This is a genomic window from Nocardia sp. NBC_01388 (assembly GCF_045040085.1).
In the GTDB taxonomy this organism is placed as follows: domain Bacteria; phylum Actinomycetota; class Actinomycetes; order Mycobacteriales; family Mycobacteriaceae; genus Nocardia.
Genome location: NZ_CP109553.1, coordinates 8,695,690 through 8,752,833, shown reverse-complemented (window position 1 = coordinate 8,752,833; position 57,144 = coordinate 8,695,690). Strand labels below are relative to the sequence as shown.

Annotated in this window: 60 protein-coding genes (2 of these 60 cut by a window edge); 37 read left to right on the top strand and 23 right to left on the bottom strand. The window is 65.0% G+C overall.

The genetic code is table 11. From position 1 onward, the window contains the following. From OG716_RS41365 to OG716_RS41355, 3 genes are all read right to left on the bottom strand, one after another. Positions 1-486: the 5' end (the start) of a hypothetical protein gene (locus tag OG716_RS41365; RefSeq protein ID WP_405135609.1), read on the bottom strand. It extends 1,281 nt beyond the left edge of the window; 486 of the gene's 1,767 nt are visible here — the first part of the coding sequence; its start codon is at positions 484-486; its stop codon lies beyond the left edge, outside the window. Positions 487-767: 281 nt separating this feature from the next. Next, a complete protein-coding gene (locus tag OG716_RS41360; RefSeq protein WP_405135608.1) occupies positions 768-1,967 on the bottom strand; it encodes a lipid-transfer protein in 1,200 nt (399 codons plus the stop codon). Beyond that, positions 1,960-2,406: an OB-fold domain-containing protein gene (locus OG716_RS41355; RefSeq protein WP_327141263.1), complete on the bottom strand. Its 447-nt coding sequence runs from the start codon at positions 2,404-2,406 to the stop codon at positions 1,960-1,962. The genes OG716_RS41360 and OG716_RS41355 overlap by 8 nt, the downstream gene beginning before the upstream one ends. A 132-nt stretch (positions 2,407-2,538) precedes the next feature. On the opposite strand from OG716_RS41355, the gene OG716_RS41350 reads away from it, so the two are divergent. Then, entirely contained in the window at positions 2,539-3,315 is a 777-nt protein-coding gene (locus tag OG716_RS41350; protein WP_405135607.1) for a GTP-binding protein, read from the top strand. Between the two features lie 34 nt (positions 3,316-3,349). On the opposite strand, the gene OG716_RS41345 is transcribed toward OG716_RS41350, so the two are convergent. Beyond that, on the bottom strand, positions 3,350-4,921 hold the full coding sequence (locus OG716_RS41345; RefSeq protein ID WP_405135606.1) for an MDR family MFS transporter: 1,572 nt from the start codon (positions 4,919-4,921) through the stop codon (positions 3,350-3,352). A 102-nt stretch (positions 4,922-5,023) separates the two neighbouring features. Here OG716_RS41345 and OG716_RS41340 point away from each other — a divergent pair, with 102 nt between their 5' ends. Both OG716_RS41340 and OG716_RS41335 read left to right on the top strand, forming a co-directional pair. Next, on the top strand, positions 5,024-5,614 hold the full coding sequence (locus OG716_RS41340; RefSeq protein WP_405135605.1) for a TetR/AcrR family transcriptional regulator: 591 nt from the start codon (positions 5,024-5,026) through the stop codon (positions 5,612-5,614). 132 nt (positions 5,615-5,746) lie between these two features. Then, positions 5,747-6,610, top strand: a complete 864-nt coding sequence (locus OG716_RS41335; RefSeq protein ID WP_405135604.1) for a C1 family peptidase — start codon at positions 5,747-5,749, stop codon at positions 6,608-6,610. Between the two features lie 74 nt (positions 6,611-6,684). Here the strand turns inward: OG716_RS41335 and OG716_RS41330 are convergent, their stop codons facing one another. Then, positions 6,685-8,271, bottom strand: coding sequence for an FAD-dependent monooxygenase (locus tag OG716_RS41330; protein WP_405135603.1), 1,587 nt, complete (start codon positions 8,269-8,271; stop codon positions 6,685-6,687). Positions 8,272-8,327: 56 nt separating this feature from the next. Here OG716_RS41330 and OG716_RS41325 point away from each other — a divergent pair, with 56 nt between their 5' ends. Both OG716_RS41325 and OG716_RS41320 read left to right on the top strand, forming a co-directional pair. Next, complete coding sequence (locus OG716_RS41325; protein WP_405135602.1) at positions 8,328-9,032, top strand: TetR/AcrR family transcriptional regulator C-terminal domain-containing protein; 705 nt, start codon at positions 8,328-8,330, stop codon at positions 9,030-9,032. Between the two features lie 335 nt (positions 9,033-9,367). Beyond that, positions 9,368-9,532, top strand: coding sequence for a hypothetical protein (locus OG716_RS41320; protein WP_405135601.1), 165 nt, complete (start codon positions 9,368-9,370; stop codon positions 9,530-9,532). 109 nt (positions 9,533-9,641) lie between these two features. Here the strand turns inward: OG716_RS41320 and OG716_RS41315 are convergent, their stop codons facing one another. Further along, a complete protein-coding gene (locus tag OG716_RS41315) occupies positions 9,642-9,953 on the bottom strand; it encodes a hypothetical protein (protein ID WP_405135600.1) in 312 nt (103 codons plus the stop codon). Between the two features lie 9 nt (positions 9,954-9,962). Continuing rightward, complete coding sequence (locus tag OG716_RS41310) at positions 9,963-10,478, bottom strand: hypothetical protein (RefSeq protein WP_405135599.1); 516 nt, start codon at positions 10,476-10,478, stop codon at positions 9,963-9,965. A gap of 110 nt (positions 10,479-10,588) precedes the next feature. On the opposite strand from OG716_RS41310, the gene OG716_RS41305 reads away from it, so the two are divergent. Continuing rightward, complete coding sequence (locus OG716_RS41305; RefSeq protein ID WP_405135598.1) at positions 10,589-11,002, top strand: hypothetical protein; 414 nt, start codon at positions 10,589-10,591, stop codon at positions 11,000-11,002. Here the strand turns inward: OG716_RS41305 and OG716_RS41300 are convergent. Beyond that, entirely contained in the window at positions 10,975-11,160 is a 186-nt protein-coding gene (locus tag OG716_RS41300; protein ID WP_405135597.1) for a hypothetical protein, read from the bottom strand. The genes OG716_RS41305 and OG716_RS41300 overlap by 28 nt on opposite strands. Before the next feature lie 304 nt (positions 11,161-11,464). Between OG716_RS41300 and OG716_RS41295 the strand changes: the two genes are divergently transcribed. After that, positions 11,465-13,807, top strand: a complete 2,343-nt coding sequence (locus OG716_RS41295) for a TOTE conflict system archaeo-eukaryotic primase domain-containing protein (RefSeq protein ID WP_405135596.1) — start codon at positions 11,465-11,467, stop codon at positions 13,805-13,807. Between the two features lie 196 nt (positions 13,808-14,003). On the opposite strand, the gene OG716_RS41290 is transcribed toward OG716_RS41295, so the two are convergent. Continuing rightward, a complete protein-coding gene (locus tag OG716_RS41290; protein WP_405135595.1) occupies positions 14,004-14,657 on the bottom strand; it encodes a hypothetical protein in 654 nt (217 codons plus the stop codon). Positions 14,658-14,831: 174 nt separating this feature from the next. Between OG716_RS41290 and OG716_RS41285 the strand changes: the two genes are divergently transcribed. Both OG716_RS41285 and OG716_RS41280 read left to right on the top strand, forming a co-directional pair. Beyond that, entirely contained in the window at positions 14,832-15,263 is a 432-nt protein-coding gene (locus OG716_RS41285) for a transposase (RefSeq protein WP_405135594.1), read from the top strand. A gap of 382 nt (positions 15,264-15,645) precedes the next feature. Next, positions 15,646-16,272 carry a transposase gene (locus tag OG716_RS41280; RefSeq protein WP_405135593.1) on the top strand — a complete coding sequence of 209 codons (627 nt, stop codon included), beginning with the start codon at positions 15,646-15,648 and terminating at the stop codon, positions 16,270-16,272. Positions 16,273-16,349: 77 nt separating this feature from the next. Here the strand turns inward: OG716_RS41280 and OG716_RS41275 are convergent, their stop codons facing one another. Together OG716_RS41275 and OG716_RS41270 are read right to left on the bottom strand one after the other, a co-directional pair. Beyond that, entirely contained in the window at positions 16,350-17,201 is an 852-nt protein-coding gene (locus OG716_RS41275) for a hypothetical protein (protein ID WP_405135592.1), read from the bottom strand. A gap of 516 nt (positions 17,202-17,717) precedes the next feature. Continuing rightward, a complete protein-coding gene (locus OG716_RS41270) occupies positions 17,718-18,299 on the bottom strand; it encodes a DUF4411 family protein (RefSeq protein ID WP_405135591.1) in 582 nt (193 codons plus the stop codon). A gap of 328 nt (positions 18,300-18,627) precedes the next feature. Here OG716_RS41270 and OG716_RS41265 point away from each other — a divergent pair, with 328 nt between their 5' ends. From OG716_RS41265 to OG716_RS41225, 9 genes are all read left to right on the top strand, one after another. Continuing rightward, entirely contained in the window at positions 18,628-19,392 is a 765-nt protein-coding gene (locus tag OG716_RS41265) for a hypothetical protein (RefSeq protein WP_405135590.1), read from the top strand. 1,010 nt (positions 19,393-20,402) lie between these two features. Further along, the gene (locus tag OG716_RS41260) at positions 20,403-21,014 is read left to right on the top strand and encodes an amidoligase family protein (protein WP_405135588.1); all 612 of its coding nucleotides are present in this window, start codon (positions 20,403-20,405) and stop codon (positions 21,012-21,014) included. After that, the gene (locus OG716_RS41255; RefSeq protein ID WP_405135587.1) at positions 21,002-21,763 is read left to right on the top strand and encodes a class II glutamine amidotransferase; all 762 of its coding nucleotides are present in this window, start codon (positions 21,002-21,004) and stop codon (positions 21,761-21,763) included. Before OG716_RS41260 ends, OG716_RS41255 begins: the two co-directional genes overlap by 13 nt. Positions 21,764-21,989: 226 nt before the next feature. Beyond that, the gene (locus OG716_RS41250; protein WP_405135586.1) at positions 21,990-23,192 is read left to right on the top strand and encodes a hypothetical protein; all 1,203 of its coding nucleotides are present in this window, start codon (positions 21,990-21,992) and stop codon (positions 23,190-23,192) included. After that, complete coding sequence (locus OG716_RS41245) at positions 23,180-23,950, top strand: class II glutamine amidotransferase (protein ID WP_405135585.1); 771 nt, start codon at positions 23,180-23,182, stop codon at positions 23,948-23,950. The genes OG716_RS41250 and OG716_RS41245 overlap by 13 nt, the downstream gene beginning before the upstream one ends. 160 nt (positions 23,951-24,110) lie before the next feature. Continuing rightward, on the top strand, positions 24,111-24,608 hold the full coding sequence (locus OG716_RS41240; RefSeq protein ID WP_405135584.1) for a hypothetical protein: 498 nt from the start codon (positions 24,111-24,113) through the stop codon (positions 24,606-24,608). Further along, positions 24,602-24,820 carry a hypothetical protein gene (locus OG716_RS41235; protein ID WP_405135583.1) on the top strand — a complete coding sequence of 73 codons (219 nt, stop codon included), beginning with the start codon at positions 24,602-24,604 and terminating at the stop codon, positions 24,818-24,820. Before OG716_RS41240 ends, OG716_RS41235 begins: the two co-directional genes overlap by 7 nt. 45 nt (positions 24,821-24,865) lie before the next feature. Further along, the gene (locus OG716_RS41230) at positions 24,866-25,555 is read left to right on the top strand and encodes a hypothetical protein (RefSeq protein ID WP_405135582.1); all 690 of its coding nucleotides are present in this window, start codon (positions 24,866-24,868) and stop codon (positions 25,553-25,555) included. Beyond that, on the top strand, positions 25,552-26,466 hold the full coding sequence (locus OG716_RS41225) for a bifunctional DNA primase/polymerase (RefSeq protein WP_405135581.1): 915 nt from the start codon (positions 25,552-25,554) through the stop codon (positions 26,464-26,466). Before OG716_RS41230 ends, OG716_RS41225 begins: the two co-directional genes overlap by 4 nt. A gap of 42 nt (positions 26,467-26,508) precedes the next feature. On the opposite strand, the gene OG716_RS41220 is transcribed toward OG716_RS41225, so the two are convergent. Next, entirely contained in the window at positions 26,509-27,246 is a 738-nt protein-coding gene (locus OG716_RS41220) for a hypothetical protein (RefSeq protein WP_405135580.1), read from the bottom strand. Between the two features lie 245 nt (positions 27,247-27,491). Here OG716_RS41220 and OG716_RS41215 point away from each other — a divergent pair, with 245 nt between their 5' ends. The 9 genes from OG716_RS41215 to mobF all read left to right on the top strand — a co-directional run bounded on the left by OG716_RS41215 (position 27,492) and on the right by mobF (position 41,708). Further along, positions 27,492-28,619, top strand: coding sequence for a DUF4192 domain-containing protein (locus OG716_RS41215; RefSeq protein WP_405135579.1), 1,128 nt, complete (start codon positions 27,492-27,494; stop codon positions 28,617-28,619). Further along, on the top strand, positions 28,616-29,485 hold the full coding sequence (gene dprA / locus OG716_RS41210) for a DNA-processing protein DprA (protein ID WP_405135577.1): 870 nt from the start codon (positions 28,616-28,618) through the stop codon (positions 29,483-29,485). Before OG716_RS41215 ends, dprA begins: the two co-directional genes overlap by 4 nt. A gap of 105 nt (positions 29,486-29,590) precedes the next feature. Beyond that, positions 29,591-29,830, top strand: coding sequence for a hypothetical protein (locus OG716_RS41205; RefSeq protein ID WP_405135576.1), 240 nt, complete (start codon positions 29,591-29,593; stop codon positions 29,828-29,830). An 88-nt stretch (positions 29,831-29,918) separates the two neighbouring features. Beyond that, positions 29,919-31,646, top strand: a complete 1,728-nt coding sequence (locus tag OG716_RS41200) for a ParB/RepB/Spo0J family partition protein (RefSeq protein WP_405135575.1) — start codon at positions 29,919-29,921, stop codon at positions 31,644-31,646. 106 nt (positions 31,647-31,752) lie between these two features. Then, the gene (locus OG716_RS41195) at positions 31,753-32,277 is read left to right on the top strand and encodes a single-stranded DNA-binding protein (RefSeq protein ID WP_405135574.1); all 525 of its coding nucleotides are present in this window, start codon (positions 31,753-31,755) and stop codon (positions 32,275-32,277) included. A gap of 415 nt (positions 32,278-32,692) precedes the next feature. Further along, the gene (locus OG716_RS41190; RefSeq protein ID WP_405135573.1) at positions 32,693-33,670 is read left to right on the top strand and encodes a hypothetical protein; all 978 of its coding nucleotides are present in this window, start codon (positions 32,693-32,695) and stop codon (positions 33,668-33,670) included. Between the two features lie 418 nt (positions 33,671-34,088). Continuing rightward, positions 34,089-35,528 carry a hypothetical protein gene (locus tag OG716_RS41185; protein WP_405135572.1) on the top strand — a complete coding sequence of 480 codons (1,440 nt, stop codon included), beginning with the start codon at positions 34,089-34,091 and terminating at the stop codon, positions 35,526-35,528. Between the two features lie 98 nt (positions 35,529-35,626). Further along, positions 35,627-35,791, top strand: a complete 165-nt coding sequence (locus OG716_RS41180) for a hypothetical protein (protein WP_405135571.1) — start codon at positions 35,627-35,629, stop codon at positions 35,789-35,791. A gap of 322 nt (positions 35,792-36,113) precedes the next feature. Further along, on the top strand, positions 36,114-41,708 hold the full coding sequence (gene mobF / locus OG716_RS41175; protein ID WP_405135570.1) for a MobF family relaxase: 5,595 nt from the start codon (positions 36,114-36,116) through the stop codon (positions 41,706-41,708). 50 nt (positions 41,709-41,758) lie between these two features. On the opposite strand, the gene OG716_RS41170 is transcribed toward mobF, so the two are convergent. Continuing rightward, positions 41,759-41,902, bottom strand: a complete 144-nt coding sequence (locus OG716_RS41170; protein WP_405135569.1) for a hypothetical protein — start codon at positions 41,900-41,902, stop codon at positions 41,759-41,761. A gap of 239 nt (positions 41,903-42,141) precedes the next feature. On the opposite strand from OG716_RS41170, the gene OG716_RS41165 reads away from it, so the two are divergent. The 4 genes from OG716_RS41165 to OG716_RS41150 all read left to right on the top strand — a co-directional run bounded on the left by OG716_RS41165 (position 42,142) and on the right by OG716_RS41150 (position 45,739). Next, positions 42,142-42,555, top strand: coding sequence for a GIY-YIG nuclease family protein (locus tag OG716_RS41165; RefSeq protein WP_405135568.1), 414 nt, complete (start codon positions 42,142-42,144; stop codon positions 42,553-42,555). Beyond that, positions 42,510-42,794, top strand: coding sequence for a DUF6009 family protein (locus tag OG716_RS41160; RefSeq protein WP_405135567.1), 285 nt, complete (start codon positions 42,510-42,512; stop codon positions 42,792-42,794). Before OG716_RS41165 ends, OG716_RS41160 begins: the two co-directional genes overlap by 46 nt. A 281-nt stretch (positions 42,795-43,075) precedes the next feature. Further along, positions 43,076-44,419 carry an MFS transporter gene (locus OG716_RS41155; RefSeq protein WP_405135566.1) on the top strand — a complete coding sequence of 448 codons (1,344 nt, stop codon included), beginning with the start codon at positions 43,076-43,078 and terminating at the stop codon, positions 44,417-44,419. A gap of 324 nt (positions 44,420-44,743) precedes the next feature. After that, positions 44,744-45,739 carry a hypothetical protein gene (locus OG716_RS41150; RefSeq protein ID WP_405135565.1) on the top strand — a complete coding sequence of 332 codons (996 nt, stop codon included), beginning with the start codon at positions 44,744-44,746 and terminating at the stop codon, positions 45,737-45,739. Between the two features lie 141 nt (positions 45,740-45,880). Here OG716_RS41150 and OG716_RS41145 read toward each other — a convergent pair whose 3' ends face one another. After that, on the bottom strand, positions 45,881-46,459 hold the full coding sequence (locus OG716_RS41145; protein ID WP_405135564.1) for an HD domain-containing protein: 579 nt from the start codon (positions 46,457-46,459) through the stop codon (positions 45,881-45,883). Between the two features lie 13 nt (positions 46,460-46,472). Further along, positions 46,473-47,582, bottom strand: a complete 1,110-nt coding sequence (locus OG716_RS41140; protein ID WP_405135563.1) for a helix-turn-helix domain-containing protein — start codon at positions 47,580-47,582, stop codon at positions 46,473-46,475. Positions 47,583-47,817: 235 nt separating this feature from the next. On the opposite strand from OG716_RS41140, the gene OG716_RS41135 reads away from it, so the two are divergent. Continuing rightward, positions 47,818-48,117, top strand: coding sequence for a hypothetical protein (locus OG716_RS41135; protein WP_405135562.1), 300 nt, complete (start codon positions 47,818-47,820; stop codon positions 48,115-48,117). A gap of 11 nt (positions 48,118-48,128) precedes the next feature. Next, positions 48,129-48,503: a DUF6968 family protein gene (locus OG716_RS41130; RefSeq protein ID WP_405135561.1), complete on the top strand. Its 375-nt coding sequence runs from the start codon at positions 48,129-48,131 to the stop codon at positions 48,501-48,503. Positions 48,504-48,603: 100 nt separating this feature from the next. Here the strand turns inward: OG716_RS41130 and OG716_RS41125 are convergent, their stop codons facing one another. The 6 genes from OG716_RS41125 to OG716_RS41100 form a co-directional block, all read right to left on the bottom strand. Next, complete coding sequence (locus OG716_RS41125) at positions 48,604-49,005, bottom strand: VOC family protein (protein WP_405135560.1); 402 nt, start codon at positions 49,003-49,005, stop codon at positions 48,604-48,606. 6 nt (positions 49,006-49,011) lie between these two features. Then, positions 49,012-49,530 (bottom strand): PCC domain-containing protein, encoded by a 519-nt coding sequence (locus tag OG716_RS41120; RefSeq protein ID WP_405135559.1) that lies wholly within the window; start codon positions 49,528-49,530, stop codon positions 49,012-49,014. 175 nt (positions 49,531-49,705) lie between these two features. Further along, positions 49,706-50,128 (bottom strand): NUDIX hydrolase, encoded by a 423-nt coding sequence (locus OG716_RS41115; RefSeq protein ID WP_405135558.1) that lies wholly within the window; start codon positions 50,126-50,128, stop codon positions 49,706-49,708. A 222-nt stretch (positions 50,129-50,350) separates the two neighbouring features. Then, positions 50,351-50,809, bottom strand: a complete 459-nt coding sequence (locus OG716_RS41110) for a deaminase (protein WP_405135557.1) — start codon at positions 50,807-50,809, stop codon at positions 50,351-50,353. Next, positions 50,802-51,500, bottom strand: a complete 699-nt coding sequence (locus OG716_RS41105) for a RibD family protein (RefSeq protein ID WP_405135556.1) — start codon at positions 51,498-51,500, stop codon at positions 50,802-50,804. Before OG716_RS41105 ends, OG716_RS41110 begins: the two co-directional genes overlap by 8 nt. Next, entirely contained in the window at positions 51,497-52,840 is a 1,344-nt protein-coding gene (locus OG716_RS41100; protein ID WP_405135555.1) for a helix-turn-helix domain-containing protein, read from the bottom strand. The genes OG716_RS41105 and OG716_RS41100 overlap by 4 nt, the downstream gene beginning before the upstream one ends. A gap of 157 nt (positions 52,841-52,997) precedes the next feature. Between OG716_RS41100 and OG716_RS41095 the strand changes: the two genes are divergently transcribed. After that, on the top strand, positions 52,998-53,177 hold the full coding sequence (locus OG716_RS41095; RefSeq protein ID WP_405135554.1) for a hypothetical protein: 180 nt from the start codon (positions 52,998-53,000) through the stop codon (positions 53,175-53,177). Between the two features lie 29 nt (positions 53,178-53,206). Further along, on the top strand, positions 53,207-53,395 hold the full coding sequence (locus OG716_RS41090) for a hypothetical protein (protein WP_405135553.1): 189 nt from the start codon (positions 53,207-53,209) through the stop codon (positions 53,393-53,395). Positions 53,396-53,547: 152 nt separating this feature from the next. Here OG716_RS41090 and OG716_RS41085 read toward each other — a convergent pair whose 3' ends face one another. Next, complete coding sequence (locus tag OG716_RS41085; protein ID WP_405135552.1) at positions 53,548-54,093, bottom strand: hypothetical protein; 546 nt, start codon at positions 54,091-54,093, stop codon at positions 53,548-53,550. A gap of 9 nt (positions 54,094-54,102) precedes the next feature. Then, the gene (locus OG716_RS41080) at positions 54,103-55,317 is read right to left on the bottom strand and encodes a helix-turn-helix domain-containing protein (RefSeq protein WP_405135551.1); all 1,215 of its coding nucleotides are present in this window, start codon (positions 55,315-55,317) and stop codon (positions 54,103-54,105) included. A gap of 586 nt (positions 55,318-55,903) precedes the next feature. Here OG716_RS41080 and OG716_RS41075 point away from each other — a divergent pair. Both OG716_RS41075 and OG716_RS41070 read left to right on the top strand, forming a co-directional pair. Further along, a complete protein-coding gene (locus OG716_RS41075) occupies positions 55,904-56,689 on the top strand; it encodes an SAM-dependent methyltransferase (RefSeq protein WP_405135550.1) in 786 nt (261 codons plus the stop codon). A gap of 32 nt (positions 56,690-56,721) precedes the next feature. Beyond that, a protein-coding gene (locus OG716_RS41070) for a hypothetical protein (RefSeq protein ID WP_405135549.1) crosses the window boundary here: on the top strand, positions 56,722-57,144 show its 5' portion. It continues 27 nt past the right edge of the window; only the first 423 of its 450 coding nucleotides appear in the window; its start codon is at positions 56,722-56,724; its stop codon lies off the right edge, out of view.

Below are 57,144 nucleotides of genomic sequence, written 5' to 3'. Positions count from 1 at the left end.
GTTGCCGGTCCGCAATGCGTAATCGAATCCGGTCATTTCATCCAGGCAGGCACTGCGGCGCGCCAGCGCCCAGAATTCGATGTGCTGCCCCATCGCCCGGGCCGACTGGACCGTATTGAACGCGACACTGTCGGAATTGGCTGTGCCACCGCCCAAACCCTGCTGCTGGATGACCACGTGGTCGGCATCGGCGGAGTTCTGCGGACCATCCGCGGATCGATACCGCACGAACCCCACACGGTCGCACGCGGCCGGATGCGCCGGCGCCTCGGCGGGCAACGGCAGTGCGAGACTGACGTACGACACCACGATTCCATTGCGCGCCGACAACTCCTGCTCCTGCCGATCCGACGCCGCGCTCTCCGGAGCCGCGGCCGCCGGACCCACGCTGGTGAAGGTCGTAGCGACAAGGGTGGCAAGCGCCAGCACGCCGATCCAGCGGCGCCGCACGGCGGCACGGTTCATCGAAAGAACAACGGTGTTCATGCGGATGAACGATTCCAGTGCCGCCCGACTACCGGTAGCCACAAAACGACAGGAACCAGCAGGTTCGATTGGCAATGTGCACAGAACCGCGGGTGCGGGCGGTCAGCGGAATGTCGATTTCAGGTATTCGACAACTTCGGATTCGTGCGACGCGCGCTGTGCGAATCCGAGATAGCCGTCGGGCCGAACGACAAAGACCGAGCGGCGCAGTGCCCGATAGCCGCGGGCGAATAGCACGAGCACCCGGGCAAAAGCCCGGGTGCTCGGAATGCAGAGCTTGTTCAGCGAGTGGCGATGATTGCCGATCCATGACCGAAAAGGCCCTGATTCACGGCAATACCCGCGCTGGCGCCCTCCACCTGACGGCCGTCGGCCTGGCCGCGCAGCTGCCAGGTGAGCTCGCAGATCTGAGCGATGGCCTGCGCCGGGATCGCCTCACCGAAACAGGCCAGCCCGCCACTGGGGTTCACCGGCACGCGTCCGCCCAATGTTGTTGCGCCGCTGCGCAAGAGCTCCTCGGCGCCGCCCGTCTCGCAGAGACCGATGTCCTCGTACCAGTCCAATTCCAGAGCGGTCGACAGGTCGTAGACCTCCGCGAAGGACAGGTCCGAGGGCCCGATCCCGGCCTCCTCGTACGCGGCGTGCGCGATGGCGGAGCGGAAGGTCCGCGACTGCGGCTCGACGGCCACGGAGGAGTCCGTCGAGAAATCCGGCAGATCGAGGACGGTTTTCGGAAACGTCGGCGTGACGGTCGACAGCGCCTTGATGCGCACCGGATCCGCGATGCCGTGGCGACGGGCGTAGTCCATCGAGGTCAGCACCAGCGCGGCGCCGCCGTCACTGGTCGCGCAGATATCGAGCAGCCGCAGCGGGTCCGAGACGATCGCCGAAGCGGCGATCTCCTCGACCGAAACCTCTTTGCGATAGCGGGCATTCGGGTTGTTCAGGCCGTGCTTGGCGTTCTTCACCTTGACCGCGGCGAAATCGTCGAGCGTGGCGCCGTGCAGCGCCATCCGGCGGCGCGCGTAGAGCGCGAAGTAGATAGGGTTGGTCGCGCCGAGCAGATGGAAGCGCAACCAGTCCGGATCGTCGCGGCGTTCGCCGCCGACCGGCTGGAAGAAACCCTTCGGGGTGGTGTCCGCGCCGACCACCAGCGCCACCTCGCACAGCCCGGCCAGAATCTGGGCGCGGGCATTGGCGATGGCCTGCGCACCGGAGGCGCAGGCGGCGTAGCTGCTGGAGATCTGCGCACCCGACCAGCCCAGCGCCTGGGCGAAGGTCGCGCCGGAGACGAAGCCGGGGTAGCCGTTTCGAATGGTGTCCGCCCCGGCGATATACCCGACATCGCGGTGGTCCACGCCGGCATCGGCCAGCGCCGCACGCGCGGCGACCAGCCCGTATTCGACGAAATTACGCCCCCACTTACCCCACGGGTGCATGCCCGCGCCGAGGACGGCGATATCGCGATTGCTGTCAGTCATTGACCGGCCTCCACATCCACACCGTGTGCTCTGCCTCGTCGTCCTCGTACAGCACGCCGGCGGTCAATTCGACCGCCATGCCGACGGCCAGATCATCGACGGTGAGGCCGCGGACGACCTGCCCGAGCACGACCATCTGCTCGACCTCGAGCTCCACTGCCGCAACGACATACGGCACGAACGGATCGGGCGAGACATAGGGCGGCGGCGGCTTGTAGCGAGCATCCGCGTACGACCAGATCCGGCCGCGCGTGGAAAACAGGTACTCGGCGAGCTCGGAGCCGTCCTTCTTGCCCGAGCACTGCGGGTTTCGGCAGGCCAGCGTGTTCTTCGGAAAATACGGTGTGCCGCAATCATTGCAGCGAGTTCCCTGCAGACGCACCACACCGTCGTCCGCAGTGAACCAGTCTGCCACGGCGGGCCGTTGTTCTTTCTGCACAAAGCCGACGGTATAGGAACACGTTCTACTTTGGGAAGGAAACCGGCCACAGAGCCACGCGAGCGGAGGTACGGTGAGGTCGAATTGAGGATGCCCTGACATCCTCGAGTCGATCTGGAGTACCTCGACACGATGGGCACCAAAGCTATTGACCCGCAGGCGATCCGCAATGTCACGATCGTCGGCGACCCCGACGAGACGACGCCGCTGATCCACCGCCTGCTCGGCCGGACCGGTCCCGGCCCGCAGACCGTCATGCACTGGTCGGCGAGCCGTATCGAACACACGATCCGCCTCACCGAGCTCTCGAGCCGCACCCCCGCCGCGGAACTGGAGCGATCCATTCGCGTGGCCGACGGGGTGATCGCCGTCGTCAACGCGGCCGCACACAGCATGGCCCGACTCGAAACGACATTACGAGTCGCCGACGACCACCAGGTCGCCCGGCTGTGCCTGCTGACCGGACTGGATCACCCCCGCGCCGACTTCGACCGCTGCCTCCGAACGATCGCCGACACCCGCGGCGCAGTACCCCTGACCCTCCAAATCCCCCTCGGCACCGGCCCCGTCTTCGAAGGCACCATCGATTTACCCCCGATGTGGACACTCGAACCGATGGCCGCCGAATTCTACGGCGCCCATTGGCAAGTCGCGATCCACCGGTATCGCACGCTAGCGAAAACCCTCATGGATACCGCGGACCCGGATCCGATCCCCGCCCTCCGCAACATCTCCCTGGAACAACTACACCGCCGCATCCGCCGCCTCACCCGCATTGGCGACGTCGTCCCCGTCCTATGCAGCGCAGCGCCCAGCAGCGAGGACATCACCCCACTCCTGGACGCCATCGTCCGCTACCTGCCCTCCCCCATGGACGTCTGCCAACCAGAACACGCCCTCGACTACTGAGGCTGCTCCATGGGGGTTCTCGCCCGGCTGATCGCTAAACGGCAGTGGCCTTTTCGGCTTCCTCGACCTTCGGCTCATCGGCGAATCCGACCAGCTTCACGTCCTTGATGAAGAACGAGACGACCAGGCCGACGACGCCTGCGGCGGCGCCCGCCCAGAACACCCCGACGATGCCGTGGGTGACTGCGGCGCGCAGTGCGTCCAGCAGGGGCTTGGGGAGGGTGTGCAGCATGGACGGGGGTAGCTGGGCGCCGCCGGAGATCAGTTTCGAGCCGGCGTCGCCTGCCTTGGCGGAGAGTTCGTGGGTCAGGCGTGTGGTGTACACGGTGCCGAGTACCGCTGTGCCGAGCGACATTCCCATGGTTCGCAGGAAGGTGCTCGCGCCCATGGCCGCACCCATATCGCGCAGGCCGACGCTGTTCTGCGCGATCAGCATCGAGGGCTGCATCAGGCCGCCGACACCCAGGCCGAGGACGGCCATGAACAGTCCGAGGGTGAGTTTGGTTGTGTCCGTGTGCACCTGGGCCAGCAGCACCATTCCGGCGACGAGCACGACCGACCCGATGATCGGGAAGATGCGGACCTTACCGGTGCGGGAGGTGATCTGGCCGATCGCCACGCTCGCGAACATCATCGGAAACATCATGGGCAGCAACAGAAGTCCGCTGTTGGTTGCGGACGCGCCCTGTACCAGCTGCTGGAACTGCGGCAGGTAGGCCGCCGAACCCATCATCGCGAGACCGATGATGAAGGCGAGCGCTCCCGCCAGCGAGAAGTTGCGGTTGGTGAAAACGTGCAGGGGCATGATCGGCTCGGCGACCCGTCGTTCGATGGCCACGAAGGCCACGAATCCGCCGATCGCCACCACAATGGTCGCGATGATCTGCCATGAGCCCCAGGCATATTGGGATCCCGCCCAGCTGCCGAGCAGTACCAGCGCACTCGCCCACAGCGCGAGTGTGCCCGCGCCCCACCAATCGATCTTCGCCTTACCGGTGCTGCGCCGCGGTACGTGCAGCGTGAACCACACGGTGACCAGCGCGATAGCGCCCAGGGGCAGATTCACGTAGAACGCCCAGCGCCACGACGCATTATCGGTGATCCAGCCGCCGATGAGCGGGCCGCCGAGCATGGCCAGCGGCATCACCGCCATGAACAGACCCTGATACTTCCCACGTTCCGCGGGCGGAATCAGCTCGCCGAGGATCGACATGACACCGACGATCAGACCGCCGGCGCCCAAACCCTGCACGCCGCGAAATCCGATGAGCTCCATCATGTTCTGCGACATTCCGGTGAGCGCCGAGCCCGCCAGAAAGAGCACGATCGAGGCGAGGAAGGTCGGCTTGCGACCGAACAGATCGCCGAGTTTGCCCCACAGCGGCGTGGAGACCGCCGTCGCCAAGGTGTACGCGGTCAGCACCCACGCCAGGTGCTTCAATCCGCCGAGATCGCCGACGATGGTCGGCAGTGCCGGACCGACGATGGTGTTGTCGAGCATCGCGAGAAGCATCGCGATCATCAGCCCGCTCATCACGGTGATGATTTCGCGGTGACTTCGCCGCTGGAATCCTTCGGTTTCGACCGCCGTCGATTGATCTGTCATGTCCCACTCATTACTTGCCGACCGGTCAGCTGCTTACCTGCCGTATAGTAATCTTCGGATTCGGCTTGTCAATCACACGGCAGCGGACAGGAGTGTGGGTGGATGGCGCCCAGTGACGGCAATATGCGGGAGAAGATTCGTCAGGTCGCCCTGGAGTCGTTCACCGAACGCGGCTACGACGGCACCTCACTGCGCGAGATCGCCGAGCAGCTCGATGTCACGAAAGCCGCGCTGTACTACCACTTCAAGTCCAAGGACGCGATCCTGCTCAGCCTGATCGTCGAACTCCTCGACGCGATGAGCGAGCTGGTCGCTTGGGGACGCGAACAGCCCTTCTCCCCCGACTTCCAGGACGAGATGCTCGACCGCGTCGCCGACCTGTTCTTCGGTGACGCCAACCGCGTGGTCCGCCTCATCCAGCAGAATCAGCCCGTCCTGCGCTCGCTGGCAGCCGATGCCGCGAACAAGCAGGTCCGCGACGTCGGCGAACTCAAGGCCCTGATCGGCGAGGTGATCACCCTGATGACACCGGCCGACTGCGACCTGCACACCCGCATGCGAATCCGAACCGCGGTGGCGGCCATCATCTTCGGCCCGATCACCGGCGAGCAACTCGGCGACACCCTCGAAGCCAGCCCCGACGAGCAGAAGAAAATCTCCCTCGCCATCGCCCGAGAACTACTGGCGATCTAGCCCATAACTTTTCAGTGCCCCGCTGGAAATCGGCGCACCCCGCCGCGCGTCGGGCGGATTCTCCCGGCCCGCCGCCATTACGATCGTCGCGAGATCTGCGATCAACTCCGCGAAAAACGGCATAGGAGATCCATGTCTTACTCGCGCTTACCCGCTGCACTCGCATTCGTTCTGGGAATCGGAGTCGTCTCGGCAGCTTTCGCCGACGCAGATCCCATTGCCCCGCAGCCCTCCCCCGGACATGCCTTCGGTCTCGATATCCAGGCAGCGAAGGCCAGTCAGAACAAGGACACCAGCGTCGGCGACGCACTTCCTATTCTGCACTTGAGCACCATCAGCGAATCACCGGCGGAATTCTCGCTCCGGCAATACGCCCTGCCCGCCGGCGACCAGGGGCAGGTCGGCGCCTGTGTCGCGTGGGCGACCGGCTACACCGGGTACGGCGTGCTGATGAACGAAATGAATATCAGCGGTGGGCCGATGGCTCCGATGTTCATCTACTCCCAGATCGCCAAGGGTCACGACTACGGCACCTCCGCCTCGGTCGCGCTGCCGATGGAATGGCGCGAGGGCAACGACACCAAATCCGATTACTGGCAGGGCGATTTCGACTACACCACCCAGCCGGACGCCAAAGAGTTCGCGAACGCCGCCCACTACAAACTCTCCGGGGCCAAAGACCTGTTCTCCGGGGATAAGGTGGCCAACATCAAGATGGCCATCGCGGCCGGGCTTCCCGTTCCGATCGGTTTCGATGCCAGGGAAAGCTTCATGAACCTGAACTCGGGCAACTCCCGGTACTCCCCCGCACCCGGCGAAGCGGTTCTGGGTGGTCATGAAGTCACGATCGTCGGCTACGACGCCAATGGCGTCACCCTCGAAAACTCCTGGGGCCCCGGTTGGGGTGACAATGGATTCTTCACCGCGCCATGGTCTTTCATTACAGGCGGCGATATCGCCGAAATCCATTCGATGGGCAGACTGGTCACCGAATAGGGCGTTTCATCCTTGTGCAGCCGTTCATCCTTATGGCCCTTCAGCTTTGTGGCCCTTCAGCTTTGTGCGGCCGTTCAGGCGCTCGGCACCGTCGCCGGCCTGGCCAGCACCTGGTCCAGGACCTCGGTGAGGTACCGCACCGGGTCCGGAGCCGACGCCCTAGCGCGCATCGCGACGATCCCGTCCGGACGGACGAGCATGGCGCCGTCGGACGGGAGCCACGGGACCGCGACGCGGTGCGCGGGGAGTCCGGCATCCACCGCCGCGGTGAGCCAGCGTTCGCCCTCGGCGCCCACCAGCAGGGTCCATCTGGACGCCACCAGATCAAGGGTCGATACCCCGTCTATCCACGCGTGCGGCACCCGCGAACCCGGTGAACCATCCAGTGCCACAGCGAGATCCACTGTGGACGGGAGTTCCGGCCGCGGGTCGACGACGGCGGCCGAGTCGTACCGCTGGCCGAGGTGCACGACCGGCGCCGCCCACACCCCCGCCGTCACCCGGGCGGCATCGGCCTCGGGTCCGCGTCCCCAGTGCAGCTGCGGATCGGCGAGCCGGCGCAGCGCCTGATCCAGCGTCGCCGCGGCGACCGGTTCACGTTCGTGCGCATAGGTTTCGAGCAGGCCCGCACCTGCCTCACCGTGGTGGACGGCAGCCAGTTTCCACGCGAGGTTGTGCGCGTCGGCAACGCCGGTATTGAGGCCGAACGCTCCCAGGGGTGACACGGTGTGCGCGGCGTCGCCGACGAGGAACACCCGGCCGACCGCGAATCTCTCGGCCGCGGCACTGCGGGGCCTCCAGGGCAGCACGCTGCGCACCTCGACATCGAGGTCGGGATCGCCGACCGCGGACCGGACGATCGCGGCGCAGCGCTCGGGCGTGAAGTCCTCGGGGCGTTCGCCGGCGTCGATATCGCAGGCCGCGTGGAAGACCCAGTTCGTCTCGCCGTCCACGGTGACCAGCAGGCCGGGCGCCTCCGGCACGGTGATGGTGCAGGTGGCGAAAGACATGCCCCGCAGGTGGGGTCGGAGATCGGCGCGGAACAGGATATTGATCATCGACTTGCCGAGGTCCCCGAGACCGGAGGTGCACACGCCGAGGGCATTCCGCACGGTGCTGTGCGCGCCGTCTGCGGCAACCACGTGCACGCACCGCAGCGAATAGCGGCCATCGGGTCCTTCCAATTCGACATCGACCCCGTCCGCGTCCTGCGTGATGCCGATCAGGCGGGTCGACCAGCGCAGATCGGCTCCGCGGCGCGTCAGATCCGCGGCCACTACGGCATCGAGCCGGTCCTGAGCGCAGACGCCACGCAGCCTGAACGGAGTCACCTCCAGTTCGTCGGCAGACGGGGTCGGCATGGGCACGACGACGACATCGCCCGCACCCATCTCGACGACAGTCCGCGCCACCGCCTTGCCCACAGCGCCCCGGAGGTCGACCGCGGTGGCATCCACCGCCGCGTCAAGCCCTAGTTCACGCAGGATTTCGACGGTGCGCGCCCCAATTCCGGTGGCGCGCGGGTGAATCGACGGACCGGCCCGGCGTTCGACCAGCACCGCCCGGACGCCGTGATGGGTGAGCAGCGCCGCGGTGAGCAGACCGACGCTGCCACCTCCGACCACAAGCACCGGCACTTCTGGATACGTTGTCTCCGTCATGGCTACACTGTATCCAGAAGGTAGGATGCGGAGCAACGAGGAAAGGAACCGCCCCGATGACCGAACCCGCTGCCTCATCGGTGTGGACCCGGCCGCGCCCCGAACCGCGTCGCCGTGCTCCCGGCGTGGACCAGTACGTAACCGCCGCACTCGCCGTCGCGGACGCGGAGGGATTGGCAGCGGTCTCAATGCGAAGGGTCGCAGGCGATCTCGGCTCCGGAACAGCCTCGCTCTACCGCTACATCACCAACCGCGACGAGCTCGTCGACCTGATGATCGACGCGGCCCAGGGCGAAGACCCACTGCCCGAATCCACCACGGACTGGCGCACCGACCTGGGAGCCGTCGCCCACGCATTGCGCGCAACCCTACTGCGCCACCCCTGGCTGGCAGGTGAACTGACAGGACGACCCGCCCTCGGCCCAAACTCCTTGCGCCGCTCCGAGTCCGCCCTCCGCGCCGCAGTCGCCCTCACCCCCGACATCACTCTCGCCTCACGAGCCCTCACCGCCGTACACGCCTACGTCCTAGGTTCGGTCGCCGCCCAACTGGCCTCCGGCCGCGCCGAGCAGCGCACCGGCCTAACCGAAGAGCAGTGGCAACGCAGCGTCGGCCCCTACATCCGCGAGGTCATCGCAGCGGGCAACCACCCGCTGCTCGCCCGCCGCGTCCATGAAGCCGACGACCCCGACCCCGACATCGAATTCGCCTTCGGCCTGGATTGCGTCTTCGACGGGCTAGCGGCCCGGCTGGGCCACTGAGAGGTCAGCACACATCACGGTTCACCATGGAGGTACCGGCCGCCCCGCATTGGCCCACGAAATGGCGTGTGAGGCATGAAAAAACCGGCAGACACATTGCAGTACCTGCCGGTTTATTGTGGACCTAGCGGGATGTTATTCGAATCGCGCTGACCTGCAGAAACTCGAGGCAGCCCTAGCGAAATCTCAGGTTCAGGACACACCAACGGGCTCCCGTCGACCTCGTCGTCCCCGACGGCGCATCCGCCGCCGAACTCGCCCGCCACTACCACGCTTCCAAGAGCGCGGTCCTCGCACTGCTCACCAAGCACCGGGTTCCGCGGCAGTACCAATCGGTGACCGACACCGACATCGAGCGCGCTGAACGGCTCTACCTCGCCGGGAACTCCCTCACCGCATGCGCCAAGCTCACCGGATTCCCCGCCAGCAGCATCAACCGCGCCCTCAACAAACGCGGAACCCCCATGCGGCCAGCTGGCCGCCCACGCTCCGACGGCTGAACCCTTCCCGGTCGGCGTGGAGACGCACCCAGGCGCACATCGGTCCTGCCTGTAGCGCAACCAACTGTTCAGCAACTCGATGGTTCACTGCATTTCGAACCCACACGATTCAGGGCGCCCAGTGCCGGTACGCCTCAATCCATTCGGCACCCTTCGGAGCGGGTGAAGGCAAGGGAAGATCGAGAATGCCGATCGCCTGACGGAACCGACCATGGGTGCATACGGCGACAATCCCGCTGCCGGGTAGCAAGTCGATCGAGCGGACGGTGACCCTCAGCCCGAAGACCTCCGTCTCGAAAGGAATGTCCAGGTAGTCAGCGATCATGGTGCAGAAGCCGACCAGCTGTTCTTCGTCGCCATAGGCGTCCACTGTGGCTTCTTCGATCATGGCCGCCAACTGCGCTCTTGTGAGCCTATCCATCGCGTGGTCCTATCGGCCGCCACGAAGAAGTTCGGCCAGACGCGCGCCGACCACGGAGATACCGGGGGTCGACGCGCGATCGAAGAACTCCTTCTTGCGACGACGCAGCAGATCCTCTCCGTCTCGCTCCCAACAGAACCCGGGCTTGCCCAGCAACTTGCGGAACACCGGATCGACCCCATCGCGATGACGCTCGGCCAAACGACGAATCGGAAGCGCGGAAACGGAATCGTCTCGCAGATAACCGCGCAACACCGCGAGGTACGTTCGATCGCCGGCGAGCGCCGGGTCGGCGAACAAGGCGTCCAACCGACCGAAGTCACGGTAGAAGTTGAGCCCTTCGACTTCGTCGTAGATCACGCCGACCGTCTCGGCGTCCCATAGACTCTCGGGCATATCGGCCAGCACATCGGGAGTCGTTCCGGCCGCGGCGACACGCTTGGCCGCCTTGTCATCGAGACCCGCAAGTGCCTTGCACTGGCGACGCCGGTAATGCTCACGGAGCTTGTCGTGGACCTCGACCACGGGTAATCCACCAGGTCGGCACCGAACAGTTCGATGAAGTCCACACGGTCCTCGGCCTGCATCTCCCAAGCGCGGCGAAGCAGATCAGGGTTGCGGCGCAACAACTCTGGATGCGCGGTCAGCGCGGTCACAGCACCCTGCGCGACCTGACTCGCTGCGGATTCGGGGAGGAACATGAGGTTTCCGCTGACCAGCCACCCGCCAGCGTGCAGCGGCACAATCCTGCCGATGACGAACATGCCCTTCCGCAGTCGCGCAAACGGCACAACCCCCATATTCGAATAGACCCGATAGACCAGATCATCGATGAGATTGTCCAGCACGATCGCGTCACCATCGGTGCGCTGCGCCTCGAAGCATCCTTCGACGACGTCGCGCCACCCCAACACCATCTCCCGCTCACTGTCGGTCAGCGGCGGCCGATGTTGCGCGACAAATCGTTCGACAACGGTGCGACCATCAGGCAGCCGATGCTGCAGCGCGAAATGATCAATGGTCAGACTAACTGGCCCTCGTCCAGATAGCCGTGGTCGTCGGCGGCGTCCATCAGCCTGGCGGTCAATTGCCTGTCGAAACGCGAACTCTGTACGAACGCCACCAGTTCCGCCTTGAGCTCACCGGCACGAGCGATCAGATCGTCGAGCGCTCCGGCTGCTGCCTGCCCGGAATTCTTGATCGCCATCAGAGTGCTGCCCCTAACCCTCGAGTTACGGCGCTGACGCCTCCACACCCTACCGACGACCAGGATCAATGTGCTGGAAACCCCACGGCAGCACACGATTCCGACGATAAGCACCCTGAACAAACAAGCGGCGTCCCTGCAAAGCACGCCTGGGACAGCAAGCGCAGCTCCGCCCTGGGATCGAATGGGTCATCACCACGCTGCTGCAACACACAGGCTTTCGACGTCCCATGACCACACGGAAACACCCAGTCTCACTCGCACCGTCGACGAGCGGCGCAAAGACACGGCACACTGGTTGCTCGTGGAACGCTATCCCGGCGAGCTCGAAGCCCTGCGCGCGGAGACCGCTCGTCTGCGGCGATTGCTCGATCTGACCGAACAACAGGCTCGTGCCGCCGATCCGGATCAAACGGCGGTGGGGACACCGGTCGACATGCAGTCCGCGCCGGAAGCCAAAGTCCGGTTCTATCTCGACCTCTTCCGCTGCCGCGACGACGTCTACGCGGTCCGTTGGGAAAACCGCCGTGACGGCCGCTCCGGCTGGATGCCCGCCATCCGAGGCCGATGGAGCAACAGCATGCCTCGATCGGAGGCACCCCACCTGCCGCTCACCGACGCGGTCATCGCCGGCCACTTGCGCGGCGAGCACCACGTCGGCCTGTATCCACTGACCGACGACGACACCTGCTGGTGGGTGGCAGCGGACTTCGACAAGAGCGCAGCCATGCTCGATGCGTTGGCATTCTTGAAAGCCGCTCGCGCCAAAGACATTCCAGCAGCGCTCGAGGTGTCCCAGTCCGGGCGCGGTGCGCATGTGTGGATCTTCTTCGCCCACGCCACACCAGCCGCCACGGCACGACGGATCGCCACCGGTCTGCTCGCCGAAGCAATCCGACTGCGCGGCAGCATGAATCTGTCCAGCTATGATCGACTGTTCCCGTCGCAGGACACCCATACTGGCCGCGGCATGGGAAACCTCATCGCCGCACCGCTGAACGGTACGCGGCGCCGACACGGAACCACGATGTTCCTCGATCCGGCCACCCTCGAACCATTCGACGACCAGTGGGCATATCTGTCGAGCATCCCCCGGCTGTCATCGAAACAGGCTGACGCACTGGCAACTACGCTCGGTGAGCCGAAGGTCGGCCACGAGGTCCGCCGACTTCAGCTGCCAACCTCGTCGAAAATTGTGCCTCGCCCGGCACCGATCATCCGGGCGATACTAGCGGCCCGACTCCAGCTGAGCACAACCGATCTCGGCCCGGCCATGATCTCGGCGGTCAAGCACGCCGCCTCCATCCCGAACCCGGAGTTCTATGCCCGTCAGCGGGCACGCCGAAGCACCTGGGACACACCGCGATTCCTGCACAGCTACGACGAGACCCTTGAAGGCGATCTAATCCTGCCCCGAGGACTACAGCCCCTGCTCACCACCCTTGTCGAATCCGCCGACAGCACACTGAGTATCGATGACAACCGCGTAGGCGGTAGCGAGCAGACATTCACCTGGTCGAGCGAACTGCGGCCCGAACAGCAAACCGCTTTGCGCACCATCGAAGCCGAGGACACTTGCGTACTGATCGCACCGCCCGGCACCGGAAAGACCGTGATCGCCTGCGCCGCAATCGCTTCCCGAGCCAGGTCGGCATTGATCCTCGTCGACCGCAAAGCCCTCGCCGACCAATGGCGGTCCCGGATCCTCGACCACCTCGGCATCAAGTGCGGCCAGATCGGCGGCGGCCGATCCAAAACCACAGGGGTAATCGATGTCGCGCTGCTGCCCACCCTCGCCCGCCGCGCCAACGTCGACGAACTCACCGGCAACTACGGCTTCGTCGTGGTCGACGAATGCCACCACATCGCCGCCTCCGCCTTCACTGACGTCCTCAACCAGATCCCCGCCCGATACTGGCTTGGTCTCACCGCCACCCCCTACCGGCGAGACCAACTCGACGACCTCATCTACCACCAACTCGGCTCACGCACCCACACCATCGAGGCACCCACAGCGGGTCACCTGCCGACCAACGGCGACACGCCCTCACCGCACCGCGTTCTCCATGTGCACCCAACCCGATTCGAGTACGTCGGCGACGCCGACCCGAGCCAGCCTGGCGGTATCGCCGAGATCTACCGCGCACTCGTCGCCGATGAAGATCGCCTGAAGCAAATCGTCGCCGACGTGCTCGACGCGCATCGAGCGGGCGCCAACATTCTGATCCTCACGACCTGGGTCGACCACGTCAACGCACTCGCCCAACATCTCGTCGCAGCCGGCTGCGACGACATCATCGTTCTCCGCGGCGGTATGAAAGCCCGTGATCGCCACGCAATCACCGAATCGATCGCAACACATGCAGCCGGTGATTCACCCCTACTGCTCGTCGGTACCGGCTCCTACATCGGCGAAGGCTTCGACTGCCCCGCCCTCGACACACTCTTCCTCGCCGCACCCGTCTCGTTCAAAGGCCGCCTCGTGCAGTACGCCGGACGCATCACCCGCACCCACCCGGGCAAGACCACCGCGACCGTTCACGACTACCACGACATCCTCACCCCCGTGATCGCCTCCTCACTACGCAAACGCGCACCCGGATACACCGGACTCGGATTCCCGGACCCACGCAAACTCGGAAACTGAAGTGGCGCTGGGGCGCTTGCCTGTTCGCATCTCCACGGCTCGGCCCAGTCCGCCGTCACGACCAGACGGAGGTCCAGCCCCGCGGTCGCGCGATCACCGACAGGTCCCGCTCGCGCCTCACATCGGATTGCCGCTCGTCTCGATGCGGGTCGTGACAGGGTCGATCGCGACCAGCGCGATCGTCAGCAACGTGAGCTCAGGTGCCGACGTTACGACGAACGATGGCGGTGAATCTGGCGGAGTTCGCGGAACGAGCGAACGCGTTTCGCCATTTGCCTTGATCGATGTTCGAGATCAGCAGGGCGAGCGCGGCGACTGCATCTCTGCGCGCACCGATGAGCTCGGTGTCAGCCAGCCGCCAGGTCCGGATCACGGTGCGGTGCTGATGAACGATCTCGAACAGCGTGGCCAGATCGATGACGTCCTTGTCGGCGAGCCGTTTTCGCCAAGCGAGAGCTTTGAGGACCACAGCCGCTTCGACATCCGGTACTGGAACAGTGAATTCGACGGTTCCGCCCTCGAACAGATTCACGCGGGCGTTTGCGATGACCGCGTCGCCAGCCACGGCCAGATGCAGGCCGGGCGCTGAGTCGAATGCACGGCCGGCAACCTCGCTCTGGCCTGCGCTTCCGTAAGTCGCGACGAGGATATCCACATCGAGCCGTCCGTTGTCACTGACCCTGGTGTAGCGGTTGCCCGATTCGAGTTCATAGCCGAGGCCGAGCATCTGCTGGTGCAACTGTCGTTCCGCTGCAACGAGGGCCTCTTTGTCCATACCGGCGTCTGCATCGGCTGTGCCACGCAACCGCCAGCCCTCCAACGGGTAAATGTGCTGGAGCAGTTGCACCATGTGCCCACCGATGACTCGATAACTGGCCTCGGGAAGGTCCTGGGCAGCGGCCGCAAGGTCGGCAAGAGCCAGGAAACCGCGATCCCCTATCTGCCAGACTCCGGTGAGACGTGGTGACCACGTAGTTCTCTGAAGATATGGGCGAGATCGGATGTTCTGAGCGTGACGTTGAGTGTGACCGACCTGGCCGCCGGGGATGATGGTGCGGTGGCGAGCAAGAAGAAGGGCCCTCGGGCCGATCGACCCAAGCGGCGTACTTTCACCGCCGAATACAAGCAAGCGATCGTCACCGAGTACGAGCAATCGACCGAAACGGGCGCCAAGGGCGCGTTGCTGCGCCGCGAGGGCTTGTATCACTCGCACGTGCTCGACTGGACTCGCCAGCGCGACGCGGGAGCGTTGAACGCCCTGGCCGCCAAGGGATCTGGCCCGAAGCCTGGCAAGTCCGAGGCCGAACGGCGGGCAGAGAAGCTCGAGGTCGAGAACGCCCGGCTGGTCGCGGAGCTGGCCAAGGCCAAACAGGCGAACGAGGTGTTGGGAAAACTTGCCGAGTTCTTGGAGCTGCTATCCAACAACTCGGGCAACGACACCAAGCAGACCCCCTGATCGATGTCGTCGTCACCGACCTCGAACCCCTTCTCGGTGTCGTGGCGGCCTGCCGGCTGACCGGCAGATCCCGCGCCACCCACCATCGCCGCCAGAACCCGAAACCACCGGTCCAGGGCCCGGCACGAGCACCGGCACCGCATCCGGCGGCGTTGACCGATTCCGAACGCGAACACGTCCTGGCGGTGCTGCGCCAGCACCGGTTCATCGACAAATCACCCGCGCACGTGTGGGCGGTGCTCCTGGACGAGGGGACCTATCTGTGCTCGATCTCCACGATGTATCGAATTCTGCGTGCCAACAACGAGATTCGTGAACGCCGACGCCAGGCCACTCACCCGCCCCGGTCGCGACCGGAGTTGGTGCGACCGGCCCGAATCAGGTGTTCAGCTGGGATATCACCAAGTTGAAAGGCCCGCACAAGGGCCTCTACTACGACCTGATGGTGATGTTGGATATCTTCTCCCGCAAGGTGATTCACCACAAACTCGTGCCGGAGTCGGCGGTGGCCGCGGGGGTTTTCATGCGTGAGGCGTTCGCCGCGAACAACGGTGTCCTCCCCACGCACGTGCATTCGGACAACGGACCGTCGATGACCAGCAAGAACGTCGCCCAGTTGTTGGTCGATCTCAATATCACCCGGAGTCTGTCGCGCCCGCACGTCAGTAACGACAATCCGTACTCCGAGGCCGGGTTCAAAACCCTGAAGTATTGTCCGGCATTCCCGGACCGGTTCGCTTCCCTCGCCGAGGCGAAGTGGTTCTGCGACAAGTTCTTTCACTACTACAACACCGAACACCGCCACAGCGGTATCGGTTTGCACACCCCCACCTCGGTGCACGACGGCACCGCCACCCAAATCCGGGCACGTCGAGCGCAGGTTCTGACCGCGGCCTACGCCGCTAATCCGAGCCGTTTCCGGGGCACACCGACACCGCCCGAGCTCCCCGACACCGCCTGGATCAACCCGCCACCGAAGGAGAACACCGCCACAGAACAGGCAGCCTGACCTGTCTCATCCCGTTTGACAGATTCCGATCGGCCGCGTTTGATGTGGAGACGATATGCAGCTGTGCACGACGATGATCAGGCACCGAGCCCTCCATTACGGATCACTTCCCGAAGCCGATCGGCCGCTTCCCCCGCGGTGGATGCGGTGCTGGTATTGAGCAAGTCCCACAAAGTGATTGCGGCATCGGCGAGAAAGTGCCGCCCACGATAGCGGGCACCGAACGTGGCGGCAACGTGCGCGACCGTGGGGTCTTCGGGAACGACGATGATCATCGTTGCGTCCCTCGGCTCGGCCGGAGAGAACCCAACGACAGTGAAATCAATGATCTCGGGCAGGTACATGTACACGGTGGTGGGCAGCTGCCAGGGCGCGTAGGTGTCTGCGGCGAGATCGCCGGATACCACAGCGTCCAACTCCAACTCGTCGAGTAACTGCAGAGCGGTACTCGCTTGCGTTGCGGGATCGTCCAGGCCATACCAGAAACCGACAGTCCCCCCAGGGCCCGAATAGTCATGCACCCAAGACTCGAGTGCACCGTCGAGAGCGATCCAGCCATGCTCGTCGCGAGTCACGATGGACGAAAGCCTGCTCAGGGCAAGAGATATGGCCTGTTGACTGACACCGACCGCCGCCGCGAGTTCAGACTGCTGTAGTGGTCGGGAAGTCAAGGCCAGCACACGCAAGACCGCACTTCGGCTCCAGGCTGGTCTGCCGATACCGGGACGACGCCTTCGCTCTTCCGGCTGCAGCAGGACTTCCCCGCCGACGATCACCAGTTCGGGATCCTCGGTGACCAGATCAAAACCTCCGGCGACGGCAGCAGCAATGACGTCGGGTGCGGCCGACGGTGCCACGTACAGCATCCGTATGCCGTCGATCCCGCGGTTTGTCATGCTCGGAGAGAGCCGCTGCCGCACCGCCTTCATAACTACGCGGGTGGCAGGTAGGTCCCCCGGTATCCTCAACACCAGCTCGTTCCGCGTTCCCGCGACGACAGTAACTCCAGCTCGCCGCAGCAATGGCAGCAGCCGAGCAAGCATGTCGTGCCCCACTGCGGCCACTTCTTAACCTCCTGAAAGAACAATGTCAAACAAGCTTACAAGAGTTCATCACTACATGCTTGTTTGACATTGACTCGACAAGAGGGTATACGCTGCACGAAAACACCCCAACCAGCACTCACGGCGACGGACATGCCCAGACGCGAACATCACATCGTCGTTACCAGCGAACTCAGAGACCCTCCCGACTTGCGGAAACTCAGCCGGGCAATCATCAGCATTACCAAGGAGAAGACCGACGACATCCGCGCCGTCAACGACGGCCGAACCCGGCGTGGCTTGCCAACCCGAGCAGTCAGAGCACTAGCAGAAGCCGACAAACCCCCGCGCCAATCACTCCCGTCACACTGATAACAGCAATCGGATTCAGCCCCAAGGAGGCTATGGGGTTCGAATCGCCGCAGCGCAATTACTGCAGCTTGGGGCCGAATCATCATTCACGCAACAGAGCAGAAGGAGGGCGAAGCCCTCTGACCTGCACTTTCTCTCTGGGTGGGCACAGAGGGTTTCGAACCCCCGACCGCTGGTGTGTAAAACCGCGCCGACCCGTCCGGCGGGTACTGCGCCGTCCGCCCTGACCAGGTCAGAGGCTTTTTCGCGTCCGTCTGGTATCGCCCTGTCCGGCCCATATCGGCACGTATAGGAACACTGGAGGAACACTGGAGGAACAGCATGTAGGGCCTCTGAGCTGGTCATAGGCCCCGCTGTCCTAGAACGTCCAACCCTGCGCTTCGATGTAGCCCTGAGGACCGGAACGTTGAGCGCCTTGCACACGTCCGAAATCCTTGGCTTCGATATGTCTCCGGAAAGTGTCTCCTCAGACACAACAGTGCCATTTCGCGCCAATGCGAGTGCGATCATGAATGAATCTGCTCCGCTTCGTTTGCCGCCTCCCTTGACTAGATCGGGGTGCGCCCGAAGAACATTGACCGTTGCACGCTGAATATCCTCGATCGGGGGCAATGTCGCCGGGCGCCGTCACGCGCGCCTTGCCGGTCACGACGGCAAGGCCGGCGGCACCACCACCACCACTTACACCAAATCCAACGTCCAAGAGATCGCCGGCGCGCTCTCCGTCCTCACCGGAGAGCCCCATCCACTCGTCTCCGCAACGGCGAAGGGCCGCGAAATACCCACTTCCACACGATGATCGGGCCCCAAGCCAGAAGGCCATGTCCTGCCGTGCTGGGGAGGACGCAGTCGCGTGCCCTCGCCACCTCGTCGCAGCCAGCCTGGACTGGGACCACGACCGAGGCCGAGGAATAAGCCGGCAGACCCGAAGGAGCCGTTGATGACATCCGAGACTGACCACACAATTCCCGCTCGACAGCCGCGCCGCAACGGTGTTCGATGGAGCACACCATCGCACCACCGGGAACCAGCACAGGCGCTGTTGCGCGGCAACCTTCACCATCACGGCGCAACCGCAGTGGGACAGGATGCCATCGTGGGATACGACTTCAACTGCCCCACATGCCAACACGACGACCAGGTACAGAAAGTGCCTGCCATCCGGGCATCGGGAACAACGACGTACTACGGATCCGACTACTACTCCGGGGTCGGCATCGGCACCGGTGGTCTCGTCCCCGTATTCGGCTCCGCGACAGTTGAACGGACCCGCTCAACCAGGCTTGCGCAGTCGCTCGCACCGGAGCCAACACAGCGCCGTTCTGGCAAGTTGGTCCTGCTCGGCCTCGTACTGTCGATACCCGCGCTGTTCGCTGTCTTGTTCTCCATTCTCGCGATCCGTGAGCCAGATGGGGATGTCAGCTTCCCGATGCTTATCCTCGTTGGCTTCGGATTCTCATTGACAGTCGCAGCACCTGCACTCTTGCTGTTCACAGCGGCTGCGCGTCGAACCCGTCGCAATAATCGAATTCTGCGTGGCCGCTACGCCGCTCGAAGTGTGTGGAGCGCTGGCTGCTACTGCCATCGGTGTGGCTACTGCTTCTGGCCGTACCCCGTCGCTCCCGGAGTTCCAGCGCGGCAACCTCTTTCTCCCGAGAACTTCCGTTGGATCGTCTGGAGCGTAGGCGGCTACGCCAACCTCTAACGGCATTGGGGGATCCAGGCCGCACGACCGTGCCGGGTACGTCTGACAACATCGTGCACTCTCATTGAATCCCACGACTTTGGAATAGTTGCGCCGAAATTTCGGCGGCCCTATCCCTCCGTCACGAACGCCTGTCCAACAATTCGCAGCACCGAGCAGTGGGCACAAACTAGGCGACATTAGTTAGATCTGCGTGGCGTTGTAATCCCTCAGGTCGCCTGAGTAGCGATCTCCCCGAGGTCATATGCGTTGCACATGGTGAGAGTTTGACCGCAGGCTCGGCCTCTCTCCGATACCACTCCGCGGCAGACCGTACTTTCATTCCTTCTGCTCAGAATGCTCGATCCTTCTTCGCCGTGACGGAATTCCCTCCGTCGCGGCGTTTGTCGTTTCTCGACCCAGTGGAAGGCGATCCCGCTATGCCCGCACCTACTTCGCCGGCGCTGTCGTGCGCGGTGTGTCATTCCGTCGTTTCCGGTCGGCGACCGGAAACCTTAGATGCCGAGACAGTCTGCTCACCGTGCGTGTCCGTCTTGCCGCGCTGCGACCGGTGTCGCGAACCCAGTCGGCAGCTGGCAGTCACGGTCGAACTCGGGCGGTTGTGCCGCACGTGTGCACAGGGGTGGTCGGAATGCGCACGCTGCCGGTACCACGCGCCCACCACGTTTCGCACCGATACCAGTGCCCGTGTCTGCCCGCACTGCGTCAATCGGTTCTTCGATCGCTGCACGGTGTGCACTCTCTATACCGCCGATAGCCGCTACGTCTCTGGCGGCTTCCGCGTATGTTCGCGGTGCGCACAGAATTACCGCTCGTGTGCGGACTGCGGGACGCTCATGCCCGAGCACACCGACTGCGACAGCTGCGATTCCGGTGGTCGGGTCTGGAACTACAATTACAAGCCCGATCCGCGATTCTTCGGCCACGGCCCAGTGTTTCTCGGCTTGGAACTGGAAATCGTTGTCCCGCCCCATAATTACCAGGCGTGCGCGTCGACAGTCAGCGACCACGTGCGTGATTTGGCGTATCTCAAGTACGACTCGTCGATCGAGCCGCTGGGCTTCGAACTGGTCACCCATCCGATGGATTACCGGTTCGCGATGGAGCAGTTTCCCTGGCACCTGCTCGAGCGTCTGAGGAATCTCGGGTGCCGCTCGGATCAGAACGTCGGTATCCACGTACATGTCTCGCGTGACGGGTTCGACTCGGCCGCACACATCTACCGGTGGGCCAAACTGATCTACCGCAACGAACCGCAAACAGTCGCCCTGGCCCGGCGACGATCGACATACGCCGAGTTCTCTACCACCGCACGCGAGCGAGTCAAGCACACCGCCAAAAACGATATGCACCGATACGGGTTGAACCGGTACCAAGCCATCAATCCGCACCCACGCCAGAGCCTGGAATTGCGGGTCTTCGCCGGATCCCTTGATCTGCAACAGGTTCAAGCAGCATTAGCGTTCGCCGCGGCCACCGTCGAATACACCCGGACCCTCACCTCCACCGACGTCATCCAGCAGCACGGCTGGGACTGGAATCAGTTCACCGCGTGGGTGAACCAGCGCGAGGAATACGCGCCCCTGGCCGCGGAGATGGAGGTGCTCGCGTGTGCCTCCTGACCTTTCTGCCCAGCGGCGTCAACCCCGACATCGCGGCGCTGAGAAACGGCGCTCGCGTCAACAGGGACGGCCACGGGTTCGCCGTGGTCACCGACACCGGCATCCTGGTCGGCCGCGGCATGGACGCCGAGCAAGTAATCGATGACTTCAGTGCGGTCCGAAGCCGGAATCCGCACCACCCGGCGCTGTTTCACAGCCGCTACGCCACCCACGGCGCGGTCAGCATCGACAACTGCCACCCGTTCCGGCTCGGCCGCGACAATCGAACAGTACTGGCACACAACGGCATTCTCCCCCGCCGGGTACAGCCAGCACCGTACGACCCTCGTTCAGATACCCGGATCGCCGCCGAAACCTACCTTCCACGAAAACCTTTCGGCCCCTATGACACTATCCGTGGTCGGCGATGCCTCGAGTCGTGGCTCGGCACCAGCAAACTCGTTCTCCTGACCGTCGATCCGAGTTTCAACGAGAACGCGTATGTGTTCAACGAATCGGCAGGGATCTGGGAAGCCGGCATCTGGTACTCGAACCCCGGCTATCGACCTGACACGGGGTCGGGGCTACGGCGCTCACGCGCGTGGCTGTATGTGTGTGAAGCCTGCGGTGACGTCGACTTCAGCCGACGCGGCCGGTACTGCGGCCGCTGCGGCTGGTGTTTCCACTGCGCCAACATCTTTCCCCACTGCGATTGCGACCACCGCTCGAGCACGCCCGCTGCTGCGCTGCACCGCAACACCATCCGCTGATCCGCAGTCTTCAAGTTCTGCGGGGCGAGCACTTTATCCGCCCGGTCGCAGGTCCGTCCCGGTCCAGTCATATCCGCCTGATCGGCAGGCGTCGATTCACCCCTTCCTCCGTGCACGACGTGTGACGTGTTCGCGAGATTCGCACACCCCGAGTGCCATGCACGCCGAGCACTCGCCTTGCCGTCGATTCCGGCTGCCCTTCTTCATCGCCCAGAAAGGCCTCTCTATGCCCACTACGCTGACAGCACACATCCCCTGCGCCCGTTGCGCCGCAACGCTTCCCGACGATCCCCCTGGCCACGAGCGCGGTTCGCTGTGCGCGGCCTGCGAGAGTCTTCCGTTCTGCGACGACTGCGGTGACCGGGTCACTCAGATTCACACCACCGTCGATGACGGGACGTTGTGCACGGACTGTGCTGCGCGATGGCGCGAATGCGAATGCTGCGAGCTCTACACCTCTTCCGAGGACCGCACCGTCACCGACGGCGTCGTCTGCGACGGGTGCCGCGACTACCACTACTGGTGGTGCTCGGACTGCCGCTTATACGCCCGTTCCGTACGACTGCTCGACAACGATGAAAACGTCTGCGGCGACTGCGCGGACCAATACCGCGAATGCTTCGACTGCGATCGCCTCACCAGTAGCACCTACTGCTCCTATTGCGATGCCAACCAGCGCGATGACCGGATCTACGACTACACCTACAAACCCGACCCCGTCTTCCACGGCGAAGGCCCGGTCTACCTCGGGCTGGAACTCGAGGTCAAGACACCGAGCCGTGCCCTCGAGGACTGCGTCGATATCGCCACCGGCCATCTCGGGCGGATCGGCTACCTCAAAGAGGACGGATCCATCGGCTACGGCAACGGATTCGAACTGGTCACCCACCCGATGAGCTACACCTGGGCCATCGAGGAGTTCCCCTGGAATGTGTTGCGGGAGCTGCGTGTTCGTGGCGCCTACATCGACAACGAGGTCGGGATCCATGTCCACGTCTCCCGTGACGGGTTCGACTCCCCGGCCCACGTGTACAGGTGGATGAAATTCTTCTACCGCAACGAGTCTCACGCCGTGCGCCTGGCTCGCCGCCGCAGTGACGACTGGGCCAGCTTCACACCTGAAACTCGCGCTGGCATCGCCAAATTCGCCAAGGGTGAACGCTTCGGCTACGGCCGCTACCAGGCTATCAACGTTTATCCGCAAGAGACCTTCGAAGTGCGGATCTTCGCCAGTTCCCTGCACCGGCAACAGGTCCAAGCCGCGCTGGCTTTCGTCGCTGCGTCGGTGGAGTACACCCGCTCTCTCACCTCCGGTGACGTGGCACGTCGCCGCGGTTGGGAATGGACCGCGTTCGTCACCTGGGTGCGAGCGCACCCGATCTACCTGCCCTTGCTGGCGGAAATGGAGGCCCTCTCGTGTGCATCTTGAGCTTCTACAAACCCGGCGTCACCCCTGACCTCCAAACGCTGCGCGACGGGGCGGACGCGAACCCACACGGGCACGGCTACGCGATCGTGGCCGAGGACCGTATCCTCGTCGGCCGCGGGCTCGACGCCGACGCCGTGATCAACGAATTCGCTGGCGTGCGAGCAGTGTTCCCTGATACTCCGGCGTTGTTTCATTCCCGGTTCGCGACCCACGGATATGTCAGCGAGCAGAACTGTCATCCCTTCGCGTTCGGCGGGGATGAGCGAACGGTGCTGGCGCACAACGGGGTTCTGCCCGAGATAGTGCACCCCGGGGTCGATGATCCGCGTTCGGACACTCGGGTCGCTGCTGAGGATTTCCTTCCCCGGGAGCCGTTCGGGCCGATCGATTCCTGGACTGGCCGCACCGGGCTCGAGGACTGGCTGAACGGGGACAAGATGATCATCTTGACCGTCGACCCACGCTACAAGCACACCGCGTACCTGCTCAACGAACACCACGGGCACTGGTCCAGCGACGGGATCTGGTACTCCAACCACTCGTATCGGTGGCGTGCACCCGGCACCACAGCCAAGCCCGGTAGCTACCTCTACGACTACTGCGACTACTGCGGCCAATACGACATCGAACGTGCCGGACCGCACTGCATGGCGTGCGGGTTCTGTGAGGACTGCTGGCACGAATTCCCGCACTGCGACTGCGAATTCCTCGCCGGCACCGATCGCTACGCCGACCTCACATACTTCGACGCCGCCTGACCGTGCCAGCCCGGAACGCTCCCTCACCGACCACACCGACCGAGAGTCGCGGCCACGCATCGACAGAACGGAGTTCCCCGCGTGATTGTCTCGTCCATTCCATTGAACTCGTACCGGCGCAGCGGTTCTCAGCTGCCCAACCATGGTGGCGGTGATATCGGTGGTCACTGACCTGCACAGCCATACCGCCCGACTGCGCATCATGCCCTGCTGCGAGGATGCGATCCCCGAGGCCCCCTCGGGCGGCGTGCTCGTCGTCGGCTATCGCGCCAGCTTCGCCACCGCACCCGACGGCGGAACACCGGTAGCAGCCTTCGCCGCGATCAACCCAGCAGCGACCGCCACCTCGACCGCACCACGCATGGCATTGATCTCGGTCGAACGCGCCACCCGCATCCTCGGCACACACGCCGATGACAGCAGCGAAATCCGCTGGGAAGAAAACCATTTCGCAGCCTTCGGCGATTCCGGGATTCAGTGGCACCTACTGCCTGTCGATGCTTGCCCCGAACGGGGTTTCGTCATCGCGTCCGGGGCGTGGAGTGCCAGCGGCTACCAGGCGGTGCTGACACGGTCGGTGAGCGCCGAGGTCCCTTTCGCACCGACCGTGGTCGCGGTGCACAACGCCAACCCGCACACCGGGCACACACGGTGGTGATCACCGACGCCAAGGCTCTGCTGGCGTGGATCGAGGCGTCCCTGCCCGAGGTCGCCCCTGCGGCGTTCGGTCCCTGGCTCGCGGAACCGGCGGGCCCGGGCGCCGTCTCGGCGGTGGTGCACATCCGAGTCGAGTCCGCGGCCCGGCCGGCGCGCTCGATCGTCGTGGTCTTGTCCGCGCACCCGATCACTGTCAACGACTCCGCGTCCTGACCCCGTTGCTTCTGCGAGCAATCACCCTGTTCCGAGGAGAGAGCTGTGAATTCCGATGCGTCGTCGGGGAATTCGTCCCGACCGCCCGTCCTGGCCGACCTGCACAACGCGCCGACCGCGCAAGGTTTGACCATCCCGTATCTGACGCTGTGTCACCGCGGACGCCGCTCACCGGTCTGGGGCGCGATCGACCCCGAACGCTACGCAGTAGTGCTCGGGCTGCGGTTGTGCCAAGTCTGCGGAGAGGAGCTCGGGAAGGGCGAAGGGCCCGGCAACCGGGTCGTGGTCTTCATCCGGCCGCAGGACTGGCTCCGTGGCATCGCACCCGAGCCAGGGCTGCACCCCTCGTGCGCCGCCTACTCGACACACGGATGCCCGATGCTGGGCGGGCGCATGCCGACCTACCGATCCAATGCCGTGGCCGCGCGCATCACCCCGTGCGATGACCCAGGTTGCGAGTGCCGCCAATGGACCATGCCCGATCCCGAGTCCGCAGAAGCCCAACGTGCGGGCAAACCCGCCGACCCGTGGTATTCCGCGTTGATCGACGCATGCGACTACGAGATCATCCATTCCGACGGCGACGGGTCCAGTCCCTCCGGGTACGGTGTCCGCCTGCGCAAGGTGCCGATCCTGCGACTACGGAAAGTACGCGGCGCTCCCGACAATGAGCCGACGGTGCTCGACATGGTGGCAGCGGCGCTGGATCTCCACCGGCTCGCCGACGGTCTATGACCCGGGCACGATCGGCGGACGCCCGCAGCGGGCACCGGGCTTCCCGACAACCGGCGGGAATGCTGCCCGCTGCGTTGGCCAACGCCGAACGCGGCTTCCACATATTTCCTCTGCACACCTACTCCAAGGTTCCCGCGATCACCGACTGGGAGAACGAGGCATCGCGGGACCCCGACCGGATCCGTGCGTGGTGGACTCGCGGCCCGGCCCTGAACGTCGCGGTCGCCTGCGGGCCGAGCCGGTTGCTCGTGCTCGACCTGGATGCTGCGTCCCGGCATGCGGAGACAGAACCGCGCACGGCCCGCGAGGGGCGAGACTCGCTCGCAGAGTTGGCAGTTCGACACAGGCAGTCAATACCGGTGCCGACTTTCTGTGTGGCGACGCCCTCGGGCGGCTACCACTTGTATTACCGAGCCGATCGATTTCCGCAGTTACGCAACACGATCGGTCTTCTCGGACAGCGGCTCGATACCCGGGCAGGCGGTGGCTACGTTGTCGCGGCCGGCTCGCGGCTGCGGCACGGTCACTACCAGGTGCTCGATCCACGAGAGCCCATCGGCTTGCCCGGATGGCTCGCAGCGCTGATGACACCGTCACCGCCGACCGAGCCGATTCGCGGCGAGAACCGGCCACACCATCCCGATGCCTATGTACGGGCCGCGTTGGCCAATCAAGCCGCCCGGGTGCGCGCAGCCTCGCCGGGGACACGGCATCGGACGCTGCTGCTGGCGGCCAACAGCCTGGGAAGGCTTGTCGGACAGGGCATCCTCGCCCGGCACGACGCCCAGGCCGCCCTCTACGACGCAGCCGCAACCCACATCGGCATCGAACGGTTCACCCACGCCGAGGCCGAGCGCACCATCACTGACGGCTTGGACTACGCCGCGCAGCGAATCGCCTCCCTTGCCTGAAGTACCGCGTGGCCAGTTCGAGCTCCGCGATGACACGCACGATCACGGAGCCTCGGAAGGCTTTTCGGCTTTCCGGCGCTGCTCCCGGGTGTCGGTGTCGGTGTCGGTGTGAGCGGTCCGCGGCGAGGTCACACCCGCAGAGTTCGTTGCCGCACTGGAATCAATGCCGCGGGTGGGGGCTGGGTTCGCGTTGGCGGGCAGGGCTGCGGCGCCCCGGGGCCCGCTGGGGGTTTCCTCTCTGTCTGGGGCCGGGTCGGAGGCGTTACCGACCAGGGCGTTGTTCGTGGACGGGTGTCGAGCTGGTGGGACCGTAGTGGCGGCCAGCGGATCCGCAGTGTTCACGTTTGTCGATGGTGTCCTGCGTCTGGACTTGCGTGAGGTGCTCGCGCGGGCACCGCCGAGAAGTTGGCGAGCGCGTTTGACCGTGATTTCGAGCAGGTCGGCGACTTCCTCGTCGGTGGGCACTTGCGCGCGCACCACCGCTGCGGCTGCGGCTTGTTCGTCTTCGTGGGTCGCGATCTCGGCCGCCGCATCAGCGATCACAGCAGCGATCTGCGTTTGCAACCGCTCGACTTCACTATCGCGGCGCTGCTGTGCGTGGGTGATCGCGTTCCAAGCACCGAGGTACTCACCCACCGCGCCGGTGATGGTCTTCTCCCGCTCGGTGGCCGCAGCGCGGCGTTGCAGGCTGCGCTGACGCGAGCGTTGCAGGCGTGCAACAAGTTCCGGTGACTCCGGGACACGAGAGCGAGCCCGACGCGGGCGAGGATCTTCGGTCATCACTGACAACTCCTGACAGGTACACGACAACCCAGCCAGTCCCTCGCGCACCCCACGCTACCGACCACCGGCCACACACTGCGAGACCTTCGCCAATTCGTTGCACACGCCCGCCGCCACCGGCGGTGAGCACACAGCGCCGCACCAGCGGAGCACTCAGGTGCCCGCTCTACACGCGTGTCGCCGAGCGATCCCGACCCGCCGACCGAAATCTTCTCGCCGCCACACGATTAGGAGTTCCCTGCATGCCCTCGCCGTCGCCTATCGTCGATCCCGCTGACCTGATCGCTTCTGTTCCCGCCATGCTCGAATTCATCCCGAACCGGTCACTGGTCCTGGTGTTCTTGAAACGCGAAACCGGTTGTGACCGAGCGCTGTCGGTACCGCTCGCAGTGCGCACAGCGTCTCCGCTCGAGCAGGAGCGGCTCTCCGACACCGAGATCGCGCACCTCACGGCACGGATGTGTACCCAGGCGGACGCGTCCGCCGTGCTGGCGGTCCTGGTCGATGACCGCCAGGCTCGACCTGCCGTACCGGTCACCACCGATGACCGGTACGGGTCTGTCCTCGAGGCCCTGGATACGCATCTCGAGTCGATGGGCCTGAAACTCGGCGGCGCCTGGAGTGCGCGTTTCATCGCTACGGACGCCGCATGGTGGAACCCCTTCGACCCCCGACAGCACGGGCGCCTCCCGAACCCAGCTAGGTCACCGATCGCGCTACGACACAAGGCTATTGGTCGGCCTGTCCACCGCTCGCGCGAGGAACTCGCCGCTTTCGTGGATATCGATCTGGCGCTGCGTGATCGCGTCACCGCACTGCTGCCCGACGCCGCCGCGGACGCGCAGCGGCGGTTGGCCCGCACGGTGCGCATCGGCGACCCCGATTCCTACACCCGCCAAGCGGTGTGGCAGGTGATGCAGACCATCAAAGGCTTCTCCGCCAACTCCGTCCCCGCACCGCGGGAATTGGCGAACGTGGCTGTCGCCTTGCGCGACACGGACGTACGCGACGTCATGTTCGGCGTCGCCGCCGGTGTCCACGCCGACCGCGCCGAACAACTCTGGACGATTCTCACACGCGCGCTACCGGACCCGGACCGCGCCGAAGTGGCCACCCTGCTGGGCTTCAGTGCCTACCTGCGCGGCGACGGAACCCTCGCAGCAATCGCGATACAGGCCGCGCTCGATTCGGACCCCGAACACCGCATGGCGCAGCTACTCGACATCGCCCTCTCAACCGCCATGCCGCCCCACCGACTCCACCGCATATCCGACGCCGCGATCGAGACCGCCGCGGCGCTGCGCATCGATCTCGGTGCCACAGAACCCCATTCACACACCAAGTCACACGTCAAGGAGCTTCGATCATGACCAATCCCGACGAGCGCCTGCTGGCCTGGGCACTGCTCTCACGGGCAGCCCTGGCTTCCCCGGACACGGTGCGCACCCTGCTCGCGGCGCACGGACCGCTCGGCGCGGCCGAACGCATCACCGCGGAAGGAGTGCACTCCCGGTTCGGACCGCAGACCCGGGTCATGGCCGAAAATGACCTCGAGCGGGCGGACCGCGTCGGGGCACGGCTGCTGACCAGGGATGATCCGGGCTGGCCACTCGCACTCGCCGACCTCGACACCATCGACGCATCCACCCCGATCGCATTGTGGACCCGCGGACCAGCGCAGCTGAACGTGCTCACCGAACAGGCTGTGGCCATCGTCGGGGCACGCGCGAGCACCCCATATGGCGAGAAGGTCAGCAGATACGTCGGCATGGACCTCGCCGCACAAGGCTGGACCATCGTCAGTGGCGGCGCGTTCGGTATCGACGCGACTGCTCATGCGGCCGCTCTCGAGGCCGGGCAGCCCACCGTGGCGGTCCTGCCGTGCGGACTGCACCGGCGCTTCCCGCAGGGCAACGCCGGGTTGCTCGCCGAGGTCGAGAAGACCGGGCTGCTGGTGAGTGAATACCCTCCGGGTGTCGAGCCCAACCGCAACCTTTTCCTCGGGCGCAACCGCATAGTGGCCGCTCTGGCGACGGGAATTGTGGTGTGCGAGTCCGGGATCCGTAGTGGTACCGCGAACACCGTGCGCTGGGGCAACAAACTCAGGCGCCCCGTCATGGCCGTACCCGGGCCGGTCGACTCAGCCGCTTCCAGCGGCTGCCACCAGTTCATCCGCACCGGTCACGCGCGGCTGGTCACCAACGCCCACGACGTCCTGGACCTACTCAAACACTGATCCCGATACCTCGCGTTGGTGCTGCGACTCGCGCGCAGCCACCGCAGTCCGGCGTCACCACACACCCTTCCCGCTGCCGATTGTCAACATCCTCGGAGGTCATTCATGTCCGTCAAATCCTTTGCTGTCAACAGCATCTCGCGTGGTGAGTACGAACAGCTTGTGCATCGTGGCCGTGCCGGAATCGTGCCGGCGATCGAGTCCGCCCCGGTACTGGATCGGTGGCGCGCCGAGCACCCCGACTGGCGTGGCCGGCACTGGAGGTTCATCGCCGACGACCGCGACGTGCTGCGGCTGCGCCCGCTCAACGTCGCCCGCGCCGAGCGCCGCCCGATCGCCGCCTGACACACACCACCCATCTGCCATCTCTGCCTGTGGGGCCCGATACGCCGCGGCGTATCGGGTCCCAGTCCTGTACCTGGAGGTCTGTCCCGTGGAATCTGATCCCGCCCCCACTGCCGTAGCGGTTCTCGACGCCGACATCGTCGAGCCTGCCGAAATCGTTGTCGCTCCCACGGCCTTCGACATCGGGCCGGACTCCGCCCCGGAGCCGTTGCCGAATGTCGAAGCGCTGTGGCGCAGCCCGACCGAGTTGGTGATCGCCGAGAACGTCCGTAAAACCTTCGATCTCGACGCTCATCCCGACGTGCGGGATTCCATCAAGGAGTTCGGCGTCAGCATTCCGATCCTCGCCGAGCGTCAGCCCGACGGCAGTCTGCATGTCACCGAAGGCCAACTGCGCGCACTCATCGCCGCCGATGTCGGCACCAAGAAGGTTCCGGTGTGGGTGACCGACGCCGACCCGACCATTCCGGAGAACGAGCGCCGCATCTCCAGGACGTTGATGCAGATGAACGTCAACGACCGCCGCGTGCCCATGGTCGAAGCCGACCGCGCCGACGGCATCGCCTTGATGCTCGATCTCGGTGCGTCGGTGACCCGGGTCGCGAAAGGCTTGCAGCGCAAACGCTCCGAGGTCAAGCACAATGCCGCGATCGCCGCGTCGCCAACCGCGCGCGGACTCGTCGACTCGAGTTCCTACAGTCTCGATCAGCTCGCGGTCATCGCCGAATACGAAACCCTCGGCGACACCGAAGCAGTCGAGTACCTCGTGCAGGTGCCACGGTCGAGCTTCAGCTACCGGGCCAAGCAGATCGCCGCCGACCGCCGCGAAACCCGCACTCGCCTCGAGGCATCCCTGTTGTACGCGGCCCTGGGATTCGGTGTCCTCACCGCTGAACCCGACACCAGCTCGACCGAGCCGCAGATCCTTCCGGCAGAGCTGCTCGAGACCGTCGATTCCAGGCCGGTCACCGAAGACCTGATCGCCGCGTACGCGCACCGATGGCTGGTGTATGTCGATGTGGAGGAGAACGGGCAACTCCTCGACACCCTCACCGGCGAACTCGTCGACCCCGACCACGTCGACTGGGACACCCAGGACAACACCGCATCCCAGCCCGCCCGGGGACGCCGTCACGCTGATTCGGTCGAATACCGCGACCGCTGGATTCCCCTGTACTTTCTTGCTGCCGACCACCTTGCCGAGTCCGGGTTGCGTATGCGCACTTTCTCCCAGAACAACGCGGCAGCGGGCAGCGAGCGTGCCGAGCAACTGCATGCCGAGGCCGCGAAGGCCGCCGCGGACAGGGACGCGGCCCGTTTGGAACGGCGGCGGGTGCGGGAGCTCAACAAGCGTGGTCTCGCGGCCAAGGAGCGGCGCGAGGAATTCCTGGGCCGGTTGCTGTCTCGGCGTACCCCGCCGCCACAGGCCGGTCAGTTCGTCGCCGAATCCCTGGCCTGGGAGTCGGACCTGCTGGGGTCCTTCCACGCGCCCAAGACCGCACTGAACCTGCTCGGGGTGTCCGGATTCACCACCGAGTTGGTCGCTTCGATCCAGTCCGCGACAGCGAGCCGGTCGTGGGTGATCGTGCTCGGCATGGTGCTCGGCGCGTTCGAATCCCGTGCTGGTAAGGACTCCTGGCGCTACAACGACCGCGGCCTGCAGCGGTATCTGCGATTCCTCGCCACCGTCGGCGAACAGCTCGAGTTCGAGCTCGTCGATGTCGAGCAAGCCGCCGCCGGGCTCATCGATTTTCACGACATCGACATCGACGCCGATGTCAATCTCGACGCTGCCGCCCCCGCCGCCGCTGCCTGACCCACCGATATGCCGCGCATCCGAACCGATTTCTGGGCGCGGTCCATCGCTGATCCCGGCCGACAGCGTCGGCGTATCAACTGTTTTCGAGGAAGGGAGCCGAATTATGGCTCAGGACACCGTCATTACGGTTATCGGGAATTTGACCGGTGACCCCGAGTTACGATTCACCCCCGCAGGAGAGGCGGTCACCAATTTCACCGTCGCTTCCACACCCCGCTACTTCGACCGGAAGACCGGCGAGTGGCGCGATAGCGAAGCATTGTTCATGCGCTGCGGTATTTGGCGACAAGCCGCCGAAAACCTTGCCGAAAGCCTGACCCGCGGCGCACGGGTCATCGTCTCCGGACGATTGAAGCAACGCTCCTACGAAACCCGAGAAGGCGAGAAACGCACCGTCGTCGAACTCGACGTCGAGGAGGTCGGCCCCTCGCTACGATACGCCACCGCGAAGGTCACGAAGAACCAGACGGGCAAGGGCACTGTACCGGCACGACGTGCCGCAGCCGGGAACGGGTTCGGTCAGCCCGCCGACGGTGCCGATCAGCCCGCCGGGGGTCAAGACCCGTGGCGTGCACCGGTACTCGCGGTGGTCGGGTCGAACAGTTTCACCGACGATCCCGCGTTCTGAATCCCCTGCCCACCGTCCTTACCCGACTGGCCGCACCGGCCAGTCAGGGGGCGGCTGGGTGGATGTCCTGCTGGTCTGCACGACCAGCTGTCGCAGGAGCTACCGGCACAGACCACGCCCGCCCGAAGCGGCCGCCGAGGCCACCAAAACCCCTTGTTCGAAGGACACAATCATCTTGTCCCACACCACCAGTGCGGCCGCAACCTGTCCCCGATGCCATTCCGCTCCCGCTGACACCCCGACGAAGCGTCGTCCTGATCTGCTCTGTCGAGAATGTGCACGGCTGCCGCGCTGCGGCGCGTGTGGTGAGCGCGCCCCCTACGATCGCAACAAAGGTCGTGAATTGATCTGTGGCCCATGCGCACAGATGACGAGGCAGTGCGAGCGATGCCAGAGCGAGGGCCCCCACTTCCAGATGACGCGGACGAGCGACGGCGGCTTCGCCTGTGACGAGTGCGCGCGCGACCACTACGAGACTTGTTTTGACTGCTTCCGTGGTGCGCTGTCCCTGCACGACACCGCGGATCTGATTCGTCTGTGCTCGGACTGCCGGCAGCACTACCACAAGTGCGGCGACTGCTCGCAACTGACCGAGCGCTCCCGGACAGTGTGCGGCGACTGCCGCGACCGCCGACGCGATGACCGCGTCCAGTACTGCTCCTACACACCCCCACCGGTTTTTCACGGCGACGGCGATATGTATCTCGGGTTGGAACTCGCGGTGGAAACCGGCCCGTCGAAGTTGCATCGCTGCGTCGACATCGCCGTCGAGAATCTCGGCGACCTCGGGTATCTGCGAGAGAACCGGTCGAGCACCGACGAGGACTACGGTTTCCAACTGGTCACCCACCCCATGACCTACTCGTGGGCGATCGCGAACTTCCCCTGGACCGTGCTGGCGGAACTGCGCGAGACCGGGGCGTTCATCAAGGCCGACGCCGGTACCGGAGTGCGCGTGTCCCGCTCCGGATTCACCGACCCGCAACACTTCTATCGGTGGTTGAAGTTCGTCTACCGCAACGAGTTCCGGGCCGCCCAGCGCACCCGGCGCACCTGCACGTGGACACAATTCGACGCCGATGCCAGCGAGAAGACGGACAACGAGAACCACACGACAAGCGCACGGTTGACACGCCTGTTGTCCGATCCGGTCATCAGCTATCCCGCCCACGTCTACGAAATCCGCATCCCCCTCAGTTCCCTTCACCCCCAACAGGTTCAGACCGTGCTCGCGTTCGTGGCCGCGTCGGTCGACTACACCAGCGAGCTGAACACCGCCGAAATGATTCGACGGTCCGGCAGGACCTGGGCGGGCTTCCTCACCTGGGTACGCTCCCACCGGCTCTACGCACCTCTGCTGGCAGACATACAGACTCTCGGGTTCACATCCTGAGTGTCCGCACACCGGGCCGCACCCCCAGCACAGGACCACCAGCCTCGCCTTCTGTGCCCTGCTCCCCGGGCACTTCCCGTACCGGCCCGATCGGCCGGTACGGGGGTGGGTGCGATGTCCGTCTGGTCCGGACGACCAGCCATCTCGAGGGCTACCGGCCCCGGCCGCGCCACGCCACGAAGCCCGCGCCCGGCGCAACCGAATTCCCGTGCGCATCTTCCTCTGTCAGCGCCCGCCGCGTTGCTCAGCGCACAGCAATTCGGTTCCGCACGCCCTGGCGCGTTCTCCGCCGCGCGTCGCACCCGGCCCCGGTCTCACGCCCTCGGCTGGTCGTCCGGACCAGCCGGCCATCCCGGCTGTCGAGGTTGCTCACGCGCCGGGGTGCTCGCCGACATCACCGTCCAGACAGGAAAAGCTCGTGACCGAAACCAGCGCATTCATCGACGCCATCGCCGCACTCGACATCACCTTCACCACCGACCGGCGCGCCGCACGCCGGGCCTTCCCGCACGCTCTCACCCTCGCCACCGCCGAGGACCACACTTTTCTGGATCGGCTCGTGGACACCTTCACCCTCCACCCGTTCGAGTCGGCCATGAAAATCCTTGCCGCACAGTACGCCGCCGAGCCGGACAACCAGCATCGTTTGGTCGCGCTGGTACCCGACACCGATCCGAAGTTGTTCATCCGCGACCGCGCCGACCGGGTCGCGGACATGCAGGCACGCGCGGCGCGCAACAACACCAGTGTCGAGGAGGAATACTCCGCCCTGCACGTGGCGCTGCCGTCCGCGGAGTTGCCGCGCACACCGATGCGGCAATGGCGCAACCCGCCCGCGCGCACCTACCTCGCTCCCAACCGGGACACCGAACAGTCACGGCGGGCCCCCGAGCAGATCAAGTACCGTACCGCCCAGCGCAGCAAGCGCCGCCCTGTTATCACCGAGCCCGAACTCGTCACCAAATACGTCGCGGAGAACCTCTTCACCGACACGGTCGACAACGAGCTTGCCGACGCCCGCGCCGCGGAGAACCGCGCCCGCGAACGCGGGCTGCTCGCCCGCCCCGAAACCGGTTCGTGGACACCGCGCTTTCCCGGCGACAAGCTACCCCTCGATGCCGAGGAAGCACGCGCGCTGTGGAATCACGCCTACGTCCACTACGTCGCCGAGCAACACCAGCACGCACTCGCCCTCGCCGGGAAGTCCGCGATCAGCGACGACAACGCCCTCACCCACGCCGCCACCCGCACCACGTTGCGCGGCTACACCGACCGGCGCACCGCAATTCCGTTCCAGGGCAACGGCCTGGACTACGACCACGAAGCCATGACCCCGGTGCGCGGATGGCGGTGCGTGTCCTGCTTCATCGAACGCAGCGACACCGACCAGCACCTGATCCACGCCCGCGCTGGCGCGCTCCGCAGCGACGACGGACTGTGCGACATGTGCCGCGCTGATGACCGGCCCGGGCTCCCGCCGCTGCCCGCCGGTTTCACCGCGCGCGATCTCGCCCGCACCTACTTCCGGTTCTTCGCCGATACCTATCCCGACGCCGCGCGGGGCCTGCTGTCGGAGGTGCGTGGGCGTGCGCCGCAGTGGCTGATCACGCTCATCGACGAATTCCTCTACACCGCAGCTCTTCCCGGCTGCGCACCGGCCGACCCGGACCCGCAGCCGCCGTTGGCTCCGGCGCAGCGGCAGCCGCGTCGGCGCGGCCCGGTCCTGGGTGCCGGTCAGCGCACCGGCCGCTGTGATGCGTGCACGCGCATCACCGCCGTCAACACCGACAGCCTCTGCACCCAGTGCCTGGTCTGGATCGGCCTTGACGTGCCCGTCCGCCGCGAGCACGCCGCCTGACCTTCCGCCCGCTTGTTCTCCGGTCCGCCGCGGTGCCCATGCCTGCGGCGGACCGGCCACCACACCCGCGCCGTCCCACATCAGTAAGGAGCTGCCCCATGCTCTCTGTGCCCACGATCGCGAAGTACACCGTCACCTACCTCCTCGTATTCACCGCGTTCTACTGCGTCGCGTATCTCCTCATCCACGTGCTGCCCGTCGATCTGAACCCTCCGATCCAGCTCACGTGTCCCACAAGCAGTCCCGTGCCTCGCGCGATGTAACACGCTGACCGCCTCCAGGTTCGATATCGGCAGGTAAGTAGTCCACTCTGCTTACCTGCCGAACCCCACCATTTCTCACCGTCACTAACTCACCCACCTCCCTCACCGCCCCCACTCCCACAACTTCTCAACTCCACCTCCCCACCTGTTCTTTCTTCTTCTCCCACACCCCAATCCCCCTCCTTCCTCCTATTTGCGCAATTCAGACCTCTTGCATAACGGGACACAATTCGATTACGACCAGGCAAAATCGCCGAACTCGTAATTTCCTTATCAGTTCCGACCCTAGACATGCACTGTTGCACTGGGTTTCGATGGATGTGTGACAGCGACGCTGCACAAAGTGTTGGCCGGCAACGGCTATCTGTATTACCTGCGGCAGGTCGCCGCCGATGATTCCACCGACCGGGGCCCCGGGACACTCGCCGACTACTACTCGGCGCGGGGTGAATCACCCGGTCGGTGGGACGGCAGCGGCCTGTCTTCGCTGGGCTTGGACAGCGGGGACGTCGTCACCGAATCGCAGATGAAGAGCCTGTTCGGGGAAGGACGCCACCCGAACGCCGACGCCATCGAGACCGCGGTCATCGAGCGCGAGATCACCGCCGGCGCCAAGCCCAAAGACGCCCTGCGCGCTGCGGACAGGGCCACCCGGCTGGGGCGTCCGTTCCGGGTGTACCAGGGCGGCAACGAATTCCGGGAGCGCTGCGCAGCCGCGTTCGCCGAGCACAACACCGCCGGTGGCCTGCCCGGATCAGCAGCCATCGACGACGAGATCCGTGCCCGGATCCGCAGCCGCGTCGCCACCACGATGTTCACCGAGATGATCGGGCGGCCGCCTCTGGACGCGCGTGAGTTGTCAGGGTGGGTGGCCCGCAATTCGCGCCCGCACTCGGCGGCAGTCGCCGGATTCGATATCACTTTCAGCCCGGTCAAGAGCGTGTCCGCGCTGTGGGCGATCGCCCCGAAAGCGGTCTCGGACAAGATATCCGCCGCGCACGACAAGGCGATCGATGATGCGGTCACCTGGTTGGAGAAGCATGCGATCTACTCCCGGTTGGGGGCCAACGGGATACGGCAGGTCGATGTCGAGGGGATCATCGCCGCGCGGTTCGTGCACCGCGAATCACGCAGCGGGGACCCCGATCTGCACACGCACCTGTTGATCGCCAACCGGGTCCGCACCCTCGATGGCCGCTGGCTCACACTCGACGCGGCCGTGATCTACCGGCTGATGGTGACCGTCAGCGAGATCTACAACACCCGCTTGGAACACCACCTCGAACACGACCTCGCGGTGTCGTTCAGTGAACGCCCCGGCACCGATCCAGCGAAGCGGCCGATCCGCGAAATCGATGGTGTGCCAGTGGTATTGATCGAGTATTGGTCCCGTCGTGATGCCGCGATCACTGCACGCCTCGGTGTGCTCGCAGCCAAGTTCGAGCGTGAAGTCGGGCGCGAACCGATGCCGAAGGAAATGTTCGCGCTGATGGAGCGCGCCACCCTCGAAACCCGCCCGGCACGGCACCGATCACGCTCGTGGGCCGAACAACGCGCCGACTGGCGCCGGCAAGCCGAAACGGTCCTCGGCTCACCGGAACTGCTGTCGAAGACGGTATCGACCATCCTGTCGCGTCGGCCCGCACCGCGCCGCCGACTCACCTCCACGCAGATCGCGGATATCGGGGGGCGCATTGTGGCGACGGTGTCCGCGGAGCGGGCGAGATGGCAGTGGCATCACGTCCGCGCCGAAGCCGAACGGCAGCTGCGCGGACTATTGAGCCGAGACGAGTGGGCCACCACGGTCGACGCGGTGGTCGCCGAGGCGCTTTCACCACGGCACGCGGTCGCGCGCGGTGATCCGGACCTGGCCCACGAACCCGTCCTCGCCGACGTTCCACCCCTCTACCAACGCACCGACCGCAGCAGCGTTTACACCAGCGCCGGCACCCAGACCTACACCAGCGTGCAACGTTTGGGCACCACGCAACGGTTGATCGAATTGTCGCTGCGCGTCGGCGCCCACACCCTGGCAGCCGACGATGTCGATTCCGCGGTCGGTGCCTACCACCGTGATCCGGCCAATGCCGGGCGGCGGCTCAACGCCGGACAGGTCTCGGTCATCACCGATTTCGCCCGCTCGCCCTGGTTCATCACCACCACCAACGCACCCGCCGGCGCCGGGAAGACCACCGCGATGCGGGTACTGGCCGACGCGTGGCGCACCGACGGCGGCACCGTCCTCGGACTAGCGCCGACCGCCGCCGCTGCGGCGGTGCTCGGTGAAGCGATCGAAGCCCGCACCGAAACCGTCGACAAACTCCTCGACGTCCTGCGTAAACACTCCCCCACTACCGTGGCCACGGACCACGGTGATCGACCGTTTCCGCCGTCGCTGCCGCAGTGGGTGCTCGAGATCGACGCGCGCACACTGGTCATCGTCGATGAGCACGTGCGTCTCGGCGACGACAAACGACTGGTGCTGTTCGAGTTCCTTCTCGACCGCCAAGCGCCGGTGCGGTGCGTCGGCGACGACCATCAGCTGCCCGCGATCGAAGCCAGTGGCTCGGCCGCCGACACCGCTGATGCCGCGCGTGCCTCGACCATGACTCAGGTGGTGCGCTTTGCCTCCACCATCGAAGCCTCCGCCAGTCTCGCACTGCGCGAAGGAGATCCCAGCGCCCTCGGGTTCTACCTCGATCACCAACGCATCCGTTCAGGGTCACCGGCCGCGGTGCGCGAGCAAGCCTATGCCGGATGGATCGCCGACCAGCTCGCCGGCCGTGACACCGTGATGCTGGCGGCCACCAACGACATCGTCACCGCACTCAACGACCAAGCCCGCGCCGACCGCATCGCCCGCAGCGACAACACGATCAGTGTGGAAACCGAACTTGCCGACGGACTGCACGCATCGATCGGCGACATCGTCAGCACCCGCCGCAACAACCCCAGACTGCGCCTGGGACAACATGACTGGGTACGCAACGGCTACCGGTGGACCGTCACCGATGTTCATCCCGACGGCGCTCTCACCGTCACCCATCTGCGTTCCGGCCGCCGCACCGGTGAGACCACGGTGCTGCCCGCCGACTACGTGCGCGAACATGTACGGCTCGGATACGCGATGACCATCGACTCCGCGCAAGGAATCACCGCCGACACCTGCCACGTCGTGCTCACCGGCACCGAATCGCGCAACCAGCTCTACGTCGCCCTCACCCGCGGCGCCACCACCAACACCGTCTACGTCACCACCGCCATCGATGGGAGCGAAGCGTCCTTCTGGACCGAACCCGGCCTGTTTCCCCGGACCGCCATCGAAGTTCTGCAGCGAATCCTGGCCCGCGACAACACCAACGCGTCCGCACACACCGAGCTGCGTGACGCACTCGACCCGCACCAACGTCTCGGCCACGCCATCGATGCCTACCACGACGCGCTCACACTCGCCGCCGAGGACGCACTCGGCACCGAGCGACTGACCGCCCTCGACGCCCACGCCGAACACCTATGGCCGGGACTCACCGACGCCCCCGCCTACCCGGCGCTGCGCGAAGTCCTCTCGCTCATCGCGTTATCCGGGCGCAACCCTCACGAAGCGCTCGCTTCTGCGCTCGCTTCGCGGGAGTTGGGCACCGCCGCCGATCCTGCCGCCGTGCTGCACTGGCGCCTCGACACCAGCTATGCCTATCCTCGCGAGAGTCAACCGCTTTCCTGGGTGCGGGGGCTGCCGCGGAATCTGCCAGGGGACCTAGTAGCCGAGCATCTGCGCGCCCGGGCACACCTGATTTCCCATCTCGCGGACCAGATCCGCGCCGATACCCCGGGCTGGACAGCGACGACGGCACCGGTGTGGGCGAGACCATTGCTCGGCAACGACGCACTACTGGGTGAGCTCGCCGTCTGGCGGGCAAGCCGCCACACCATCGACACAGACCTACGGCCCACGGGCCCAACCGGTTTCACCGCCCGCGAGCACGACCATCAACGGCTACTCGATGCGCGGGTCACCGACATACTCGGCGACCTTCACACCGCGATCGACATGTGGTCACCGCTAGCCAAACGCCTCGACGCGCGCGTTCTCGACGACCCGTGGTGGCCGCAACTGGCCGACAAACTCGACGCCGCCGCCCGCACCGGGCTCGACATCGACACGCTACTCACCCACGCCGCAAACCCGCGGCCTCTGCCCGACGAGATGCCCGCTGCCGCACTCTGGTTCCGGCTCGGACTCGACCCTTCCGCCCTGCAGACCGCGACCGACGCCACCCATCTACGGCCCGACTGGACACCTCACCTTCACGATGTGCTCGGCGACAACCTCACCGACACCGTCCTTGCCAGCCCCGCCTGGCCGCGCCTGGTCGCCGCGGTCGACCACGGCACCACCGAAGGGTGGGATCCACGCGAGTTGCTCACCACCGCCCAGGAACTGCTCGCCGCTGCCGTGCACGAGGACCCGGGACCGCGACCGGACCAGTACGCCACCGCACTCGCCTGGCGCATCGAAGCCCTCCTGAACCCGGTCACCCCATCACCGGTCAGCGCGACAGAACGTGACGAAAGCCGCACCACAGAAACAGATTCGGACGACACCATGCCCCAACACGACGACGGCACCGCACCCTCGAGGCCCGAGGAACAACGTCCAGCCGACTCACACGACCATCCTCGCGACACCGATCACGACGATGCGATCACCGCTGAGCTTCGCGTCGTCACCGCCCTGTTCCACGCCGGGCGCATCGCCGAGGCCAAGGACGCACTCATCGCCGCGTCCCGCACCGCCACCGACACCGAACTCGATGTGCTCCAACGGGTCGCGACCACGCTCTACCAAAACAGCTTCCCCGTCGCCAAAGCTCGCCTGCGGTGGGCCGCCGAACAGTTTCCCCAGCACCGCGCGCTCATCGAAGCCGCAACACCCGCCACCGACCCGCACACCTACAACCCTGGCTTCGGGGTCCCACTCTCGCGCACCGTCGCCGGCACCGAGCACGCCGCCCGCGACCACGAACCCCGCATCGATGACAACTCGCCGCGCGTACGGCCCACCGCCGCCGACATCGCCGCGGCCCGTGGCACCGCCGAATATCTCGACACACGCGCCGATATCGATGCCGCACCACGTCATCTGCCATTGCCCGAAGGTGCACCCCACCGCTACTACAACCCGAAACCCCACGACCCTCGCCCGACCCAGCAACCCCTGGACTACGACCTCGCCGCAGTACCCGACAGCCGCGGATTCGGCTGCGTGCACTGCGGTCTCGAGCGGGCCGTCCTCGACGCCACCCCACCCCCGGGCCGCCGCGGCGACGACGGGTTGTGCGGCGAGTGCCGCGACAACGACGCCCACGCGATCCCCGACCACGAACCACGCGACCATATTGCGGCCCGGTGCGCACACATTGTCGCCGTCTACCCCACCTCTGCGGCGTTGACGATGCTGCGCCGCGACTGGTACAGCGCGCCCACCGCCGACCTGCGCGCTCAGATCGAAACCTGGGTCACCCAACACCTCACCGATGCCATCACCCCTTCGAGTCCCACCGCCCTGGATCCCGCCACCGCAAATCCGCTCCGCGTGCTTGCCGACGCCGAACTGGCTCAGCGCATCGAGGACATCACCCTCCGCCTCGCACTCGCCGATACCGAGGCGCTGCTCTACGGGCCCGCCCAACTCCAACCCGACACTTCTTCGAGCCCCGACAACGACTGGCTGATCGATGAACTGGACGAACTACAACACGAACAGCAACGGCGATCCCACCTCACCGCCGACGAAACAGAAGCAGAACAGCATCTCCGCCCAGACGCCGACAGCATCGAATCCCAATTCCCCGCACGCAATATCGGCCCCGAAACTCTCGACCGCACGGATACCACAGGCCCCGGAGCCGATCTGTGACAGCCAGTCTCGCCCGCGCTACATGGGCTTGCATCCGAGCGTCGCTCCAGCTAGCCGAAGTCCCCGCTGGCGAGCCATATTCCGTAGCAGCGCAACAGATCAGAGATCCGCTGCTGGGATGCTTGCACCTCCGGATCATCCGGATCAACACCTTCATCAAGAAGCGCCTGACGCTCATCCTCATCGAAATCCACACCAGGTTGGACGACTAAATGCCCACCGCGGTTCCATGGAAAAGGGCTGAGCGCGTGCGAGAGTCGTAGAGAACCAGGCGGCTTCACTCTCGACGGCCGGTTCGATCCCAAAGGGTCAGTCCACTCTTCAAGCCTCCAGCAGGCTCATCGAGCCACGACAGCGAAGTCAGTCGGTTCTTACGTCGAAAACCGGGTCATACCGGAACGGAATGTCGGGGGGCTGCAAGTACATTCGCTACATGAAGCAGGCAACACCTGGTGCGGTCTACGTCTTCGGCAACATCAGCACGCCCCGCCAGGTCAAAATCGGGACGACCGCAGGGTCTGTACTAGCGCGTAATCGTGCGCTGTCCCGCACTTCGGCGGTCGCCACACCGTTCAGGGTGCTCTTCTACTACGAGGTGGACGATGCCGTGTTTGGAGAGCTTCTTATTCATCGGTCGCTGGCTGGTCGGCGGGTTCGTCGGCGCCGAGAGTTCTTCTGGGTCGGCAAGGATGAGCTGAGCGATCTGCAGGATCTGATGACTATCATGCTGACGTCCGTAGCTGCTGATCCACAGCCCAAGACGGTTCACCGAGATGATCTGAGCAGCGAGGAATCGATTGTGTGGCTCGAGGATCCGAGTTCGCTTCCTTACGTTCAGAATCAGTGATCCACCACGTTCATCGGAAGTCGAGACCGCGCTGGATGCCAGGCCGGATGATCGGCTACACCACGCAAGGCAGCGCCCCGAGTTCTGAGGATGGCAGGTTTACGCGCCGCATCTTCTGGCTCAAGCCCTACGACCGGAGTGAGGACCCACGCGGTCCGTACTGCGGCGACAGCGCACCGACCGAAGCAGTGGACCCCGCATCGATCGTTCGCGGCAAGCGTGGAACACGTCTTAGCTGACGCAACCTCCCTCCGGATCCCGCAGGCCGCCATTGTGTTGCCACCCATCAGAACGGAGAGGTCACTTGGCTCCCGAACACGAACTGGCTGGCGAACGCTGCGTTTGATGCGCAGTGATCTGATGCCGTTGGGGTCGCGTTCCGAAGTGGAACAGCCGCGAGGAAGCGCGTGAAGTCCACCGCGACCGCTATACCCACCCCCATGGTCAGCGGCAATCACCGCAGCATCGCGTAATCGGCTGTCGTGCAGACTTCGGGACTGGCGAAAAGTCACGGGAGGATGTGCAGACCCGGGTGAGCGAAACTCACCCACCCGCAGTGGCGCGCCGACACCTGATCGGTGAGCACTTAGGGTCCTTCGCTGTGCCGTTGCTGCCTTCATTCACGCCGCTGCGTCACCGGCCAGTACTGGCAATCTGGCTCGCTCAGCTGTTATCAGTGACCGGCGACCGATTCTTCGCCCTGGCAGTGATGTGGCTGGCGCTGCAACGTTCTGGCCCGATGACCATGGGCTTGGTGGCCATCGCGGAATCGGTGCCGTACATCGCGATAGGCGCGGTCGGTCACCCGATCGTAAGCCGATTCGTCTCGTTCCGGAGGCTGGCCGGAGTCGACGCGGTGCGTGCGGGGTTGACGGTGCTGCTGCCGTTCGCGTGGATGGAGGCCGGGACGCCGGCCATGCTCGCGGTGGTTGCTGCGCTCGGAGTGCTGGGCGCGGTGTTCGACCCTGCGCTCTCGGCGCTGGTACCCGAGCTCGTCGACGAGCCACAGCGGCCGGTGCTGGTGGCGTTGATGGACCTCACCGCACGCCTGGCCCGGATCGGCGGGCCCGCACTGGTGGGCGTGCTGCTAGCCGTCGCGCCGATGACAGCGTTGTTCGTCGCGGACGCGGCCACGTTCGCGGTGTCCACGGTGGCGCTGGCGCTGTTGGGACGCACAGTGCTTGTCGTACGTGCCCAGACCACGAGCGGCCCGCCGGAGCCAGCGCCCTCGCGCCCGCGTGCACGGCTGCTGTTGCGCGAGAATCCAGCGTTGTCGGTCGCTTTCGTGGTGCAGGGTGCGGGGTTTTTCCTGAACGCGTTGCCGGGCATCGGATTACCGGTGCTGCTGGCACACCAGTTGGGTGCAGGGCCAGCACTGTACGGCGCGGTCATGACCGCGACCGGAATCGCCGCGCTGGCGGGGAATCTCGTGACCTCGCGCCTGCCCAGTGGTCGGTTCCCGACCCGTTTCTGCGCGGCCTGGACGGCCGTGGGAATCTTGCAAATGGCGACCGGCGCAGCGGGTTCGGTCGCCGGGGTGGTGGTGTGCGCGACGCTGACCGGGCTGGCCAATCCCGTGGTCGGCATCAGCATGGGCACACACCTGGCGGGCTTCGCGCCCGCGGCACGGCTACGCCTGCTGGCGATCAATCATCTGGTCATGCGGGGGGCCGGGACAGTGGGCATGGCGGTGATCCCCTCGCTACTCGGCACCCATCCCGCACGCGGATTCGTGCTCGGTGGCGCGGCGCTGACGCTCGTCGCCGGGACCGGCGCAGTGCTGGCCCCAGCGAGTACACGCCGCATGTGGGTGCGGGTCGCGGAGCGCCCGGGCACGAACGTCTCCACCACCACACGCTCCTGACTATTTGCGGCGTACCAGCTTAGGCGGCCGGCGCATCGAGCGGGAAGTGCGAGACGGGTGACCTCGTCCAGCGGGAGCCCGATCAGCTCGCAGGCGTGCGCGTGCATGGCCCCGCAGTATGCCTCGCGCCGGTCTTTGTGGAACTTCTTCGAGCGAGACCGAGCCGACTCGACACAGACCACCGCACTGACGATTCCGGTATGGCCGTTGGTCGGTTCAGCTTTGCCGGCCGATCCGGCACAGCCAGCGTGCGGCATTGCACGACTCCAGGACACTTCGACCGGATGCCGAGTTTGGCCAGGCGTCGTCGGCGAGGATTGGGGGATGAGTACTGGTGGGCGTGTGATGCTCGATACCAACCTGTGGTCATCAATCGGTGATGATCACGCATCGCAGCGTTTCGATGTCTTCGTCCAGGCACGATCGCTGGAAGTTCTCACTCCGCCAAGCACTCTCATGGAAGTGTGCCGGCATCCCGTGCCAGAGGTGAGGCAGCGCATCATCAGCGCACTCGCACGCTATCCACGCGGTCGGCTACCGACCGAAGCTCAGCTGGAATCCGCGGAGGTCGTCGCGGAAGCGCGCAGACTGCGACCGCAGTGGTTACTCTCCATGCCCGATACCGCCAAGGTCGCCTCGCTGAACGCCTTTTGGACCAAGCGGGTATGGCGGATGGCGCAACAGGACGCTCAACGCATCCACGACTATCAAGCCACCAATGCCCAACCGCTGATAGCAAGCGAGGTGTTGCGCCAGAAGCACAACCGCAGATCGTTGCTTCGCGGCAAGTTCAACCTCAGCCCCCTCACTGCGCTGATGGAGAAGGCGACACCCGAGCGCGCCGCGACGCGCGCGCCGGGCTGGAACGGTGAACCAGTGGAGGCATGGCGGACGAACTCACGCGAAATCTTTTGGTACGCACTGGTATCGGCGACCGACTGGTCTCCGTTCACCGGTGAGGACAGGACCTTCGCCGACTGGGTGGGTGCCTACCTCGACGTGGCCGCCATACGAACGGATCCTGCTGATTTCACACGTTTCTGGCTGGAAGACGTAGAGATCAAGGCAGTACGACGGCAATGGGTCCGCTGGGCGGTCCAGATCGTACAGAACGACCGCAAAGTGACGCCGGGCAATCCAGCCGACGAACAGCACAGCTCCTACCTGGTCGACTGCGACCTGTTCCTCTCCGCTGACGCCACCTTGATTTCGATTCTCGAAACCGTTGGTGAAGATGCGCCGTTCCCGTTCGCCAAACCTGTACTGGTCTCCGGGGATCGAAGTGTCCCGATCATGGAGCGTCTAGCGGCCGCACTCTGAATAACCAGTCAGCGACAAGGCCGTCGGATCAGATGTCACCGGCGCGTTCGCAGATCTACGGTGCAAGCACCTCGTACTGCACTTCGACTCTCGCATGCGGTTCCGTGGACGAGCATTTCGCGCGGTGACCGGCTAGATCAGCTACTGACGCCATTTCAGGGGCGAGGTGGTCAGGGCGGCATCGGCGATCCGGATGGCGCTGGTGGTCTTGAGTTTGCTATAGGAATCGTCGATCCATTCCTGCATCAAGCCGTTGCCGGCCGCGCGGTATTCGAGTGCCTGGAACAGGCATTCGAGCCGGTCGGCGTCGCGCGCGCAGACCGCTTCGACGGTCGCTTGGGCTTCGAATTCGGAGACGGTGTCGTGCAACAAATTTCGCAGCAGCTCGGGCATGTGGGCGACCTGGGCGGCGGTGACGGCGACATGGTCGACCGAGGGCAGGAATGGCTTGGCAGCCTTGTTCAGGTCTCGGGTGCGCACCTCCTGCGAGTCATGCCAGACCGCCATATGCGAAGCCTTGGCCGGATCGCCGCCTTCCAACGCCGCGATCAACGCCGCGAGCTGGGCGGTGCGGCAGGTGTGATCGGCCACCGATTCGGGGTTGGCGACGAGGGCGTCGTTCCAGCCCTTGCGTGATTCGCGTTTGAGACCACCCAGCTCGTACGCGAAGGCGGCGATCTCGGCGGCAGCCTCGGGGTCGAGCTGGTGTGCGTCCGTCATTCCGTCCTCCGCGTCATTGGCGTGCCAGGCGTAGTGCGTAGGCCACGTTAGCCAGATCTCGTCGGGCTTGCGGCATTAACTCACAGTCCCCGCTCATCTGCTCGACCACCGTGGAGAGTGTCCGCCGCAGTGTGGGATCGGCTGCGAGCAGGTGCGGGTGGCTTGCGATCAGGTCGGCGAGTGTGCGGGTGTAGAGGTCTGCCTGCTCGGCGCCCGGCCGCAGCCGGTTGACCAGATGCCGCAGCAGCTGCTGCCCGGACCACTGCCTGGGCGCGACGTGGATCATCGCGTAGTCGTCGGTCACCGGCGCCGGCCCGAGTTCACCGACCCAGTACGCGTAGTAGGTGAGGTTGGTGATTTCCTGGGTGTCGTCGTCGTGCGCGCGAGTCAGGTAGGCACACAGCGGTTCTCGATCGCCGGTTGCTGCCAGCGCGATCGCCGACGAGCGGACCCGCAACCAGCCTGGTGCGCCGTCGTTGTTCGCGCAACGCACCGCGCGACCGAGTTCGTCAGTCAACCAGTCCGCGGAATCGGCGCGGGCGTCGTTTCCGAGCAAGTAGACCGCTTGACGGCGCAACAGGGCATCGGCGGGCCCGCGGCATCGGTCTGCCAGTAGCAGCAGATTGTCGAAGAAACGTCGTCGATCATCGGCGGGGAATGGTGGGCGGTCGGGGCGTGGGCCGCGACCCCGGCGTCCGATCAGATCGACGAGCTGCAGTGGTGGACGTCCGGTGATCGGCCAGGTGATCAGGTTCGCGAGCGTGCGTTGGTGCACGCCGGCGGCGAGGGGATGCGTGTCGGTATCGATCAGGTCGAGGGCGAGTGTGTCACCGATGATGATGTCGGCCTCGAGTGCCTCGATGAGCAGCGCGCAGGCGTCCGGTCGCGCCCCGTGGCGGGTGAGCAACATTCGGATGCGGGTCAGGTCCCCGGCGCGCAGTGCGGCCAACGGCCGGCGGCCACTCTCCCACCCGTAGACAGTGCTCGGATCCACACCGAGAAGTTCGGCGAACTCGTTCTGGGTGAGTCGAGCTGATTCGCGCAGCAGCTTCAGCAGGAACCCGGACACCGCGCCGAAGCGCGAACCCTGACTCGCAGACAGTGTTTCGACGGGGGTGCCCATGGGCTGTCCTCTGCGTTCACGCCCTGGCGTCGATGTAACTCGTACTCCAGGTCAGTTCAGCATCCGGCCAGGTCAGCATACCTTTGTGGATGCACCCGAACAGTGGATCGGCGGAATTGACTCGAACGCCCGACGTGGCGGATCCCGTTGTCACAGAGAACGTTTCACGCGGCACTGCCCAGCTGCGGCACCGTCGTTGCCGGGGTTCCACGCCGCCGACCTCGGGTGACCTCGATTGATCGAAAGGGACAATGCCATGCGTCGCAAACTAATTCGTCTCGCTGTGCTCGTGGTGACCGGCTTATCGGCAGCTGTGCTGACGATCGGGTCGGCGTCGGCGGTTACGCCCGAGCAGTGCGAAAAGGAATCCACGGGCAAGGTCGTCGGCCACCTGGACCCTCACGATTCGAGCAAGGCGATCTGTACCTGCGCGGGCGGGTTCTACGACGGCCAGGAAGTGTACGGCGCAACGATCCTGTTCATCGGCCAGTATCCGTATCCGGTTACCTGCGTGGGTTTGGAAGTCGGGGCCTAGGCTGGTTGTCCATGACCGCCACTTCAGCGACGCCGCCTGCGCTGGGCGAGCCGATTGCGACTCGGGTTCTCGACGATCAGTCGGGCCGGGGTCCGGTGACGGTCGAGATCGGTCGACCACAGCCGTGGTACTGGGAGGAAGCTGACCGCTCGGTGTACGCCTGTCCGTACCGGATCAGTGGCGGCGCACCCGATGACCCCGGTGGCGGTGACAGCTACGCCAAGGGCATCGACGAGATGGACGCGCTCACACTGGCCGTCCACGCAATCGAGTCGGTCCTCTATCTGTGGAACGAGCGCCTGGGACGTCAGCTCCGATGGACTGCCGGGCATGGCTCTTGGCGGCTTTCCTACCCTTCACCCGAGCCCAGCGATCGCGCGAGGTGACAGAACCCCGGCAATGCTGGCCCCTTGCAGAGGGTCCGGTGCGGGTGTTCGATCGCATCGATTTCCCCCGCCGCGAGAGCAAAGTCCGAGGTTGTTCGTCTCAGTCCCATTCAGGCCGCTGGGCCAGCAGGTCGGGGAATTCGGTTTGCAGGACACAGAATTCGTTCCCCCAGGGATCGCGCAGCACCCAGAAGTCGTAACCACGTTCGCGCTGATGATCCCAGCGCACAGCACCGAGCGATTCGAGGCGACGGACCTCGGCTTCTACGTCGTCGGCCTCGATGTCGAGATGCATCCGCTCCTTGCTCGATTTGAGATCGGTGGTCGCTTGCAGCAGCACCCGTATCTCGTTGTCCGGCAACCGCAAGCGTCGGTAGACATGGCGGCTCGACGGATTGACCGGCTCTTCGGCCGCGCCGAGAACCGCACTCCAGAACCTGGTCGCCTCGTCCAGGTCGGTGACGTCGATGACGAAGTGACACAGTCGACTACGGTGACCCATGGCCGATCATGCCTGGGCGAGCGGGATCACGTACGCGCGAGCGAACCAGGTTCCGATGATGGCCGAGTGCACATGGCCTGCGACGGCACGGTCGCCTTGGATGGCGAAGGTGGCGTGCACATGGGCCTTGCCGTCGCGGATTTCTCCAGCGCCGTGCATCTCGCCCGGAATGCGATAGGTCGACACGATGTCCGTGGTCGCGTCGTCGGCGGCCATTGTCGAGACTGTGAACTCGTCAACTCCCCCGATCAGCGACACAATGGCTCCGTGTTGGACTCCGGCGGAATTCGCTTGCCGTTCAATGGACTCGACGATCTCACCTGACTCGATCGCGAACATCAGCATGGCGGGCACGCTAGCACCGCGACCGAGCAACCGTGGCCGTCTTCGACCGAGTTCGCGCTCGACCTCTCGCCTCACGCGTGGACGTTTCAACTCGGCGAGGCAGTCGAGACAATCGAGCAGGTCCCGCACCCGCATCAGCATGGTGCGGATCGAGCGCGGTGAGGACAGCGCCTGTTCCACGGCGGCGACCCCGAATACTATGGCGACTTCAGGTAGGCGGTTAGCACGCGCGAGATATCCGAGTCTCTGATTGCCTTGATTTCCCATCGTCTTCGAAGCGGCAGGAAGAAGAACGACATCGCATCGGTCTTGCGGATAGAGACGATCCCGTCGGGACGAGGGGATCGTCTCTACATCAGGGTCTGTGATCAGTGGCGCGTTGAGAAGTGAACCAGCGGCCGAGTATCTCGTTGTCGGCGTACGCCAAGGGCTTCAATGCATCGTTTTCGCTGAACCACTGTAGCCCTTGGCCTTCGGTGAGGGTCAGTGTGCTGATGTCGAGATCACCAACGCGTGCCAGGTAGGTGTGCTCGATGCCGAAACTGCAATCGCGGGTGGCGTAGTGATCGACCTGTGCCGGGTCGAGCACTACGCCGATCTCTTCCTCGATCTCCCTCACGATGCATTCGGCGGGTGTCTCGCCAGCTTCCAGCATGCCGCCGAGCAGTGACCACATGTTCGGGAACGGGATGTGCGGGAAGTCATCGCGCAGGTACATCAGCACCTGCTGGCGGTCGTTGACGAGCAGGATCTGGGTGCCCTCTGTAGCCGTGGTCATCCGGTTCGGTGGTCCTTTCCGATTCGGTGTCAGCGGGGAAGTCCAGGTCGGGGCGATGCATGTTCGCGTCGGAGATACGGCTGGATACGCCGGGCGGGGAAGTGAATGCCGCTGCAGATGCCTTCGGCTCGAAGTGCAGCGACGAATCGAGCTTGTCGCAGAGGGTGAAGCTGTTCGAGATGTTCAGCGCCGCAGCGTTGCACAGCGCCGGCCGAGTATGACCTAGGACAGATTGAGGTGCCGGTTCATCGACATCGCAGCCTCGGCAAGCTCGGGCAGCTCGATCACCTTCACACCGTTCTCTCGGAGCTTCTCGACACCGATGCAGTCCTCCACGAACGTGCTCGGCTCGCGCCACGCGATCACCACGACCGGAATACCCGCCTGCAGGACGCGGTCTGTGCACGGCACCCGGGTTTTCGTGGATCGCTCCGAGCACGGTTCGAGCGTGCTATAGATCGTGGCACCCGTAAGCCTGGAATCGTCGGGAGCCAGCTTGTCGAGGGCGGACTCTTCGGCATGAATCTTCGGATCGGTCTCGCGGGAGTACCCGGTCGAGATCTCTTGACCGTCCGCTGACACGATCACCGCACCCACGGAGAAAGCGCCTTCAACGACAGGGCACTCGCGGGCGAGGTCGATCGCCCTGTTCATCCAGTACTTGTGGTCCAGCTCAGTCACTGGAGCTCTCCTTCGATGGTTGGTAGCGCAACAAAGCAACATCCCCGATGCTGGTTACCTCCAGCAGACGCATCCTGTGTGTGGATCCGCCGGGGAAGGTCGCAGGATTGAGAAAGCGTGGTGCCGCTGAATCGCCGACCAGTGTCGGCCCGATCGCGATCTGTAACTCATCAACGAGGCCCGCAGCAAGAAATTCCGTGAGGATTTGACTGCCGCCTTCGACCATCAGGCAGCCGACTGCGCGGGCGCCGAGATCATCTAGCACGGCACCGAAATCCACTGTCTCGCCGAGCGATACGACCTCGGCGAGGTCACCGAGCAGTGTAGACGCCTTTTTCGCTCCGTCGTCGGTCGTATAGATGACGGGCGGCTGCTCACTCGTGCCGTGGTGCCAGAAGTTCGAGGCGGGGTCGAGGCTTCCGCTCGCGGTAACTGTGATTTTCAATGGCGTCGATGGCCGACCCGAGGCGGTGCGTTGCGCTTGCCGGACTTCGCTTTTCACAATCAGCCGCGGATTGTCGCTGCGGATCGTGCCGGCCCCGATGAGAATCGCGTCCGATTCGGCCCGGACTTGGTCGACACGATCGAAGTCTGCCGCATTCGAGAGCAACAACCGCTCAGCGCTGGCATCGTCGATGTAGCCGTCGATACTGACTGCGACCGACAGCAGCACGAACGGGCGAGTGCTCACGCGAGAACCGTCCAACGTCGACCGGCGTCGCGGAATGCCGCAACCTCACCGTGGCAGCTCGAATCGAGCAACCCATCGAGTTTTCGCACGTTGTGCAGAATCCGCTCCGAACCGGTGCTGACACCGACTTGCATTGCCGCGATCCCGAACTTCGCGGCTGGCTCCACATCACCAGCCTTCGCGTGGGCGATTGCCTGACGTGCGATATACACCGCCTGGTCTCTCGTATAGCCCGAGCGTATGTCGAGGATCGCTGCATCGAACTGTGCCATCGCACTCTCGTAGTCTCCGAGCGCGACCCGTCCGTGGGCCTGGTGGACGTCGATATAGGCGTGATCGAGGAAGAACCCCCACGACGGATCGACGTCAGCATCATCAGCGAGTTCCCTGGCTCGGTCGAAAGATGCTTCACTGGCGCCCCGATCGCCGATCAGTGCCGAACCATGCCCAGCGAATGTGGCAGCGACGGCAGCAAACCGGGTGCCCGCAGGCGCCGCGCGCTCGGCCGCCTCGGCCAGCTCGAGCGCTTCAGCTCCGTCGCCCTGGTCGGCCGCGATATGCGCTTTCCTGATCAGCGTGGCCGCGATCGAGTAGTCGTCACCGAGCTGATGGGACCAGGTCAATGCGCGGTCGGTCCAATGCTGGGCTCGATCCCAAGCATGACCGTCTTGGTGCAGCCACGCCGCGAGCTCGGCGTACAGGATCCGCATACGTTGCATCCCAACAGGATCGCCGATACCGGCACGGCGGAGCTGACCCATCCTGTCGATGCTCTGTTCGATCAACGACGTCACCGAACTCGCCCCGTGCAGATTGTCGCTCTCGATCAGAGCCAAACGCAGTTTGTGGAAGTGCTCGACCTGGTCGATCTCGGGCGTGGTTGCCAGCGCGGCGGTGGGCAGGACTCCGACAGCTGCGGCCAGCCCGCCCAACCCGATTCCGGCGACGATGGTGCGGCGGGGGAGTGACACGAGAACAACCTCTCCATCGGCGGTCCGGGCAGGCACCCAGACATGGTCAACGTCTTCGACACTTCGCGCGGTCCGCAAGAACTCGCCGGTGCCGTTAGCCAGCGTAACCGGCTTCGGGGAAACGAGATCGGGTACGGATCGGTGGCCAGACGCCAGCTCGAACCGAGCAACCTGCACAGGGGTAGCCCTGGCCAGAAGGTCGTCCAGCAGTCGCAGGCTTGCCGCCCGCGGATGCTTGGTCTGCCCTGTCTCCCAAGCCGTTACGGACCGCGCGCCCATACCTATGCATAGGCCGAACTCGCGGGGGCTCAGTTTCAAAGCTTGCCGCAGCGCTTGAATCTCGAGCGGTGTCCAAGCGATCTCAACCATAAATCGGCTCCCCTGCACATGGTCGATGTGCAGGGAAAATTACTCACTTTTACCCGCTTCTGTACTGGAACTGCTCAATCTGCAACGCGCACCCTTGGTCTACTCCCGGCGCAGCCGGACGCCGGGCATTGACGATGTAGATCTGAGGAGGCGAGCGATGCGGACGCTGGAATTGTCGTTATGCGAAGAGGCCCAACGTGATTGCGCGAGCGATCCGGGCGGGTTCGCCACCTGGCGTGAGGCGTACACGGCGTTGTGGCAGCACGACGCACACGGGTGCCCGCGCTACCTAGCCGCCCACGCCTACGTCTCCGACTCCGATTCCTTGGACGACTGAGCGCGCGGCGGCCGGGCGAGGTGAGGGACATGCAGATGCACGTGACTGTCGAGTTTCCCTGCCTCCCGCCGCTGCACTATCGCGCGGAGGAGTCCGCCGCGCGCACCTTCATCACAGATATGGCGCGATGGGACAGGCGGGCGGTGGTGCGCCTGGGCGGGCCGGTATCGGCGGCCATGCGACTGCTGCCGTGTCACCGACTTTTCGAGGATTCGTGATCATCAGCTATCTGCCACAGCGCGATCCCGAAATCGCACCCGGAAAGCCGGTCGCGCGGGAAACCGATCCCGCCACACTGCAAAGAGATGTAGTCGAGGACGTGCCCACGAATGCCTACGCCAAAGTCACTGCGCAGGAGCGGGAGCGGTCCTCAGGCGTTGAGCTTGCCGCCGTCGCATATCGCCGTGGCTTTCATCTCGACAAGTTCGGCGGTGTCGGGATAGGTGATGTACAGCGCGGCCGCCGATGCGTCGATGGCGCTCATGCTCACCGGTTGCGTGGCCATTCGGTCGACGGAATCACGCACGGCCACAACGAATTCCGGCGACCACTGCATAGTGCGCACCACGCGCACCAGCCCGGTGTCCGCGTCGACGAGGACCACGCTCACCGAGGCCGGTGCGCCGGTGTGTGGCCCGATCCCCGCCCGTTCCCCGGGGTTTTCCAGATGAGGGCTGTAGGGGGCGTCGGTCCACGGAAGATCCTCACCGAAGGTCCAGGCCAGCAGCGCCACCGCGGGTGCGTCGATCCACGCGAACCGAGGCGTGCCGGACTGCACAGCACGGACCTCGGCATCGGTGGGGCTGGAAGTCATGAGGGCCAGCTCGATGCCGTCGTGAGTGATCCGCACTATCGGGATCGGCGCCCAGTGCCGGCGCGCAGGGTCGTAGAGTTCGCCGACCGTGACCTCACGCATTTCACGCCCCTAGCCGCGGACGCCGACGCGACTCGCAAGCTCGCGGAGCCCGGTCGTGCGGTCGTTGTCGAGAAGTTCGGCAACCACAGCCCGAAACAAGGACTGGTGCCGCGCCCACTGGTCACCACCTACCTTTTCAGCGGTCGCGACCAGGGTGTATGCGTCTTCGTAGCGGCCCAGCCGGGTCAGTGCGGCAGCGCGGTCGAGCAGGTGGCGTGCCTGGGAGACCGGCGTGAGCCCGGTGCCGCCCAGGGGCATGTTCTTGGCCGCGGTCAGCGCCTCGGAGTACATCTCCGAGGAGACGTGGATATCGGTCAGCTGCATCACGACCTGCGAGGGCCCGAAGTTGCATTCGTAGTCCTTGGTGTCGCCGGGAAGCCGCGAGGCGACCGAGCGAGCTTCGTCGGCGAGATCGAGCGCGAGAGAGACTTTCTGGTCGCGACCGGAGGCGGTGGCGCCTTGCAACAGCAGCGATCCGTACACGCTCAGGTGTGCGGGGGACACGTCGCCGACCGGCGTGATCGCTTGGGCCGCATTGAGAACGACGGCGCGGGATTCGTCGTGCCGGCCCTGGACGAGCAGCTGCCAGCCGATCGAGCCGCGCAATGTCGCCTCGAGCAGTGGATCGTTGCCGAGCCGCGAGGCGGTGTGTGCGTCCTTGATTGCGGTCCAGGCGGTATCGGTGTGGCCCAGGTGCACCAGGGTGCACGCGGTCGCCCACAGGATTCGGGCGTAGAGCTCGGAGGCGGGAGCGATATCGGCGCCCTGGGCGGCTTGCTGGGTGGCGCGCAGATCAGCGATGCCGACGGGCAGGACAGCGGCCAGCTTCTCATACCGGCCGGCCCAGTAGGAGCCCCACGCATAGGTGACCGCGCGTCGGGCTTCACCGAGGGAGATCGGCGGTTGCTGCTCTGCGGTGCCGGTCAGCTCATCGACGTTGGTCAGTGCGCGGCGGATCGCGTTCACACCGGCGCTCTCGCCGGTGGCGGCGGGAAGCCCGCTGCGCTTGCCGACGATGTCGCTCACGTCGCAGTCGAGCGCGGTCGCCAGCTTGCGCAGTGTGGCCAGCGAAGTCGAGTTGCGGTTGTGCTGTTCGAGTTTTTTGAGCAGATCGAAGCTCACACCGGATTTGTCCGCCAGCTCTTGACGGGTCAATGCCTTGCCGCGCAGTTCTCGGATGTTGTCGCCGATACGCCGGCCGGAGTCGAGTTCGTAGTCGTCCATGGGGGTTCCCGTCAACGGATGAGGTGCTCTCTTCGGAGGGTACCCGCGAAATTTCTTCACAAGGGGTGCAAGGTGTACCCCCTGATTCGTACCGGCCGGGGTGAAGATGCGACGAAGAACAGGAGAAGGGCAGGCCAGATGTGTTGGCAATTCGGGCTATTCGTCGCGATAGCAATTCCTGCGGTGGTCGTGCTCGCCGCCTGCCTGTGGAAACCACGCGACTGAGTCCGGCGATGGCGAGCGAGCATCAGCCGACCCAGCACCTGGGTCGAGCACCGCACCTGTACCGGCGGCACAGACGACATATCGACCTCTCAGGGGAATCCATGATCACCAGCGCCAGACCATTACCCGTGCGGACGCCCGGTCCCTCTCGCGCCGAGCAGCCCGACGGCGAACGAGAACACCAGCGCGAATACCGGGCTGTGATGGAGGACGTCCGGCGGATCAGTCGCAAATGCGAGGGCGGAAGCGACCCCGCGCGGTTGCGCCGGGTCCTGGCCGGTCTGCGCGATTTGGAATGTAGGCCATCATGTCGTGAAAGCTCTTGCCCTGATTGCCGATCGGCGCAGAAGTGACTACGCCGATGAATGAACTTCCCACGTTGAATCTTGATGTCGCGACTACCGCCCGCGTCTATGACGACTTGTTTCGCGGCAAGGACAACTACGACGTCGATCGCGAGCTGGCTGCCGGGTTGCGCGAGCGGTGCCCGCAATTGCCGGCGATCCTGCATCGGGCCAATCAGTTCGTCCGCGAGGCCGTCGCGCGGTTGGTGGATGAGGGGATCACACAGTTCGTGGACGTGGGCACGGGATATCCGCGCGAGCCGTTCCTGCACGCCGAGATCCTGGCGTGGGCGCCGCAGGCGCGGATTGTGTATCTCGATAACGATCTGCTCGTCGGCGCGCACACCCGAGCCCTGATGCTGCCCTGTGAGGCGGTGTCGTTCGTGTGGGCCGACATCACCGATACCGCCGGGCTGGGCGCACCGAACAAGCTCGGAGAGTTCCTGGACCTGTCGAAACCGGTAGCGCTGGTGGCCGAATCGGTGCTCGAGTTCCTGCCCGGCGCCGCCGAAGTCCTTGCCGCGATGGCTGAGCTGCTCGCGCCGGGTTCCCGGCTGGTGATCAGCCATCTCGCCTCGGACCTGTGTCCGGAGGTCGGATTGCTGCGCGAGGTGTTCTCCCAGGCCGGCATCGAGTTGTACCCGCGTGACCGCGACGAGCTCGCCGAGATGCTGACCGGCTACACCCTCACCGACCCGGGCATCATGCCGCTGCACGAATGGGCCGCCCGTGCCGAACAATTCTCGCAGCTGCCCCGCCAACAACCGCCCGGATGCTACGGCGTCATCGCTGAAGTGCGCTGACCCGGACAACTGAGAAATAAGGGCTCGCTGTGATGAATTCGATTCCGCCGCAACGGGGCGCGCTCTACATCGTGGATCCGTCGCTGATCACCGCCGAGGCGCGGGCCGCATTCGATGTCGAGTTGCCCGCGCTGGCCGCTACTCACGGTGCCACGCGGTGTGAGCGGCTCGAAATCGGTTCCGGCGCGGGCGATCTCGAGCGACCGCTACTGATCGCACTCGCACTGTCTCACGCGCAGCTGGTCGTCACTCCGACGCTCGCACATCTGGGCGGGTGCGCGCCGACAGTGCAGATAGTCGCCGACATCTACACCGGCGACCACCTGATCGTGCCCACCTCCGGTAGTTGGAACGCTGCCTTCGTAAGCGCTCCAGCCGACCCAGGAAGCTACCGGCACTCACCACCGTCATCTCCAGGGCATCCGGAGCCGCTCTCTTCAGCCCGCGCCCGCCAG

Bases quoted from the DNA above. Each gene is read 5' to 3' on its own strand.
- OG716_RS41360 (WP_405135608.1), bottom strand. From the start codon at position 1,967: ATGACTGACAGCAATCGCGATATCGCCGTCCTCGGCGCGGGCATGCAC.
- OG716_RS41350 (WP_405135607.1), top strand. From the start codon at position 2,539: ATGGGCACCAAAGCTATTGACCCGCAGGCGATCCGCAATGTCACGATC.
- OG716_RS41345 (WP_405135606.1), bottom strand. From the start codon at position 4,921: ATGACAGATCAATCGACGGCGGTCGAAACCGAAGGATTCCAGCGGCGA.
- OG716_RS41340 (WP_405135605.1), top strand. From the start codon at position 5,024: ATGGCGCCCAGTGACGGCAATATGCGGGAGAAGATTCGTCAGGTCGCC.
- OG716_RS41335 (WP_405135604.1), top strand. From the start codon at position 5,747: ATGTCTTACTCGCGCTTACCCGCTGCACTCGCATTCGTTCTGGGAATC.
- OG716_RS41330 (WP_405135603.1), bottom strand. From the start codon at position 8,271: ATGACGGAGACAACGTATCCAGAAGTGCCGGTGCTTGTGGTCGGAGGT.
- OG716_RS41325 (WP_405135602.1), top strand. From the start codon at position 8,328: ATGACCGAACCCGCTGCCTCATCGGTGTGGACCCGGCCGCGCCCCGAA.
- OG716_RS41315 (WP_405135600.1), bottom strand. From the start codon at position 9,953: ATGGATAGGCTCACAAGAGCGCAGTTGGCGGCCATGATCGAAGAAGCC.
- OG716_RS41305 (WP_405135598.1), top strand. From the start codon at position 10,589: ATGCGCGGTCAGCGCGGTCACAGCACCCTGCGCGACCTGACTCGCTGC.
- OG716_RS41300 (WP_405135597.1), bottom strand. From the start codon at position 11,160: ATGGCGATCAAGAATTCCGGGCAGGCAGCAGCCGGAGCGCTCGACGAT.
- OG716_RS41290 (WP_405135595.1), bottom strand. From the start codon at position 14,657: ATGGTGCAACTGCTCCAGCACATTTACCCGTTGGAGGGCTGGCGGTTG.
- OG716_RS41275 (WP_405135592.1), bottom strand. From the start codon at position 17,201: ATGAAGGCGGTGCGGCAGCGGCTCTCTCCGAGCATGACAAACCGCGGG.
- OG716_RS41265 (WP_405135590.1), top strand. From the start codon at position 18,628: ATGACATCCGAGACTGACCACACAATTCCCGCTCGACAGCCGCGCCGC.
- OG716_RS41250 (WP_405135586.1), top strand. From the start codon at position 21,990: ATGCCCACTACGCTGACAGCACACATCCCCTGCGCCCGTTGCGCCGCA.
- OG716_RS41225 (WP_405135581.1), top strand. From the start codon at position 25,552: ATGACCCGGGCACGATCGGCGGACGCCCGCAGCGGGCACCGGGCTTCC.
- OG716_RS41220 (WP_405135580.1), bottom strand. From the start codon at position 27,246: ATGACCGAAGATCCTCGCCCGCGTCGGGCTCGCTCTCGTGTCCCGGAG.
- OG716_RS41215 (WP_405135579.1), top strand. From the start codon at position 27,492: ATGCCCTCGCCGTCGCCTATCGTCGATCCCGCTGACCTGATCGCTTCT.
- dprA (WP_405135577.1), top strand. From the start codon at position 28,616: ATGACCAATCCCGACGAGCGCCTGCTGGCCTGGGCACTGCTCTCACGG.
- OG716_RS41205 (WP_405135576.1), top strand. From the start codon at position 29,591: ATGTCCGTCAAATCCTTTGCTGTCAACAGCATCTCGCGTGGTGAGTAC.
- OG716_RS41195 (WP_405135574.1), top strand. From the start codon at position 31,753: ATGGCTCAGGACACCGTCATTACGGTTATCGGGAATTTGACCGGTGAC.
- OG716_RS41190 (WP_405135573.1), top strand. From the start codon at position 32,693: ATGACGCGGACGAGCGACGGCGGCTTCGCCTGTGACGAGTGCGCGCGC.
- OG716_RS41180 (WP_405135571.1), top strand. From the start codon at position 35,627: ATGCTCTCTGTGCCCACGATCGCGAAGTACACCGTCACCTACCTCCTC.
- OG716_RS41165 (WP_405135568.1), top strand. From the start codon at position 42,142: ATGAAGCAGGCAACACCTGGTGCGGTCTACGTCTTCGGCAACATCAGC.
- OG716_RS41150 (WP_405135565.1), top strand. From the start codon at position 44,744: ATGAGTACTGGTGGGCGTGTGATGCTCGATACCAACCTGTGGTCATCA.
- OG716_RS41145 (WP_405135564.1), bottom strand. From the start codon at position 46,459: ATGACGGACGCACACCAGCTCGACCCCGAGGCTGCCGCCGAGATCGCC.
- OG716_RS41140 (WP_405135563.1), bottom strand. From the start codon at position 47,582: ATGGGCACCCCCGTCGAAACACTGTCTGCGAGTCAGGGTTCGCGCTTC.
- OG716_RS41130 (WP_405135561.1), top strand. From the start codon at position 48,129: ATGACCGCCACTTCAGCGACGCCGCCTGCGCTGGGCGAGCCGATTGCG.
- OG716_RS41125 (WP_405135560.1), bottom strand. From the start codon at position 49,005: ATGGGTCACCGTAGTCGACTGTGTCACTTCGTCATCGACGTCACCGAC.
- OG716_RS41115 (WP_405135558.1), bottom strand. From the start codon at position 50,128: ATGACCACGGCTACAGAGGGCACCCAGATCCTGCTCGTCAACGACCGC.
- OG716_RS41100 (WP_405135555.1), bottom strand. From the start codon at position 52,840: ATGGTTGAGATCGCTTGGACACCGCTCGAGATTCAAGCGCTGCGGCAA.
- OG716_RS41095 (WP_405135554.1), top strand. From the start codon at position 52,998: ATGCGGACGCTGGAATTGTCGTTATGCGAAGAGGCCCAACGTGATTGC.
- OG716_RS41090 (WP_405135553.1), top strand. From the start codon at position 53,207: ATGCAGATGCACGTGACTGTCGAGTTTCCCTGCCTCCCGCCGCTGCAC.
- OG716_RS41085 (WP_405135552.1), bottom strand. From the start codon at position 54,093: ATGCGTGAGGTCACGGTCGGCGAACTCTACGACCCTGCGCGCCGGCAC.
- OG716_RS41080 (WP_405135551.1), bottom strand. From the start codon at position 55,317: ATGGACGACTACGAACTCGACTCCGGCCGGCGTATCGGCGACAACATC.
- OG716_RS41075 (WP_405135550.1), top strand. From the start codon at position 55,904: ATGAATGAACTTCCCACGTTGAATCTTGATGTCGCGACTACCGCCCGC.